The organism is Streptomyces sp. SID12488 (genome assembly GCF_010548275.1).
Classification (GTDB): Bacteria; Actinomycetota; Actinomycetes; order Streptomycetales; family Streptomycetaceae; genus Streptomyces.
The window spans coordinates 1-55121 of record NZ_JAAGLT010000031.1 but is presented as its reverse complement, the minus strand read 5'-3'; the positions used below and the strand labels follow the sequence as shown (position 1 = coordinate 55121).

The 55121-nt window shown below is 70.0% G+C and carries 58 protein-coding genes, 1 tRNA gene and 1 riboswitch (1 of these 60 running past the window's edge); of the genes, 18 read left to right on the top strand and 41 right to left on the bottom strand.

From position 1 onward, the window contains the following. The 26 genes from G3I56_RS34375 to G3I56_RS34255 all read right to left on the bottom strand — a co-directional run. On the bottom strand, window positions 1-675 hold the 5' end (the start) of the coding sequence (locus G3I56_RS34375; RefSeq protein WP_164415969.1) for a hypothetical protein. 726 nt of this gene lie to the left of the window's left edge; 675 of the gene's 1401 nt are visible here — the first part of the coding sequence; it begins with the start codon at window positions 673-675; its stop codon lies beyond the left edge, outside the window. A 138-nt stretch (window positions 676-813) separates the two neighbouring features. Beyond that, a complete protein-coding gene (locus G3I56_RS34370) occupies window positions 814-1488 on the bottom strand; it encodes an HK97 family phage prohead protease (RefSeq protein WP_164415967.1) in 675 nt (224 codons plus the stop codon). Continuing rightward, complete coding sequence (locus tag G3I56_RS34365; protein WP_164415965.1) at window positions 1485-2699, bottom strand: phage portal protein; 1215 nt, start codon at window positions 2697-2699, stop codon at window positions 1485-1487. The genes G3I56_RS34370 and G3I56_RS34365 overlap by 4 nt, the downstream gene beginning before the upstream one ends. Window positions 2700-2712: 13 nt before the next feature. Further along, window positions 2713-4254: a terminase family protein gene (locus G3I56_RS34360; protein ID WP_239135277.1), complete on the bottom strand. Its 1542-nt coding sequence runs from the start codon at window positions 4252-4254 to the stop codon at window positions 2713-2715. Beyond that, complete coding sequence (locus tag G3I56_RS34355; RefSeq protein ID WP_164320331.1) at window positions 4217-4492, bottom strand: hypothetical protein; 276 nt, start codon at window positions 4490-4492, stop codon at window positions 4217-4219. The genes G3I56_RS34360 and G3I56_RS34355 overlap by 38 nt, the downstream gene beginning before the upstream one ends. Before the next feature lie 122 nt (window positions 4493-4614). Next, window positions 4615-4878, bottom strand: coding sequence for a hypothetical protein (locus tag G3I56_RS34350; RefSeq protein ID WP_164415963.1), 264 nt, complete (start codon window positions 4876-4878; stop codon window positions 4615-4617). 9 nt (window positions 4879-4887) lie between these two features. After that, complete coding sequence (locus G3I56_RS34345) at window positions 4888-5187, bottom strand: HNH endonuclease signature motif containing protein (RefSeq protein ID WP_343240135.1); 300 nt, start codon at window positions 5185-5187, stop codon at window positions 4888-4890. Between the two features lie 127 nt (window positions 5188-5314). Continuing rightward, complete coding sequence (locus G3I56_RS34340) at window positions 5315-5515, bottom strand: hypothetical protein (RefSeq protein WP_164415961.1); 201 nt, start codon at window positions 5513-5515, stop codon at window positions 5315-5317. 95 nt (window positions 5516-5610) lie between these two features. After that, on the bottom strand, window positions 5611-5982 hold the full coding sequence (locus G3I56_RS34335; protein WP_164415959.1) for a hypothetical protein: 372 nt from the start codon (window positions 5980-5982) through the stop codon (window positions 5611-5613). Beyond that, the gene (locus tag G3I56_RS34330; RefSeq protein WP_164415957.1) at window positions 5982-6488 is read right to left on the bottom strand and encodes a hypothetical protein; all 507 of its coding nucleotides are present in this window, start codon (window positions 6486-6488) and stop codon (window positions 5982-5984) included. Before G3I56_RS34330 ends, G3I56_RS34335 begins: the two co-directional genes overlap by 1 nt. A 10-nt stretch (window positions 6489-6498) precedes the next feature. Continuing rightward, a complete protein-coding gene (locus G3I56_RS43400) occupies window positions 6499-6645 on the bottom strand; it encodes a hypothetical protein (protein WP_203691373.1) in 147 nt (48 codons plus the stop codon). Beyond that, a complete protein-coding gene (locus tag G3I56_RS34325; protein ID WP_164415955.1) occupies window positions 6642-7538 on the bottom strand; it encodes a DUF2637 domain-containing protein in 897 nt (298 codons plus the stop codon). The genes G3I56_RS43400 and G3I56_RS34325 overlap by 4 nt, the downstream gene beginning before the upstream one ends. Further along, the gene (locus tag G3I56_RS34320; RefSeq protein WP_164415952.1) at window positions 7535-7909 is read right to left on the bottom strand and encodes a hypothetical protein; all 375 of its coding nucleotides are present in this window, start codon (window positions 7907-7909) and stop codon (window positions 7535-7537) included. The genes G3I56_RS34325 and G3I56_RS34320 overlap by 4 nt, the downstream gene beginning before the upstream one ends. Further along, on the bottom strand, window positions 7906-8124 hold the full coding sequence (locus G3I56_RS34315) for a hypothetical protein (protein WP_164415950.1): 219 nt from the start codon (window positions 8122-8124) through the stop codon (window positions 7906-7908). The genes G3I56_RS34320 and G3I56_RS34315 overlap by 4 nt, the downstream gene beginning before the upstream one ends. Then, a complete protein-coding gene (locus tag G3I56_RS34310; RefSeq protein WP_164415878.1) occupies window positions 8121-8378 on the bottom strand; it encodes a hypothetical protein in 258 nt (85 codons plus the stop codon). The genes G3I56_RS34315 and G3I56_RS34310 overlap by 4 nt, the downstream gene beginning before the upstream one ends. Window positions 8379-8459: 81 nt before the next feature. After that, window positions 8460-8789, bottom strand: coding sequence for an AlpA family phage regulatory protein (locus G3I56_RS44865; RefSeq protein ID WP_164415948.1), 330 nt, complete (start codon window positions 8787-8789; stop codon window positions 8460-8462). Between the two features lie 303 nt (window positions 8790-9092). Then, window positions 9093-9713 (bottom strand): hypothetical protein, encoded by a 621-nt coding sequence (locus G3I56_RS34300; RefSeq protein ID WP_164415946.1) that lies wholly within the window; start codon window positions 9711-9713, stop codon window positions 9093-9095. Continuing rightward, window positions 9710-9958, bottom strand: a complete 249-nt coding sequence (locus tag G3I56_RS34295) for a hypothetical protein (protein ID WP_164415944.1) — start codon at window positions 9956-9958, stop codon at window positions 9710-9712. Before G3I56_RS34295 ends, G3I56_RS34300 begins: the two co-directional genes overlap by 4 nt. Next, window positions 9955-11292 (bottom strand): replicative DNA helicase, encoded by a 1338-nt coding sequence (gene dnaB, locus G3I56_RS34290; RefSeq protein ID WP_343240134.1) that lies wholly within the window; start codon window positions 11290-11292, stop codon window positions 9955-9957. Before dnaB ends, G3I56_RS34295 begins: the two co-directional genes overlap by 4 nt. Further along, on the bottom strand, window positions 11289-12059 hold the full coding sequence (locus G3I56_RS34285) for an ATP-binding protein (RefSeq protein ID WP_239135276.1): 771 nt from the start codon (window positions 12057-12059) through the stop codon (window positions 11289-11291). Before G3I56_RS34285 ends, dnaB begins: the two co-directional genes overlap by 4 nt. After that, complete coding sequence (locus tag G3I56_RS34280) at window positions 12059-13018, bottom strand: hypothetical protein (protein ID WP_164415942.1); 960 nt, start codon at window positions 13016-13018, stop codon at window positions 12059-12061. The genes G3I56_RS34285 and G3I56_RS34280 overlap by 1 nt, the downstream gene beginning before the upstream one ends. Window positions 13019-13179: 161 nt before the next feature. Beyond that, window positions 13180-13536: a hypothetical protein gene (locus G3I56_RS34275; protein WP_164415940.1), complete on the bottom strand. Its 357-nt coding sequence runs from the start codon at window positions 13534-13536 to the stop codon at window positions 13180-13182. Then, window positions 13536-13781 (bottom strand): hypothetical protein, encoded by a 246-nt coding sequence (locus tag G3I56_RS34270; protein ID WP_164415938.1) that lies wholly within the window; start codon window positions 13779-13781, stop codon window positions 13536-13538. Before G3I56_RS34270 ends, G3I56_RS34275 begins: the two co-directional genes overlap by 1 nt. Continuing rightward, window positions 13778-14605, bottom strand: coding sequence for a phage antirepressor N-terminal domain-containing protein (locus G3I56_RS34265; protein WP_164415936.1), 828 nt, complete (start codon window positions 14603-14605; stop codon window positions 13778-13780). The genes G3I56_RS34270 and G3I56_RS34265 overlap by 4 nt, the downstream gene beginning before the upstream one ends. Beyond that, window positions 14602-15153 carry a hypothetical protein gene (locus G3I56_RS34260; protein WP_164415934.1) on the bottom strand — a complete coding sequence of 184 codons (552 nt, stop codon included), beginning with the start codon at window positions 15151-15153 and terminating at the stop codon, window positions 14602-14604. The genes G3I56_RS34265 and G3I56_RS34260 overlap by 4 nt, the downstream gene beginning before the upstream one ends. A 22-nt stretch (window positions 15154-15175) precedes the next feature. Further along, a complete protein-coding gene (locus tag G3I56_RS34255; RefSeq protein ID WP_239135275.1) occupies window positions 15176-15463 on the bottom strand; it encodes an integrase in 288 nt (95 codons plus the stop codon). A 219-nt stretch (window positions 15464-15682) separates the two neighbouring features. Here G3I56_RS34255 and G3I56_RS34250 point away from each other — a divergent pair, with 219 nt between their 5' ends. Both G3I56_RS34250 and G3I56_RS34245 read left to right on the top strand, forming a co-directional pair. Beyond that, a complete protein-coding gene (locus tag G3I56_RS34250; protein WP_164415932.1) occupies window positions 15683-16543 on the top strand; it encodes a helix-turn-helix transcriptional regulator in 861 nt (286 codons plus the stop codon). Between the two features lie 164 nt (window positions 16544-16707). Continuing rightward, a complete protein-coding gene (locus G3I56_RS34245) occupies window positions 16708-18387 on the top strand; it encodes a tyrosine-type recombinase/integrase (RefSeq protein WP_164415930.1) in 1680 nt (559 codons plus the stop codon). A gap of 385 nt (window positions 18388-18772) precedes the next feature. Here the strand turns inward: G3I56_RS34245 and G3I56_RS34240 are convergent, their stop codons facing one another. Then, a complete protein-coding gene (locus tag G3I56_RS34240; RefSeq protein WP_164415929.1) occupies window positions 18773-19192 on the bottom strand; it encodes a PASTA domain-containing protein in 420 nt (139 codons plus the stop codon). A 585-nt stretch (window positions 19193-19777) separates the two neighbouring features. Here G3I56_RS34240 and G3I56_RS34235 point away from each other — a divergent pair. From G3I56_RS34235 to G3I56_RS34220, 4 genes are all read left to right on the top strand, one after another. After that, window positions 19778-19981 carry a cold-shock protein gene (locus tag G3I56_RS34235; RefSeq protein ID WP_164320284.1) on the top strand — a complete coding sequence of 68 codons (204 nt, stop codon included), beginning with the start codon at window positions 19778-19780 and terminating at the stop codon, window positions 19979-19981. Window positions 19982-20296: 315 nt separating this feature from the next. Further along, window positions 20297-21829, top strand: coding sequence for a DEAD/DEAH box helicase (locus G3I56_RS34230; protein WP_164415927.1), 1533 nt, complete (start codon window positions 20297-20299; stop codon window positions 21827-21829). Window positions 21830-21875: 46 nt separating this feature from the next. Then, window positions 21876-22205, top strand: coding sequence for a CBS domain-containing protein (locus G3I56_RS34225; protein ID WP_164415925.1), 330 nt, complete (start codon window positions 21876-21878; stop codon window positions 22203-22205). A gap of 95 nt (window positions 22206-22300) precedes the next feature. Next, window positions 22301-22612, top strand: coding sequence for an SCO5918 family protein (locus tag G3I56_RS34220; RefSeq protein WP_164415923.1), 312 nt, complete (start codon window positions 22301-22303; stop codon window positions 22610-22612). A 113-nt stretch (window positions 22613-22725) separates the two neighbouring features. Here the strand turns inward: G3I56_RS34220 and G3I56_RS34215 are convergent, their stop codons facing one another. Further along, window positions 22726-23085, bottom strand: coding sequence for a hypothetical protein (locus G3I56_RS34215; protein WP_164415921.1), 360 nt, complete (start codon window positions 23083-23085; stop codon window positions 22726-22728). A 728-nt stretch (window positions 23086-23813) separates the two neighbouring features. Here G3I56_RS34215 and G3I56_RS34210 point away from each other — a divergent pair. Both G3I56_RS34210 and G3I56_RS34205 read left to right on the top strand, forming a co-directional pair. Further along, entirely contained in the window at window positions 23814-24170 is a 357-nt protein-coding gene (locus tag G3I56_RS34210) for a MerR family transcriptional regulator (protein WP_164415919.1), read from the top strand. Window positions 24171-24409: 239 nt separating this feature from the next. Further along, window positions 24410-24613 (top strand): cold-shock protein, encoded by a 204-nt coding sequence (locus G3I56_RS34205; RefSeq protein WP_164320436.1) that lies wholly within the window; start codon window positions 24410-24412, stop codon window positions 24611-24613. Window positions 24614-24737: 124 nt separating this feature from the next. Here G3I56_RS34205 and G3I56_RS34200 read toward each other — a convergent pair whose 3' ends face one another. The 6 genes from G3I56_RS34200 to G3I56_RS34175 form a co-directional block, all read right to left on the bottom strand. Beyond that, entirely contained in the window at window positions 24738-25004 is a 267-nt protein-coding gene (locus G3I56_RS34200) for a DUF4235 domain-containing protein (protein ID WP_164415917.1), read from the bottom strand. After that, window positions 25001-25468, bottom strand: coding sequence for a DUF3618 domain-containing protein (locus G3I56_RS34195; protein ID WP_164415915.1), 468 nt, complete (start codon window positions 25466-25468; stop codon window positions 25001-25003). Before G3I56_RS34195 ends, G3I56_RS34200 begins: the two co-directional genes overlap by 4 nt. Then, window positions 25465-25887, bottom strand: a complete 423-nt coding sequence (locus G3I56_RS34190; protein ID WP_164415913.1) for a phage holin family protein — start codon at window positions 25885-25887, stop codon at window positions 25465-25467. Before G3I56_RS34190 ends, G3I56_RS34195 begins: the two co-directional genes overlap by 4 nt. Window positions 25888-26075: 188 nt before the next feature. Next, window positions 26076-27170: a YihY/virulence factor BrkB family protein gene (locus tag G3I56_RS34185; protein WP_343240133.1), complete on the bottom strand. Its 1095-nt coding sequence runs from the start codon at window positions 27168-27170 to the stop codon at window positions 26076-26078. 136 nt (window positions 27171-27306) lie between these two features. Next, a complete protein-coding gene (gene ribA / locus G3I56_RS34180) occupies window positions 27307-27975 on the bottom strand; it encodes a GTP cyclohydrolase II (RefSeq protein ID WP_164416062.1) in 669 nt (222 codons plus the stop codon). A gap of 108 nt (window positions 27976-28083) precedes the next feature. Continuing rightward, the gene (locus G3I56_RS34175; RefSeq protein WP_164415909.1) at window positions 28084-28599 is read right to left on the bottom strand and encodes a MarR family transcriptional regulator; all 516 of its coding nucleotides are present in this window, start codon (window positions 28597-28599) and stop codon (window positions 28084-28086) included. Between the two features lie 136 nt (window positions 28600-28735). Between G3I56_RS34175 and G3I56_RS34170 the strand changes: the two genes are divergently transcribed. The 5 genes from G3I56_RS34170 to G3I56_RS34150 all read left to right on the top strand — a co-directional run bounded on the left by G3I56_RS34170 (window position 28736) and on the right by G3I56_RS34150 (window position 33920). Then, entirely contained in the window at window positions 28736-29875 is a 1140-nt protein-coding gene (locus G3I56_RS34170) for a dihydrofolate reductase family protein (RefSeq protein ID WP_164415907.1), read from the top strand. A gap of 54 nt (window positions 29876-29929) precedes the next feature. Then, window positions 29930-30003 (top strand) — tRNA-Met (locus G3I56_RS34165). 261 nt (window positions 30004-30264) lie between these two features. Then, complete coding sequence (locus tag G3I56_RS34160; protein ID WP_343240138.1) at window positions 30265-31329, top strand: PP2C family protein-serine/threonine phosphatase; 1065 nt, start codon at window positions 30265-30267, stop codon at window positions 31327-31329. 269 nt (window positions 31330-31598) lie between these two features. After that, window positions 31599-31755, top strand: a riboswitch (cyclic di-AMP (ydaO/yuaA leader). A gap of 11 nt (window positions 31756-31766) precedes the next feature. After that, window positions 31767-32831 carry a M23 family metallopeptidase gene (locus G3I56_RS34155; protein ID WP_164415903.1) on the top strand — a complete coding sequence of 355 codons (1065 nt, stop codon included), beginning with the start codon at window positions 31767-31769 and terminating at the stop codon, window positions 32829-32831. Between the two features lie 144 nt (window positions 32832-32975). After that, a complete protein-coding gene (locus G3I56_RS34150; protein WP_164416060.1) occupies window positions 32976-33920 on the top strand; it encodes an aldo/keto reductase in 945 nt (314 codons plus the stop codon). Between the two features lie 21 nt (window positions 33921-33941). On the opposite strand, the gene G3I56_RS34145 is transcribed toward G3I56_RS34150, so the two are convergent. The 4 genes from G3I56_RS34145 to G3I56_RS34130 all read right to left on the bottom strand — a co-directional run bounded on the left by G3I56_RS34145 (window position 33942) and on the right by G3I56_RS34130 (window position 39077). Next, window positions 33942-35363, bottom strand: a complete 1422-nt coding sequence (locus G3I56_RS34145; RefSeq protein WP_164415901.1) for a PrsW family intramembrane metalloprotease — start codon at window positions 35361-35363, stop codon at window positions 33942-33944. A 60-nt stretch (window positions 35364-35423) separates the two neighbouring features. Then, window positions 35424-36230 carry a tRNA (guanosine(46)-N7)-methyltransferase TrmB gene (gene trmB, locus G3I56_RS34140; protein WP_164415899.1) on the bottom strand — a complete coding sequence of 269 codons (807 nt, stop codon included), beginning with the start codon at window positions 36228-36230 and terminating at the stop codon, window positions 35424-35426. Between the two features lie 76 nt (window positions 36231-36306). Continuing rightward, window positions 36307-37530, bottom strand: a complete 1224-nt coding sequence (lhgO, locus tag G3I56_RS34135) for an L-2-hydroxyglutarate oxidase (RefSeq protein WP_164415897.1) — start codon at window positions 37528-37530, stop codon at window positions 36307-36309. Window positions 37531-37652: 122 nt separating this feature from the next. Then, window positions 37653-39077 carry an MFS transporter gene (locus G3I56_RS34130; RefSeq protein WP_164415895.1) on the bottom strand — a complete coding sequence of 475 codons (1425 nt, stop codon included), beginning with the start codon at window positions 39075-39077 and terminating at the stop codon, window positions 37653-37655. A gap of 823 nt (window positions 39078-39900) precedes the next feature. Between G3I56_RS34130 and G3I56_RS34125 the strand changes: the two genes are divergently transcribed. Both G3I56_RS34125 and G3I56_RS34120 read left to right on the top strand, forming a co-directional pair. After that, entirely contained in the window at window positions 39901-42081 is a 2181-nt protein-coding gene (locus tag G3I56_RS34125) for an asparagine synthase-related protein (RefSeq protein ID WP_164415893.1), read from the top strand. A gap of 303 nt (window positions 42082-42384) precedes the next feature. Further along, entirely contained in the window at window positions 42385-45774 is a 3390-nt protein-coding gene (locus tag G3I56_RS34120; RefSeq protein WP_164415891.1) for a BTAD domain-containing putative transcriptional regulator, read from the top strand. On the opposite strand, the gene G3I56_RS34115 is transcribed toward G3I56_RS34120, so the two are convergent. Then, window positions 45761-47827, bottom strand: coding sequence for a sigma-70 family RNA polymerase sigma factor (locus G3I56_RS34115; protein ID WP_164415889.1), 2067 nt, complete (start codon window positions 47825-47827; stop codon window positions 45761-45763). The genes G3I56_RS34120 and G3I56_RS34115 overlap by 14 nt on opposite strands. 239 nt (window positions 47828-48066) lie before the next feature. Further along, window positions 48067-48870 (bottom strand): helix-turn-helix domain-containing protein, encoded by an 804-nt coding sequence (locus G3I56_RS34110; protein ID WP_164415886.1) that lies wholly within the window; start codon window positions 48868-48870, stop codon window positions 48067-48069. 379 nt (window positions 48871-49249) lie between these two features. Here G3I56_RS34110 and G3I56_RS34105 point away from each other — a divergent pair, with 379 nt between their 5' ends. Further along, a complete protein-coding gene (locus G3I56_RS34105; RefSeq protein WP_164415884.1) occupies window positions 49250-50623 on the top strand; it encodes an NAD(P)/FAD-dependent oxidoreductase in 1374 nt (457 codons plus the stop codon). A 242-nt stretch (window positions 50624-50865) separates the two neighbouring features. Beyond that, window positions 50866-52578, top strand: a complete 1713-nt coding sequence (locus tag G3I56_RS34100) for a SpoIIE family protein phosphatase (protein WP_164415882.1) — start codon at window positions 50866-50868, stop codon at window positions 52576-52578. Here the strand turns inward: G3I56_RS34100 and G3I56_RS34095 are convergent. Beyond that, window positions 52571-53851, bottom strand: coding sequence for an MFS transporter (locus G3I56_RS34095; RefSeq protein ID WP_164416058.1), 1281 nt, complete (start codon window positions 53849-53851; stop codon window positions 52571-52573). The two genes, G3I56_RS34100 and G3I56_RS34095, sit on opposite strands and share 8 nt — an antisense overlap. A gap of 147 nt (window positions 53852-53998) precedes the next feature. Here G3I56_RS34095 and G3I56_RS34090 point away from each other — a divergent pair, with 147 nt between their 5' ends. After that, entirely contained in the window at window positions 53999-54547 is a 549-nt protein-coding gene (locus tag G3I56_RS34090; protein WP_164415880.1) for a MarR family transcriptional regulator, read from the top strand. The last annotated feature ends 574 nt before the right edge of the window (window positions 54548-55121 follow it).

Here is a 55121-nt window from a genome sequence, read left to right as displayed (position 1 = left end):
CTCGGAGACGGCCGCGTTCTCCGTCTGCAGCGCGGTGCTGGTCGACGTCGTGATGCGGGAGATGTTGACCGTCATGCCCTGCGCGGGCAGGTCGTGCGGGCGGCACGAGTCCGCGAACGGACGGCGCGCAGCCGCGGCCGGGGCGTACAGGTCGGTCAGGTACTGCGGCACGACCAGGCCCGCGAACGCGCCCGTGCCCGCCGCACGCTGCCCGGTGCGCGGGTCGAGCTGGTCGCCACGCTCCACACGCTCCTCAGCCATGTGCTGGCCAAGGCGGCCCTGGGCCTCGTAGTCGCCCATGAACGCGGCGGCGACGTCACCCTCGAACGCCGCGCCGCGCCGGTCCTGGTCGGGCCGGTAGGTGCGCTCCTCGGCACCCACCCGGTGCACCCGGTCGTAGGCCGGTGCCCGGTGGGCGGCCGGGACGGTGCGCGCCTGCAGAGCGGTCACCTCGTCCTCGCGGACCTGCTCGGCCTCCAGCCCATCGAGCGCGGCCTGGCGGCGGGTGACCTCGGCGTCGGCCGCGTCACGGGTGGCGACCCGCGCGGTGACCGCGTCCTCGGTCAGGTTGTCGTCGGAGCGCAGCGCCATCAGCGCGTCCTGCTCCTGCTGTCGTGCGGTGATCGCCGTGTCCAGGGCGGTGCGCGCCTGGGCGATCAGCTCGGCGAGGGTCATCCTCGTCGTCCTTTCGTCGTCGTGATTCAGGCGCCCCGTGTCCAGACAGACGGCCACCCGAGGCATCGCGCCGGGTGGTCTCGTGCGCGCAGAGCGCAGGGCAGTAACTCCCGCCGGACGGCGGGAAGATCAGGGGTGTCAGCGGGCGAGAGCGATCTCCAGCAGCGCCCGGGCCCGGCCGTTGGTCGGCGCGGTCTGCTGGCGCATGCTCGCCCCGGTGTGGGGGTTGGCGCCGTAGCCGACGATCGCGACGTCGCCGCGGTGGATGTCGTACCGGTTGATCCGGTACTCGGTGTAGTCCGGACTCCACTGGCCCGACTCGATGCGGAACGCGAACGACATCTCGTCGACCAGGCCCGCGCGGAGCTTCGGCGCGATGTACGCCACGTCGTAGTCGCCCGGGTCGAGGGCGGGCGCGTGGACGGACAGGCCGGTGCCGTCCTCGGCGAGCAGCAGTGTGCCGGTGGTGGTGCGGGCCATACGGCGCAGCTGGTCGTGCCCGAGTACGAGGGGTACGTCGAGGTCCGCGCGGGCCAGCGACTCGGAGCCTGCGCCCTCGCTGACGATCTCGGTGTACGGGCCGAAGTAGTCCCACATCTCGTAGGCCTGCTCGTACACCGTGGCGTGCCCGAGGAACTCCAGCGTGCCGCCACCTCCGTCGGCCTCGCGCAGCTGCACGCCGGACAGCCTGGCGCGCATCACGGCGCGGGACCCGCTCTGCTCGGCGCTGCGCCGCTGTGAGGGGCGGTCGCGGCGGGCGGTGGTGTGCTGTGCCCGTTCGGCCGCAGCGGCGGCGAGCGCGGGTGTAGTCATGACGGTGCTCCCGGTACGGCGGTCGTGGGCTGGGCGGGGACGGACCGTGAGCCGAACAGCCGGTCGAACTCGGCGAGCTGGTCCTCGGTGAAGGGCGGCAGGTTCTCCAGCGCCCGGGCCTCGGACGGGGCGAGCGTCCGGTTGGTGATGCGCGCACCGATCGTGCGGGCCCTGGCTTCGGGGTCCATGCGCAGCAGCGCGTCGGTGTTCAGCTTCACGAACCGCGGCCCGGACACGAGCTTGCGGCTGAACGCGTCCTCGCGGCGCCCCACCGCAGGACCCAGATTCATGATCAGGAACTGGAGGTTGCGCTGCGTCATGTTGGCGTAGGTGATGCTGCTGCCCGACACGGCCACGTCGATCAGGTCACCGGGGACACCGAAGAACCGGGCGATGTCCTGCGCCCCGTACTGGCGGGCCTCCAGGAACGAGGACTGCGAGGCGACGGCCTGGATCGGCTTGTACTCCCAGTCCATGCCGTGGACGAACAGACCTGAGCTGTCGACGGAGGCCCGGAACTGCTCGCGCGCGATCCGGGCACTGTCCTTGTCCACGACCTTCGCCGTGTTCTTCAGCTCGGCCAGCGGCACCGCCCCGCCGGCGAACCAGTCACGGGCGAACTGCTGCGCAGACAGGGTCTCCTCGATCGTCCACGCGGCGTAGGCCACCGGCGACAGGCCGAGCGGGCAGCCGGCCACGGTGTACTGCTTCTCGTGCCAGACCTCCCACGGCTCGTACTCCTTGCCGTTGATGACGAACTTGGTGATCGTCGAACCGTTGCCCCGGACGGTGACCGCGCCGAGCTCCACCAGGTCGATGCGCCCGGGCAGGCCGCGCCCGTCCGGGCCGATGACCCCGGTCCGCTCGGTGATGATTCCGAAGCAGTTTCCGCCCCGGTCCAGGTCGAACTCCGTGGAGTACACCCACTCCTTGATGCCGACCTCCAGGCCGCCCGGGGCGACCAGGACGGGAGGCTTCGGCACCTCTACCTGGATCCCGTTGACGTACCGGTACACGTCGATCGGGAACGACGACATGAGGTCCGCACGCAGGCGCAGGCACGCCCACACCGCCGAGTTCCGCAGCGCCGTCTCGTTGGTGACGTGCACCCGGTTGGTGCGCCCCTCGCGGGAACGCGCGAGGAGATCCTCGGCGGACGTGATCTGCGCGTCGCGGGTGAACGCGCCCTTCAGCCTGGACCAGGCACCCATGCCGCGCCTCCCCTCACGCGAACGAGTCCGCGATGTCGTAGTCGTCGATCACGTGCGGGCCCCGGATCAGCAGCGCCCACCGGGCGAACGTGACGGCGCACAGCGGGCTGATCTCGGTCAGGGAACTCGTGCGGTCCAGCGTCCACGCGTCGCCGTTGCGGCGGGTGCGGGCACCGTTGACGGCGGCGGTCAGCGGGACCTGGTCGAGGTGGACGACCGTGCCCTGGTTCATGGCGTCGGCCAGCTGACCGCACGCCTCGATGATGTCCCCGGACCGCATCACAGCCAGGTCGCCGCGATCCGGATGCTCCTTGTCCTTGGGCACGTCGATGCCCGCCGCGATCAGGTCGTCGATCAGAGAACTGGCCGGCGCCCCAGATGCGGCGACCGCCACGGCCACTGGCTTCCACAGCTTGTGCAGCCGGGCCACCGCGGGCACCACCCAGTCCGTACCGGTCCGGTACGCCACGACCTCCAGGTGCACCTTGCCGTCCGGCCGGAGCGAGGCCGCACTGATCGCCGCGCGCTTGCGGTCCTGTGACACGTCGATGGCCAGAGCGACGCTGGACGCCACCGGCTTGCTGGCCTCGTCGACCAGGCCCGGCCACTTCCCCTTGGGGACGTTCGGGTCGACGGGCGGCGTCGGCTTCCGGGTCCGGTTCAGGTACGCCCGGTCGAACTCTGCCGGATCCAGCTTCACCAGCTCCGCAGCGATGACCGCCTCGGTGACCGTGAAGCCGAGCGCGGGCAGCGTCGCGTACCAGGTCGCCGGGTCATCGCGCGGCATGTCCTCCGGGGCGAACCACTCGAAGTAGCAGACGCCCGGCCACACACCGGTCTTCCACGCCTCCTCGATCAGCGCCCGCCCGATGGCCCGCTTCTTGTTCAGCCACACGCTCTTCGTCGTGCCACCGGCGGACGCCCACCACAGCTGAGCCATGGGCCGCGTCGTCATCGCTGGAGAGAACGCCTGCTCCAGACGGTCGTCCTCGTGCTTGAACGCCTCGTCGATGATGCCCAGGTCGAGGGCGGGCCCGTGCCCGGCCGACTCGGTGTTCGCGGTGATGCCCATGCGCGACCGGGTCGCCGGCCACAGGATCTTCTCGTTGCCGTTCGACTTGCGGATCCGGGCCCGCCGCACCAGGTCGGAGTCTGAGATCTTCTCCCAGAACTCGTCCTCCCAGCGCTGCCGCGCCATGTTCCGGTCCTGCGCCGCGTAGATGATGTTCTGCCGGTGCCACGCCATCGCCCGGTGAACCTGTAGCCCTAGGATCAACTCAGTCTTGCCCTGCTGCCGCGACACCGACAAGCCGGCCTCACGGTGGACGAACACCCCGTCCTCGTCCAGCTCAAGGGCGACGTCCGTGACGTACTTCTGCCACGGCATCGGCGGGGCGCCGAGCTTCTCCATGACCTTCCACAGCTTCGGCCCCAGCGACTTCCGCTCAGGGTTCCGAGGCGTGCCCCAGCGCGGCGGGCACTCCAGCCCGTACCGCTCCCGGAGATCCTCGGCGAACTCAGTCGGGGGAGCCCAGGTCTCCGAGGTCGTCGTCATCGTCAGCGGCCCGCCCCTCCAGCAGCTGGGCGAGCGTCTGCCGGAGCTCGCGGATCAACTGGGGGAGCAACCGGTCCTCTTGGGTCACCGGCTCTCCACACGTCTCGCACTGGGCAGTCGCCGCAGCGTCGATCCGGACGGCCAGCGTGTACGCCAACTCGGACAGGGACGGCTCGACCCCGACCAGGTCGCCGAGCTGCTCGACGTCGCTACGCACGGCGTCCTCGACCGAGCCCATGGCGCCCCCTTCCAAGATCATCCCTGTGCCATCGGGCCGGGGGGAGAAAAATAAAAGCTGGGCGCGGGGTTGCGATATGTCCGATTTCTAAAAATCCCAGGGAGATCCCGAGCCGGATCAGATCAGATAGCGGATCTGACCTGCACTTTCTCGGGCGGCTCGACCTTGAGTGATGCGGTTCGCTCTTCGCGTGCCGCATCGCCGGTGGCCTGGTCGACGTAGCGGTGGCCGTCCTCGTTGCGCAGCAGGGCCGCATACCGGATGCACTGCCCGTCGATGGTGATCGGCCCCTCGTGCGGCACGTCGTTCGGGTCGATGCCGTTGGCGCGCAGCCAGTCGGCAACGTCAGCGATCGGACCGTAGGCGGTCTCGGAGGGTACGGGCATGTCGTCTCCTCACGGTCCGGCGAACCAGTCGACCGACGTCACCAGCTGGACCACCTCGGCGAGGGGCCGGTTGCTCTTCTCGCTGTTGCACTTGCGGAGGCAGATGGGGCAGCCGGTGACGCCGTGGATGGGGGCGAGGTTGTCGGGGTCGAGCTTGGCGCCGCCCTTGCTGCGGGGGTGGATGTGGTCGACGGCGGTGGAGGCGCTGTGGCCGCAGACGATGCAGACGTCGGATGCGGCGAGGATGCGGGCGCGTACCTGCCGGTACTCGTAGCTGGTGAGTTCGCTGCCACCGGTGGCCACGCTCACCCCGCCCCCTGGGACATGACGCAGCCCCAGCCGGGGGGGGGATTGGCTGGGGCTGCGTCATGCGTCTGTGGTGCCTGTTTCGGGGCACAGTTGTACACGCGGATCGTGACACGCGTCTGACCTGCGGTCAAGCGGCCTTACGGGTCTGGCGTTCGGCGGCGAGGGCGGCGACGTCGTGGGCGGCGTACCAGGGCTGTCGTGGTGTGCCGCCTGAGCGGGTGAGTCGGCCGCGGCGGACGAGCTGGCGTACGGCGTCCAGCTCGATGCCGAGGAGGCGGGCGGTCTGGTGTGCCGTGAGGTGGCCGGGCCGGATCATCTGCGACTCCATGCTCACCAGGATGCGCTACTGGGGGTGGCCGCAGTCCTTGACCCACCAGCCGCAGGTGGAGCAGTAGTCGTATGCGCGGGTCAACAGGTGTCGGATCATGGTGCGTTCACCTCTCCGGCGATGTGGATGTGGGTGTGGTTAGGGCGGTCCGGGACGGCTGTGGTGTAGATCAACATCCCCTTCTGGCCTTCGAGAGGGGTGATGCTGACGAGTTCGTGACCTGCGCATTCGTCGCAGGAGGGGCGGTCCTCCTGCGGTGGGGGAGTGGCGGACGAATCGGACATGCGGCGGCGGGCCGTACGCCACAGCAGCCCGGCACCGACGGCCCACAGGGCGAGCACTCCGACCGTGGGCGAGGCGGCGAACACCACGGCGGTCACGGCCCCCGCGAGGATGACGAGCACGCACGCGCCGGCCGTCCGGCTCGGCTCTTCCGAGGAGTCCTCGGGCTTCTCCTGGCGGGCCATCACAGCGCCCCGTACACGCGGTCACCGAGCCAGTTGGCGGCCTGCGCCAACGGCACGGCGGCGAACCCGGCGATGCCCGCCGAGGTGCCGAGACAGATGCCGCACCACGTGCCCAGCTTCAGGTCCCGGCCGTACGCGGACTTCTTCACCGCAGCGACCATGACGATGGTCAGGATGAGGAGGACGCCGCCGCCGGCGCGGGTGAGGGGCAGGTAGTCGGTGCCGGTCGCGGACTGGCCGGTCGTGCCGCCGACGCCCCACACGAGTGCTGCGTCCCCGAGCCAGTTGCTGATCCAGAGGGCGGTGTCGGCTGCCCAGCCGATCAGGCCGCCGACGCCGAGGATGGCCAGGACGCCGTAGATCCAGCCGAGGAGGAACGGGGCGAGGCGGGCGAGGAGTGGCAGAGGTTTCTTCCTGAGTGCCCTGTAGCCGGGGTACCAGTTGGCGAGTTGGTAGCCGAGGATGCAGAGGCCGACGGTGACGCCGCCGAACGTTACGAAGTTCACGGGTGGTCCTTCAGCGGTACACGGCCACGCCGAGCGCGGCCAGCGTGATGATCAGGGCGACGGTCCCGGAGATCTTTGGGACGTCGTGGAGCGCGATGGCGCAGAGGCCGAACAGCGCGAGGAGGGCGGCGGCGGCGAAGCATCCGGCGACGGTCACGTGTCGCCTCGTGCGGTCCGCAGGAGGCGCCGGCCGTATCCGTCGGAGACGCGGAACTTGGTTCCGATCTCGGTTCCGGTGAGGTCCGGTTCGGTGAGCAGCCAGGTGCGGACGAGGGCGACGCGGGCCTCGAAGGTGGTGTTCTGGCTGTCGGTGGCCTCGATGTCGTCGGCGCCGGTTCCGGTGTCGGTTCCGGTGGGCGGAACTGGTTCCGGTGCCGGTTCCGGCACGGTTCCGCCGAGGGGCTCAGCGGCCCGGTAGCCGTTGGGCAGCCGCAGGTCGAAGGCTGTTCCGCCTGTTCCGCCGACCAGTTCCGCCACGGGCGTCCAGGGGCCGAGGACGGGCCCGGAAGGCTGGGCGTCGACCGGCTCGGGGACTCTTTCGACGGTGATCGGTTCCGCTTGTTCCGCCCGGAGTTCCGGTGCCGGTTCCGGCAGTTCCGCCGGGGCGGAACTCCGTTCCGGCTGGAGTTCCGTCACGGCCGCTGCCGGTCCGGCGAGGGCCTGGTGGACCTGCCGCATGAGCGCTCCGAAGGCGAGGAGCGCGGCCGTGGGCGGAACCGCTGCGACGACGTAGTCGAGGGCCTGGGCGTCGGCGCCGACTCCTGCCACGTTCAGGGCGATCGATCCCCCGGATCCGACGACGGTGAGGACGATGGCCCAGGGGTCGACGTGGTGGGCGAGTGCGGCCCGTAGCCACATGACCTCGCCCGCGATGATGAACAGGTCGAGGCAGGCTGGCCATGCCCACGCGCGTACCTCGGCGTCGTGGAGGCCGTGGGCGAGGGCGACCTCGGCGAGGTGCGCGTACGACAGCCAGAATGCTGCGGCGGTGAGGGCGATGATGACGGCGCCGGCGGTGGTGGCGAGGGCTCGCGAGGGGTCGCGGTTCACTGGCCACCCCCGAGGAGCGTGTGCAACTGGTCGGCGAGGTCGCGCAGCCGGTCTGCGTATCCGTCCAGGGCAGCGGCGAGGCTGTACAGCTGGACGGGGGTCAGGGTCCGGCCGGGCGGGTAGACCGAGACACCGGGTGTCCGGCCGCCAAGGCTCGGGTCGCCGGGCGTCGCGTACGGGGACTGGGCGAGGCACGAGGCGATGACCTCGGTGCCGTGGAAGGCGAGGTTGACGTCGGGGCCCTTGTGAAGGATGTCGGCGCGCTGGTAGTCGGGCCTGTGGTTGGGGTGGCCGATGCACCAGGCGGGGCAGGTCACGGTGACCGGGCCGTGGTCGGCGGTGGGCAGGGTGATCGTGCGGGGCTCGCTCACTGGCCCTCACCCCGCTTGGCGTCGAGGGCGGCGAGGAGTCCGCGGACACGGCAGTCGAGGGCGACGGCGGCCTTCAGCATGTCGTCGTTGCTGTGGATGTTCAGGGGCGCCGTCTCGTCCAGGATCCGCCGGGTGACGGCGATCTCGGCCTCGAGGGAACCGAAGTCCGCAGTGGTGTAGCCGGGCTCGCGCAGCGGGTCGTAGGGGGTGCTCATCGTGCGGCCACCGCCTCGGAGGCGCGGGCGAGGAGGAAGGCGTCGTCGCGGTGGTCCTGGGTGCGGCGGTCGGCGCTGCTGGTGTAGTCCTCGCGGCAGAGGCGGTGCAGTTCGGCGACGCGGGCGTTCTTGATGGTGCCGGTGACGCCGGCCTCGGTGACGCGGACGCTGATGGTGCGTCCGGCGATGCGGCGGATGATGCCCGCGGCGATGAGCCTGCGAGTCGGGGTGATCGCGGGCATGGGAAGATCCATGACAGCCGTTCTCCTTGCTTGATCAAGGGTTCGGTCAGGCCCTCGGTCGGTGCTCGTAACACCGCCGGGGGCCGTCTTTGTTCAGTGCTGCTGGCGTAGCTCGCGTAGCTTCTTGCGGGTGGTGGCCAGGGCGATGGCTTGGCGGGCCTCACGGGCCTCCAGCGCAGCGCGCTTGGTCTCGGTGTCTGTCGCGCTCTGCGTCGAACGGCTGGCCAGCCAGGTTTCCGCCTCGGTACGGACGACCCAGACGGTGCGGCCGGCGGTCATGACGGGCTTGGGGAAGTCGTGCCGCTTGCGCCAGTTCGAGACGGCCGCGCGGGTGACTCCGGCGAACACGGCGACTCCGGCGAGGCTGACGAGCTGGTCGTCTTTCCCCTGGAACTCCGGGCGGTGCCACGTGATATCGGACATGGTTCAGCTCCTCCGTCGCTGCTGTTCACAGTGACTTTGTGTACCTACATTAACGCGTGAGGCGTGAGCCGTGTCAAGTGGATCCGTGGTGGTGGGCGTAGATTTCTGTACCTACAGGGGAGGTGCCATGGGCAGGCCAGCCACAGGCAAGACGCCTTTGCGGAACGTGCGGGTCCCGGACGGGCTATGGAGTGCTGCAAAGGCGAAGGCTGAGGCGGAGGGCCGCACGGTCACCGACGTGATCGTGTCGGCCCTGCACCGATACGTGTCCAGTCGCCCGACTCGGCAGGACTCCGACGAGGCTTAGGCCGCAGGCGTGGGTTGGTAGTGCAGCAGCAGAAGCAGGTCCGTCTCGCCCTGGTACGCGCAGCCGCACGACCGGCAGCGCACCGGCCCGCCCGGCAACCGCGACAACTCCGCCCCGCACACCGTGCCTGCGTCGTCCGTCACCGCCACGCACGTACCGAGCCGCTGCCGCCGGGGCACCGGGTCCCCGACCAGCGAGCGGAGTTCGGCCTCCAGCGCGCGCACTTCGCGCGCCAGGTCCCCGACGGGCGGGTAGTGGGTGGTGATCCACTCCAGCTCCATCGCCAGCCACCGGCAGTCAGCTGCCAGCCCGGAGGGCGGCGGCGCACTGTGGTGCGGCCAGCGTTCGCGCTGCACGTCCACCCGCCAGGAGTGCACGATCTCGCCCGCCCGGTTGTCCCGCAGCTCGTCGAGGACGTCCTCGTTGATCGGCGACCGGGGGCCGGCCGTGCGTGCCGTCACCAGCTCGCCGAACCCGGAGCGGCGCGGCACCAGGAAGTCGACCAGCTCGTCGGCGAGGGCGGGCAGCTGGTCGAGGCGCCCGGCGAGGGCGACAGTGTCCCGCTCGCACAGGTACCGGGTACCGGCGTCGTGCTCGCACAGTCCGCAGTCGGTCACGAGTTCCTCCCGGGGTAGCGGTCGGGCCACAGTCGAGCGAGGTGGTCGGCGACCTCGGGCAGCAGGCCTGGCGGTCTCGAGCCGTCCGGCCACGCGCCGGGCCGCGCCCGGGACACCTGGACAGGCGGCGCCTTGACGCGCTGCTTCGGCGCGGCGGTCGACATGCCGGACGCCATCAGCAGAAGCGCGGACAGGTCGCCCTGCGCGCGGGCGGCGGCGATGTCCTCCTCGGTGAGCGCGGTCACGGCCGGGCCATGTCGACGAACCTGGAGTAGTGCAGCTGCGCGGCCAACGTGATCGTCGCCGTGGGCCCGTTGCGATGCTTGCCGACGATCAGGTCCGCCTCCCCGGCGCGCGGGGAGTCCTTGTCGTAGGCGTCCTCGCGGTGCAGCAGGATCACGATGTCCGCGTCCTGTTCCAGCGACCCGGACTCGCGCAGGTCGGACACCTGCGGCTTCTTGTCCGTACGCTGCTCCGGTCCGCGGTTGAGCTGCGCGAGGACGACGACGGGCACCTCCAGTTCCTTCGCCATGAGCTTGATCGACCGGCTCATGTCGGAGACCTCCTGCTGCCGCGTCTCGGTACGGCGACCGGACCCGGAGCCGAGGAGCTGGAGGTAGTCGATGACGACCAGGTCCAGGCCGCCGCGCTGCTTGAGACGCCGGCAGCGGGCCTTGATCTGCGTCACGGTCTGGTTCGGGGTGGCGTCGATCGTCAGCGGGGCCGCCTTCACCCTGGGTAGGTGCTGGGCGAAGCGGACCCAGTCGGTGTCGGTCATGCTGCCGCCACGGATGTGGTGCAGGCCGATGCGGGCCTCGGCGGCGATGATGCGGTGCTGCACCTCCCGGCGGGACATCTCCAGGCTGAAGAACGCGGCGGGGCGGCCGTCGCGGATCGCGGCCTGGCGGACCATGTCGACGCCCACAGTGGACTTCCCGAGCGCTGGACGCCCCGCAACGATGACCATCTGGCCGGGGTGGAGGCCGTGGGTGAGGCCGTCGAAGTCGGTGTAGCCGGTCAGGACACCGGTGGCGTGCCCGTTCTGCTGCAAGTCGGCCAGTTCGCTGGTGAGGTCGTCGAGGTCGTCGCCGATCAGCGCCGCGTCGGGGTCCTCGCGGAGCTGTGCTGCCTCGTTCAGCTCGGCCTGCGCGGCGTCCATGGACTCGGTGGCGTCCGCGCCGTCGTAGCCGAGCTGCACGATCATCGTGCCCGCCTTGACGAGGCGGCGGCGGATCGCGCAGTCCCGCACGATGCCCGCGTAGTGCTCTGCGTTGGCGGCCGTCGGCACCGTCCCGATGAGGGCGTGCACGGCCGGTCCCCCGCCGGCCTTGGCCAGCAGGCCCTGTTCGCGCAGGTGGTTGGTGACGGTGATCGGGTCGGCGGGCTGCCCGCTGGAGTGGAGGCCGAGGATCGCGCCGTACACCAGCTCGTGCCCCGGGGCGTGGAAGTCGCCCGGGCCGTCGAGGACCTCGACCACGTCGGCGATCGCGTCCTCGGACAGCATCATGCCGCCCAGGACCGACCGTTCCGCGTCCGCGTCGAACGGCAGCTGGCGCGTGAACTCGTCGACGGCGCTCACGCCCGGGCCTCCCTGCGGCGGTCAGCGCCCTTGAGAGCGACCTGGTCGCACATCTCGACGAGACGGGAGGTGATCCGGTCGCCGAACGTGGCGGCGAAGTCCTGCGGCAGGACGTTGCTGGTGAAGATGCCGGGCAGGCAGTGGTCGTACCGGTAGTTGACCAGCCGGTAGGTGACCTCCTCGGTCCACTCGGAGAACTTCGCCGCGCCGAGGTCGTCGAGGAACAGCAGCGGACAGCCGGCCATCGTCAGGAACTCGGCCTCAGGGTCGTGGCCGGGACGCGGCCGGAGCCTGGAGTACAGGTCAGCTTCCGTGACTGCCTTCCACGGCACCCACGCCCCGGCGTCCGCGAGGGCCCGCAGCGCCCCGTACGCCCAGTGGGTCTTGCCGGTGCCGGTCGAGCCGAGCAGCAGCTTTGACTTCGTGCCGTGCGGGTCGGCTGCCACGCCTCTTGCCCAGGCGGCGGCCCGCTCGTCGGGCTTCGCGTCCCGGTAGCGCAGCGGCACGTTGCGGCCGAAGTACTCGAGGGCGCGGTCGCGCCGCTCGGTGAACTGGTCGAGGAAGTGCTCCCGCAGGAACGCGGTCTCGGTCGCGGTCAGCGCCGCAAGCGGGAGGCGCCCGGCGAAGTGCTCGGCGAACCGGGCGGCGGTGTCCTCGCCGAGGTGCTCGACCGCGCCACGGGTGGGCAGCGCGTACGAGCCGACGGGGATGCCGAGGCCCTCGAAATCGACGGTGAGGCGGGAGGTGGGTGTCTGGTCGGCGGTCATCAGATTCCCCTGTCGTAAAGATCTTGGTCTTGGGTGTTGGCGTGCGGTATGCCGCGCTCCGGGCGGACCGGCTCGGGCTCGTCGTCGTAGCAGCCCTTGTTCAGCCAGGTGGCGGGGTGCTTGGTGAACTTCGACGGCTCCCCGCGCCGCGCTTCGGCATACAGGCCGGCGGCCCGGACGATGCGTTCGGGCGGGATGCCGATCCGCAGCGCCTTGTTCCAGGCCCGGGCGGCGTCCCGCTTCTCCGTACGGCGCGGGTACGTCTTCCAGAAGGCCTCGAAGGCATCGGGGAGCTGAGGCTCTTCCGGGCTGCTGGCTGCGCCTCGCTGCTTCGGTTCAGCCGCAGCGGCAGCGACGGGGGGCGGCTCGTCGAAGAGCGTCCCGCCGGGAGAGTCAGTCTCTGCGGCGTCAGCCGGAGAAGTAGTTGTAGTTGTTGAGGTTGTTCTTTGAGTGGTTAGGGTCCCCCCAGCGGGGGACCATTCCGGCCTGTTGGTCCCCCCAGCGGGAGACCTTTCCCCTGGGTTGGTCCCCTGCCCGGGGGACCTTTCCGGCTCGATGGTCTCCTCAGCGGGGGACCTTTCGGAGTCGATTTGGTCCCCCGCTGGGGGGACCTTTAGTGCTGGGCACTCACTCTCGTTGGGCACCCTGAACGTCGTACGGTGACCAGCGCAGGCGAAGACGATCCGTCCGGCTTTGTCCTTCAAGGGCTGGCCCTGCGGGTCCTTCAGCGGGACGCGCAGCTCAATGCCGCCGACGGACAGCTTCCCCAGCACCTTGCCGACCTGCTTCACCCCGGACAGCCCTGTACGCCGGGCCACGACCTCCAGCACGTCGCGGCTGTTGGCCGTACGGGTGCCGTCGTGGGCCTGGTCGGCGATCTCCAGCGCCACCAGGCGTTCGCCGGACGACAGACCGGCCGGGAGCCGGTCTGCCAGCCAGCGGCGCAGTTCGTATCCCATCAGCGGCTTGCCGAGGGCAGCGTGACCCGCGCGCCGTCCGCCGGCGCGATCGTCGGGCCCTTGTCGATCAACGGTTGCTCTTTTCGTACGGGGCCGACAGGAGAGTCAGAAGGGGTGTGTGGGGTCCCAGGACTCACCTGGGACCCCACACGCGGGCCACGTCACCCCGGAGGCTTCTCGGAGGTGAGAGAGGCCGTCATGAGGGCGTGGTCGGCCGTGAACAGGCGCACGTACCGGGCGACCTCGTCATGGATCAACGGGCCCATCACGTTGCCCGCCAGGGCGTGCACCTCGATGCGCTGCGCGGACAGGTAGAACACCGCTGCGATCGATCGCCCCAACTCCAGGTTGTGGCGGACCGCGTCGGCGCCTAGTCGGACGATCGCGGTGTGGCAGTCGACGTTCCGCAGCGTCTGCTCCCGCAGCGCTGCGGAGACCTCCCGCAGGCTGCCGTACGAGCCGGTCAGATCCACCGTGAGCACCAGGCGGACATCCACCTCAGCGGCCTGCCCGGCCATCAGCTGGCACCCGCCTTCTCGCGTTGCTCCTCGACGGCGGTGAGGAACCAGTTCGCGAACGCGGCAGGGTCGCCGAACTGGCGGATCACAGGGACCACGTGGTCGATGAACTCGTTGAGGGTCTCGTCCGCGCCCTCACGCATCGCCTCGAACTCGGCGACGCACGACTCCAGCGCCTCAGCCTTGGCATCCTCGGCTGGACCGGTGAAGGACTTCGGACCGGCGGTCGTCGTCTGTGCGGTCATCGGGCACCCCCGCCGATGCTGGTCTGCACGTCGTAGTGGCGGGCCAGCTCGGCCCACGCCGTATCGAACAGGTCAACGTCCCGGTGCGTGTACACCGCGACGTCCCGGTGGACACCGTTGATCGGCCGCTTCACCTTCTGCGGAGCCTGCCCGTACCGCGCCCGGTAGAGGGACGCCACGGTCTGCCCGAGCTTCACCCGCGCCGACCGCAGGGCCGTTCCGGTCACGCCGCGCTCGGTGAGGAACTCGTCGCAGGTGATGGTCACGTCCGCCGGGTCGATGTCCGGCTCGGTGCCGTTCATCCGCGCCAGCTCGGTGCGCGCCATGGCCTCCATGTAGGAGGAGTTGACGAGGCCGAACTCCTTCGCGACGCCCATCGCGGACAGCCGCTCCCGCGCCAGCCGGGCACGGTCCACACCGTCCAGCTCGGTGCGGAGGCCGGCGGCCTGCTCCTGGGTGGCGGCCGGGTTGATCGCCCCGCCCTGCGTCCAGTACGCGTTGACCGCTGCGGTCGTCTCCTGCTGGTACGCGATGAGGGTGGGGCGCGCGGCCTCGGCGACCTTGTTCTCGTTGACGGTGGCGAGCCACATCAGGAAGGTGCGGACGTCGACCGCGACCATGCGGTAGGTCTTGCCGTCGGCCCCAGTCGTGTCGATATCGACACGACTGGCCCATGAGCGATCACGGAGCTTGCGGAGCTGGGCGGAGTAGGCGAGGCCGATCGCCTCGACCGCCGGACGGAATACGACGTGCGGCTGACCGTCGACCATCACTGTCTCCACGGCCCCGCTCGACAGGCTGATGCGTGCGATCTCGGCACTCATGCCTGCACCCCCGCTGCGGGGGTGGTGATGGCGGCCAGGATCTGGTCGACGTCCGCCTCGATGCGGACGCGCTCGATGTACTCGGCGCGGACACGGACGAGGTCGGCGTGCGTACGGCGCAGGGCCGTAAGCCGCTCCGAGAGCACGGTGATGACGACGCCGAGTGCGTCGGGGTCCAGGTCCTCGATGTAGTGGTCCTCGACGATCTCGACCTGCGCGTGGGGCAGGCGACCGGGCATGGAGGCGGCGAAGGGCACGACCTCGATGCGCGCGCAGAGAACCCGCTTGTCGAATCCGGCTTCGTCGATCGGCAGGGAGACGTCGCCGTTGGTCTCGGTCCAGCAGCAGACCTCGGCCGGTGTCGTGGGACTGCCGCAGTCGATGCGCTGGTGGTCGATGATGCAGCCCGGCATGCAGACGAAGGAGAGTTCCTCGCGCGTGTCCTTGGCGGTGACCGTGAAGGTCCGCGAGAGCACGGGGCTGCTGCTGGTGCGCTGGTCAGTCGGGTTCGGCGTCGCCGTTGACGCCTCGGGGATTACGCTGGTCATGAGCGTGCTCTCTTCTGCTTGATCAGGTGGTCGCGGTGGTGCGCTCGGCAAGCGGCGTCGGGGCTGGACCCCCGGCGCCGTCGCCGTTATCCGGAGTGATGTGCAGCACTCGCAGCAGGTCCTCCGTGACTACGCGGTAGGCCTTGCCGGCGCGGAGCACCCTGCAGGGAAACGCCCCGCTCTTGGCGAGGGCGTAGGCCGTCGTACGGCCGATCCCGAAGGCGCGGCCTGCGGTCTCCACGTCGATGGTGGCGGGCAGAGCCAGTAGGGCGGAACGGCTCAGTGTGCCGTTTGGTGTTGCTGTTGTCATTATTTGTGTCACTCCTTGCGGAAGTTACTTCCTGGGGAAGTGACGCCGAGTCTGACCTTCGTCCTTGGCCGTGTCAAGCCGTGCTGTCTTGTGCAAGCACAGATGTCGTGGGATCGTTGCTAAATCCTGACAACGACTGTCGGTCGCTACTGTCTAGTGCTGCACAATCCGAAAGAGTTCGGTTGGTTCGATCACGGAGCAAGTAGGAGTCTCGCCGTCATGACAGATCCGCAACCCGACTGGTCCGCCCGTCTCGCCCTCTCGGTCGCGCATGAGGTTCGGCGTCATAGGCAGGATCAAGGTCTGAGTGCCCAGCAGCTATCCGACCGTTGCGCCGAGATTGGTATGCCGATCCAGCGGTCAGTGTTGGCCAACCTGGAAAGCGGACGCAGGACGACGGTGACGATCGCCGAGGTCCTGATCCTTGCTGCCGCGCTAAATATTCCGCCGGTACTTCTTGTGTTTCCTCTTGGGCATGCGGAGAGTTGTGAAGTATTGCCGGGGGAAACGTTTGACGTGCTCAAAGGGATTGACTGGTTTAGCGGCAACAGGGCTGAGCCTGTTCGAGGACGCCCTTACGCAAACAATGCCATCTTCCTTTATCGGCGGCATCGTGCGATCAGCAACAACCTTCGGAAGCGTCTGATCGATCGGGAGAGTGCGCGAGTGAAAAGTGCACTGGCGCAGGTTGGTGGCACGGGTGAGCAGCTAGATTTGGCTCAGGCGGAGCTTGAGATGCTGCGATCTCAAGCTCTTCAGTACCGGCGTGAGGTGAAGAGCGAGGTGGCCTCTACGTCGCCGGAGGCGGAGGCGAGGAGGACTCGGATTAAAGAAATGTCGACGTATGTGGAGCATTTGCGGCAGAGGGATATGGAGCGCCGCTATGCAGAAGATCACCTCAGAATGGCAGAAAAGCGGGTTACTGATGACGCGATGGAGCTGTGGAAAGTGCGAGCCGATATCAAGCATGCCGGTTGGGTTTTGCCATGGCTGGGTGATGACCTGCAAGATGCGATCACTGAAAGTGAAAAACGACTCGATGGGCTAGTTGACGAGATGGAAGGACCATTGGGAGACTAGAGAATTATTGCGATTTTTCGCGAACCAGAATTGACAAGTGGTGGGAAAACGTGGTCACCAGAATGCCACTTATCCACTTGCCGCCTCGCTTCCAGACGACCGCGACCGCGTCAAAGTGCCTGCCACCTGATACCCGCCGATTCCGCACAGGGAGGACGCCACCGATGCCTGCATCCCGCCGCGCTGGCGGCATCAGTAAACGCTGCGAGTGCCGCGGCCCGGACGGCAAGCTGCTCAGCAACGCGTGCCCACAGCTGACCAAGAAGAACCACGGCGCCCATGCCGTCCGGCAGGAACTCCCGCCGACCGCCGAGGGCACCCGCCGCACCTTCCGCCGCACCGGCTACGCCAAGGTCACCGACGCCCAGGGCGACCTCACGAAGCTCCAGGGGATCCTCGACCTGCCCGGCGACGACGAGGACGCCGCCCGCCGCGTGGGCGACCTGCTCCAGGACGTGATGCGCCGGCGCATCGACATCCCCGAGCCGGTCGAGGTGTCCCGCAAGCTCGGCGTCGGCGTTCCCCTCGACGGCCGGACGACCGTCGGTGACTGGCTCGACCAGGTCATGGCCAAGAAGGCGACCCGCACCACCACGAACCACGGCTACGAGAGCCACATCCGCGTCCACCTCAAGCCCGCCATCGGGCACCTGCGCCTGGACCGGCTCGGCGTCGGCCACGTGCAGGACATGTTCGACGCGATCGACGACCGCAACGACGTGACAGCCGCCGAGAACGCCGCGCGCCGCGAGCAGGTCGCGCGCTCCAAGAGAGGGAAGCCCGGGGCGCCGAAGGCTGCTGAACGGGCGAAGCTCGCCGCCGAGCGGGCGAAGCTCGCAGAGATGCCGCCGTTCCGCCGTATCACCGGCCCGGCCACGAAGCAGGCCATCCGCCGCACGCTCCGCATGGCGCTGAACAAGGCGATCGCCGGGCAGCTCATCACCTTCAACGCCGCGCAGCATGTCGAGCTGGCGCCGGCCGCCCGGCCGAAGGGCCTGCTGTGGACCGACGAGCGGGTCGCGCGCTGGAGGGAGACCGGTGCGAAGCCGTCCCCGGTGATGGTGTGGAACCCCGCGCAGCTCGGCGCGTTCCTCGACGAGGCCGAGGGCGACCGCCTGTACGCCTTCTTCCACCTGATCGCCCATCACGGCCTGCGCCGTGGCGAGGGCGTGGGCCAGGACTGGGCGAACTTCAGCGCGGCCAGGAAGACGATCCTCGTGGCCACCGAGATCGTGGTCGACGGGTGGACGCCGATCGAGACGACTCCCAAGACGCAGGACTCCGCGTCCACGGTGAAGATCGACGCGGGCACGGTCGCCGTCCTCGAAGAGCACCGCGCCCGGCAGCGGGCAGAGCGCGACGCCTGGAACACGCGGGCCGCCGCCGAACGGGAGCAGGGCAAGGACACGCCCGACTGGGTCGACACCGGCAAGATGTTCACGACCGAGTCGGGTGAGTGGCTGCATCCCGACGTCGTCAGCAAGGCGTTCCGGCGGATCGTGGAAGCTGCGGACCTACCGCCCATCAACCTTCGCGACCTCCGGCATGGCGCGGCAGCGCTCGTGAAGGCCGGCGGCGGCGACATGAACGACGCGAAGGTGAAGCTGCGGCACTCGACCTACGTGCTCACGGTCGACACGTACATGGAGCTGTTCGAGGAGTACGAGGAAGAGCTGACGGAGAAGGCGGCGGCGGCCGTGCCGCGGGCTCGGCGGGCACAGAGCGAGGCCCCGCCTCCGGTCGCTGCACCGGAGACGGGGCCTGACGCGTCGCAGCCAGCGAGCGCGGATGTTGATGACCCCACCGTAGGGCCGGGCACTGACAACGGGCAGGGTCCGGCGTAGACTTCAGAGGAACGAACAGGCCTCGTCACCGCAGGTGGCGGGGCCTTTCTGCTGGCCCACTGCTGGCCCGAACGCTCCGGAAGTAGTCGACAGGTACCGGCATGGAGCGACACGAGGACGAGTGAGGGATGGCGCCGAAAGTCACGTTGACCAGCACGTATCGACTGACCCCGGCATAGAGTGACAGTCGCCGGAATTAGACGGTCTGTCAGGTCCCCAGACTTTTAATCCATTGGTTGTGGGTTCGAGTCCCACAGGGTCTACGGACAAGCCCCAGTTCAGAGGACATCTGGACTGGGGCTCGCGTCGTTTTCGGGGGCTGGTGCCGTTGTCGTACGGGGTGCCCGCGGCGTCGGCAGGGCGGGCCGGGCGGCTGGGAGGAGTGTCAGCAGGTCTCGTCGTCCTTGACGGCGTACAGGGTCACGGGCGTGTCCGTGGGGTGCGTGCCGGGGTCGGGGTCCTGGCTGCAGACCGTCCAGTTGCGGTCCAGGACCTGCAACCGTCCCTGGCCGCTGGCGTCCTGGTCGTCCAGGACGTAGAAGCCGGCGGCCTGCGCCTCGTCCTGGGCGGCCTGGAGGTCCTGGCCGACGAGGTCGGGCAGCGCTGCCGTTTCGGGATCTGCGTCGGTGGGGCTGTCGGGCGTTTCCGTGTCGGGCTCGGTGGTGGTGTCCTGTTTCGGCTTGTCGTCGGTGTTTTGGGTCGAGGCGTCCGGCTTGCTGGGGCTGGTGTTGTCGGTGCTCGCGCAGCCGGCGAGTGCGAGCAGTGCTGCGGCGGTGAGTGCGGCCGCGAAGGTCCGGGTGCGCATGCTGGTTTCCCCCAGGGACGGTGCGTGCGGTGGGGGAGCATCATGCGTTGCGTGCGGGGGCCGTGTGGGCGGAGTGCGCTGCTGTGACACGAACGGGTACCGGGTGCGACCATTGCCCGCTCGGTGGCGGGGCTTCGGCCGTGCTCGTACGTGCGCATGACGAGGCCCGTGGCCTGCTAAATGGCCTGCGGGAGCATCCGCAACAGGTGGGTGAGGTCGCCGGGCGCGTTGTCACGAGTGTCGGTGTCGGGCACTGCGGCGTTTCGGGGGCCGACGGCGCGCCGGGCGGCGCGGCTGTCGGGCGGCGATGGGCTTCGCGAGGCAGGCCCTCCGTTGGGCACCCACCAATATCTGTGGCCGCAAGCTGAGATATTGACGGAACGCACGGGCAGGTTATTTACCCTAATAAATAGCTGAGAGTTATTCAACGCTCGTCGGCCGTCGCAGTGTGCTACTGTCGATCTAAGTTGCAGTTGTGGTTCCCGAAAGTTTAACGCCGGTCTTTTCCGGACGGGGTAATCATCGCGGCGACACGGAGTCTGCGATCTGCGGGCCCGTAATCACTGCCCCTGAAGGAGATATGACATGGCTGCTGGCACCGTGAAGTGGTTCAACGCGGAAAAGGGTTTCGGATTCATCGAGCAGGATGGTGGCGGCCCTGACGTGTTCGCCCACTACTCGAACATCTCCGCCCAGGGCTTCCGCGAGCTGCTCGAAGGCCAGAAGGTCAACTTCGACATCGCGCAGGGCCAGAAGGGCCCGACGGCCGAGAACATCGTTCTTGTCTGACGCTGACGCGTACTGTGCAGTTGGGGCCCGCATCCCTAGGGGTACGGGCCCCAGCTGCATGCATTTTTTCGCAGTGGTTTCACCTGCTTCATCTGCTTCACCTGTGAGACGACTCCGAAGACGTCGAGGAGTCTGTGGGCGTGAACGCCCCGGACATCACTCCCTATCGAGTCACCCAATTCAGCACCTGAGCCCGCGTGAATTCACCACCGGCCAGATTCGCTTTCGCATTCTTTCGGCCCATTCTTGCAATTCTCCGCGCCGCTCTTTGCTGCGGAAATTCCTAGATGTGAGCCGCATCGAGGAAGGTTCCGCATGAACCGCACACGTACGAACGACCGCTTCTCCCGCACCCGTAACGGCGGTGCCGCTGCCGGACGCAGTGGTGGCCGATCCGGTTCGTCGACCGCAGGCCGGTCCGGCGGGCAGAGCCGCTCCGGTGGGCAGGGGCGTTCCGGTGGTGGCGGCGGTTACGGCCGTCGGCCCGCCGCGGTCCAGGGTGAGTTTGCTCTCCCCGAGACGATCACCCCCGCGCTTCCCGCCGTGGAGGCCTTCGCCGATCTCGAGATGCCCAAGGAGTTGCTGACCGCGCTCGGCACCCAGGGCGTGACCGTGCCCTTCCCGATCCAGGGCGCGACCCTGCCGAACTCCCTCGCCGGCCGGGACGTACTGGGCCGCGGGCGCACCGGCTCCGGCAAGACCCTCGCCTTCGGGCTCGCGCTGCTGGCCCGTACGGTCGGGCAGCGCGCCGAGGCCAGGCAGCCGCTGGGCCTGATCCTCGTACCGACGCGTGAGCTTGCGCAGCAGGTCACCGACGCGCTCACCCCGTATGCCCGTGCCGTACGGCTGCGGCTCACCACTGTGGTGGGCGGGATGCCGATCGGCAGGCAGGCCAGCGCGCTGCGCGGCGGGGCCGAGATCGTCGTCGCCACCCCGGGACGCCTCAAGGACCTCATCGACCGCGGCGACTGCCGGCTGGACCAGGTCTCCATCACCGTCCTCGACGAGGCCGACCAGATGGCCGACATGGGCTTCATGCCGCAGGTCACCGCGCTGCTCGACCAGGTTCGCCCCGAGGGTCAGCGCATGCTGTTCTCCGCGACCCTCGACCGCAACGTCGACCTGCTCGTGCGCCGCTACCTCAGCGACCCGGTCGTGCACTCCGTAGACCCCTCGGCCGGCGCGGTCACGACGATGGAGCACCACGTGCTGCAGGTCCACGGCGCCGACAAGCATTCGGCCACCGTCGAGATCGCGGCCCGCGACGGCCGCGTGATCATGTTCCTCGACACCAAGCACGCCGTCGACCGCCTCACCGAGCAGCTCCTGAACAGTGGGGTACGGGCCGCCGCGCTGCACGGCGGGAAGTCGCAGCCGCAGCGCACCCGCACGCTGACACAGTTCAAGAGCGGGCACGTCAACGTGCTGGTGGCGACCAACGTCGCAGCGCGCGGCATTCACGTCGACAACCTCGACCTCGTCGTCAACGTCGACCCGCCGACCGACCACAAGGACTACCTGCACCGCGGCGGCAGGACCGCCCGCGCCGGTGAGTCCGGCAGCGTGGTCACCCTGGTCACCCCGAACCAGCGCCGCGAAATGACCCGCCTCATGGCGGCGGCCGGCATCGTCCCGCAGACCACCCAGGTCCGCGCCGGCGAAGAGGCCCTGCACCGCATCACCGGTGCCCAGGCCCCCTCGGGCATCCCGGTCGTCATCAAGGCTCCGGTTGTCGAGCGCCCCAAGCGCGGCAGCGGCAGCGGCAGCACCTCACGTGGCCGCCGCCGTCCCGCCTCGGCGGCCGGTCGCGCGCCCGCACGTCGGCCCAACGTCGCTGCGGCGGCGTAGCACCTTCTTGATCAGGAAGCCGTCCCATCTCCGCAGGAGGCACTCTTTGCAGCTGGTCCAGATGCAGCCCCGCCCGGCAACGGCCGATCCCGTGCACAGCACGGCGGCCGACGCCATGGACGTGACCGGACCGCAGGTCTGGCACGACATGACGGTCGAGGTGGCGCTGTCCGTCTCGGCTGCGGCCGGGACGGGGCATCTGGTCCTGTGCGACGAGGACGGCCAGTACGTCGGCCTGGTGACCCGGGCCCGGCTCGTCGCGGTCCGGAACAGCCGCGGCTACACGGACCGCATCCGCCTGAGTGACATCACGGACGGCAGCGGGTCCTTCGCCGAACACGGCGGTGCCCCGGGCGTCCTGGCCCTCGCGGGCTGAACCGCTTCACCGTGGTCGGCTTCGTTTCGCCGTCCGCTCGTCTTCACCGCTCCAGTCTCTCCGTCTTCAGTCTCTTCTTCTCCCTGTGAGGCATCATGCGCTGTGTCATCGCACGCTTCCCGTTCGACCTGACCAAGAGCGGTGTGCTGGAGTCGATGAAGGGCATCAAGCCCGAGCCGATCACCGGTGAGACCGTGATCGTCGGACGACGCCGCTACCCCGTCAAGCAGGTCGGCCAGGTCGTCACCCGTCAGGACCCCCGCGACTTCAGCGCGGGCGAAGTCGTACGGGCCATGACCCGGCTCGGCTTCACCTGCGGCACCCTTCCCGTGGCCGAACCGGAGGTGAGTACCGAGAGCCCGTTCGACCGGGCCTCGGCGCTGCTCGGCACCCCCGTGTCCGTCTGACAGACCGGGCCGGCGCGAGCCGACAAACAGTGAGGGCCCTACCGGCGCGCGCCGGTAGGGCCCTCACTGCGTGCTGTGCCGTGCCGTCACCGGCACGGCGGTGGGGCGCTGGATCAGTGGTCCGAGTAGCGGAAGTCGCCCACGGTCCAGGCGGTGACGTCCTCGATGGCGATGCGGTACATCCCGCCCGTCTCCGGGATCCCCACCGTGCCCTGCAGGATGCGGGCGACATGGAAGTGCAGATGCGTGGGCGGCCCGTCCCTCTTGGCGGGGGTTTTGAAGACGGCGGAGAAGTCGCCCAGTTGGGCGGAGTCCGTCAGGACCTCCGACACCCTCTCCCGCCACACGGCTTCGGGAGCCAGTCGACCGGTGATGACTGCACCACCGGTGACCACGGTCAGGGACATCTGATTGCTCCGCCCGGATTCCACAAGGGAGGCGATGTCAACGATCAGGTCGTCAGGCTTCGGCATGACACCGGATTCTATGCAACGCCACGTCCGGGCGGCTGGGGCGGTGGTGTCACGCTTCGCGACAGGTGCGTCCGCAGGTCGACCCAGGAGGATTACCTCATCGTCGAGCCCACCAAAATCTATGCTTGCCGGAGTAGACATTGGTGGCTCGAATCATTATTGTTTCTCTCGTAGACGAGATCGAGCGAGGCCCTGGCAGACACGAACTGCCGGGCGGAAGCACATGCAGGACGGCAGTACACGTAGGACGGTGCGGTGGTGGAGTTCCGAAGCCAGCGTTGCGCAGGACGGCGACGGGACTGACGACCGGACCGGGTGGCCCGCAGTGAGCAGGGGCCGCCGTGAGCGGTGAGCAGGGCCGCGGTTGACGCGGTGGCAGTACCAGCAGTTGGCGTTACCCGCAGTTCGTAGTACCCGCGCAGTTCGCAGGACCCGCAGTTCGTGTTCGACAGGTTGTTGGTTTCAGAGGGAAAGAACGGAGGAGTCGAGCGCCATCAGGATCGCCCGGGGCGGAAGTCTGAGCCCGGGTACCGCAGGACATCGATAGGTAGGTGGTCTCCGGTCGTAAATCAGCGATCCCCGCGCCCCCGTCGGCGTCATCGGACGGCAGTGCGGAAAAAGTAGGCCGGTGCAGCAGTAGGGCCGGCAGATGGTGTTTGCAGTTCCTTCGGGGCCTTGGTGCCGTTACGGCACCAAGGCCCCTCGACGCGTTCCAAAAGAGAGGTGAGATGACAGCAGACGAGTCGCTGGGCCGTCTCGACGACGACGACTACCCCGCCTACACGATGGGCCGGGCCGCCGAGATGCTCGGTACCACTCCCGGTTTCCTCCGGGCCCTCGGTGAAGCACGACTGATCACACCGCTGCGCTCCGAGGGCGGACACCGCCGCTACTCCCGCTACCAACTGCGCATCGCGGCCCGCGCGCGTGAACTCGTCGACCGCGGCACCCCGGTCGACGCCGCCTGCCGGATCATCATCCTCGAGGACCAGCTCGAAGAAGCCCAGCGCATCAACGCCGAGTACCGTCGCTCCGACAAATCACCCAATCCCTTGCCCAATCCGGCGGCCCGCGACCTGAAGTGAGCGTGCCCGCCAGGTCGGCGGGCCATCACCCACGAGCATGGCTGGAATACTGAGCGGCGTTTTCTGTGGTGATGGCGGGTGCGGACGGGTAGCGTCTGTGTGAGCTGTCGTGGTTCGGATTTCCCCTTGCCCACGCCTTAGGTGTGGGCGTTTTGCTGTGCTGTGCCGCAGGGACCAGGGCGATCACCTCCGTCTGCTTCACGAAGGGGCAGACGTTTCATCGACTGGAAGGCATGACTGTGGCAACTGGAACTGTGAAGTGGTTCAACGCGGAGAAGGGCTTCGGCTTCATCGCCCAGGACGGCGGCGGTCCGGACGTCTTCGCGCACTACTCCGCGATCAACTCCTCGGGCTTCCGTGAGCTCCAGGAGGGCCAGGCCGTGACGTTCGACGTCGTCCAGGGCCAGAAGGGCCCCCAGGCGGAGAACATCACCACCGCCTGATCATTGCCGTGAACGTACTGGGCCGCGCGGCGAACGCCGCGCGGCCCAGTCGTCTGTCTGTGTCCATCCGCGTGCATCCCGGTCCATCCGCGTCCGTTCGCGTCTGTCCGTGTCCAAGCGCGGTTCAGCCCGGCCAGTTGCCCGTCAGGCGCCGGACGGCGGTGGCGCCGCCGCGGTCGACAGCGGCCTTGACCCCGGCGAAGATCGCGCCCTGTACGACCGCTGCCGTGAGCACCTCGCGCCAGCTCCGGAACTCGTCCGTGGCGTCAGGCGCTTCGTCCTCGTGTGCGAGCCGTTTCCAGACCTGCTTGAACACCGCCCCGGCCAGGAGACCACCGGCGATGCCCATCGCCATGCCGACCGGCTTGTAGGCGGCCTTCGAGGCCTTCATCGGTTCCTCCGCGAGCGGCGGACCATCAGCAGCGCGACTATCACCCCGACGGCGAGCAGCGGGACGCGATTGGCGCGCGCCGCCCGCATACCCTGGCCGGCCTTCTCCAGTACCGGCTCCGGGGCCTTGTCCCGGGCCAGCTCGGCGACGTGCACGGCCTTGTCGCGGACCTGCCCGCCGGCCGCGGCGGCCTTGGCACGCACCGGCTCGGGGGTCCTTTCCTGCACCGCGTGGGCCGCGGACGTCGCCTTGTCCCGAAGCTGGGCGCCGACCTGGGCGGTCTTCTCGGTGACCTGCTGCTTCACGGCGGTCGTCTTCTCCTGGGCCCGGGCCTTGACGTCGGCCTTCGCCGCGAGCGCCTCGACCGTCTCGCCGAGCTCCTCGCGGGTCGCCGCCACCCGCATCCGCAGTTCCTCGGGGGACGGCGTTGAGTCGATACCCGGCTGCGACTTGTCCTCGTTCATCGCTGTGCACTCTCCTTGATAGCGGCCACATCGGCCTTGACGCTGTCCACCGTCCGCTCGGGCGTCGGCGGGGATGCCTTGCTGAACTGCTTCCTGCCGAGCACCGCCATCACCGCGGTGACCACGGCCAGGACACCGGTGACGATCAGCGCCGCCACCCACACGTCCACGGCCAGCGACAGCGCGGCGATCACGGTGACCACCAGTGCCTGCAGCGTGAGCACACCCAGCACGCCGGCTCCGCCGAACAGGCCGCCGCCCTTGCCGTACCGGCGGCCCTTCTCCGTCATCTCCGCCTGCGCCAGCCGCATCTCGTCGCGGACCAGCTGTGACAACTGCTGCGAGGCACGCTGGACCAGGTCGCCCACCGGTTCCCGCGTTCCGCTGTCCGTTCGGTGGGAGCCTTCTGTCGTCGTCATGGGTGCTCACCCGTCCTTCGTCGCGTCGGTCGAGTTCGTTGGCGTGCGCGGCAGGCTCGGTCGGCGTTCGTTCACGCTTGTACGACCCTGCTCTGCGCGTTTGTCGGATCGGTCGGCTGTGCGAGTACCCCCGCATCGCCGCGTCACCCCGACGGATCACGCGCCGGATCACATGCTGCTCGGCAGGCTCAGGACTCGAAGCGGCGGCGGTCCTCCGCGTCCCACTTCCGGGTGTCCCGCGGCTGTACGTAGGGCTCCTCGTCGGCCGGGTGACCGCCCGCGACGGCCCGCTGGCGGGCCAGTTCCGCGTCGCACTCCAGGCCGAGCAGGATCGCCAGATTCGTGATCCACAGCCACACCAGGAAGATGATCACGCCGGCGAAGGTGCCGTACGTCTTGTTGTACGAGGCGAAGTTCGCCAGGTACACCGCGAACCCGGCGGAGGCGGCCATCCAGATCAGCAGCGCCAGGAAACTGCCCGGCGTGATCCAGCGGAAGCCGCGGATCTTCGCGTTCGGCGTCGCCCAGTACAGGATCGCGATCATGATCGTGACCAGGATCACCAGCACCGGCCACTTCGCGATCGACCACACCGTGAGCGCCGTGTCGCCCACCCCCAACACGCCGCCGACCTTCTCGGCGAGGCCGCCAGTGAACACGACGATCACCGCACTGACCACGGCCAGGACCATCAGGACCACCGTCAGGCCGACGCGGACGGGCAGCACCTTCCACACCGGGCGGCCCTCAGGGATGTCGTACACCGCGTTGGCGCTCCTGATGAACGCGGCGACATAGCCGGAGGCCGACCACACCGCGAGCACCAGGCCCACGATGGCCAGGACCGAGCCGATTCCGGCGGTGCCCTGCATCTGCTGAACCATGTTGCGCAGGACGTCCTGCACCGCGCCCGGGGCCAGGTCCTGGATGTTGTCCAGCACCCGCTGGGTCGTCGACCGCCCCATGATCCCGAGCAGGGAGATCAGTACGAGGAGGGCCGGGAAGAGGGCCAGAATCCCGTAGTAGGTCAGGGCGGCGGCCCGGTCGGCCAGCTCGTCCTTCTTGAACTCCTTCGCGGTGCCTTTCAGCACCGCCCACCAGGAGCTTCTGGGCAGGTCGGTCGGAGTGTCCGGGGCCCGTTGCTCGACCTGCTCGTCGGGGCCGGCCTCGGGCGCCCGCGCCCGCTCGGCCGGCCGGTCGGCTGTGGCGGGCTCGTCGTGTCCGTCGTAGCCGCCGTGTCCGTCGTCGTGTCCGTGTCCGTGTCGTCTCAGTATTCGTGGCATGCCGCCCGAGTATCCGGTCGGGCAGTACTCCAACCGTTCCCGCGGACTGCGGCCGGGGGAGCCGGTTCAGCCGCCCGCGACCGCCTGCCATCGCTCGCCTCCGGCTCGTGACGGCCGCGGCGGACGTCGTACGTCGTCAGCCGACGCTCAACTCCGTGAGGCCGGTGTGGCCGCCGACGCCGCCCAGCTCGCCCAGCGGCAGCGTGTGGTGGGTCTGCAGGACCTTCGCGCGGAGGTAGCGGACGTTGGCCGGGGTGGTGAACACGCCCGTGGGGACACGGTCGTGGACGTCCGTGCCCAGGGCCCGGAGCTGGTTGGCCTTGTCCGGGTTGTTGGAGAGCAGGTCCACCGACGTGATGCCGAGGGCCTGGAGCATCTGGGCCGCCGCCGTGTAGTCGCGGGCGTCCTCCGGGAGGCCCAGCGCGGCGTTCGCCGCGTAGGTGTCGAGGCCCTCGTCCTGGAGGGCGTACGCGTCGAGCTTGTTGTAGAGGCCGATGCCCCGGCCCTCCTGGCGGAGGTACAGCAGGACGCCACCGTGCTCGGCGATGCGCTCGACGGCCTCGCGCAGCTGGGGGCCGCAGTCGCAGCGGGCCGAGCCGAAGACGTCGCCCGTGAGGCACTCGGAGTGCAGCCGGACCAACGGGGTGGTGCCGGGCGCCGGTTCACCGAGGACCATCGCCACGTGCTCCTGACCGTCGACCAGGCCGTGGAAGGTCACCAGTTCGGTGTCGACGCTGTAGCCGTCGTGGAAGCGCAGCGGCACCCGGACACGGGAGCGCTGGGTGGCGGTGGGGAAGTCGGTCAAGTCGGGCATGCGGGTCTCCCGGGTGGTTCCTGATCCTCTGGACCTCGATCTGCTTCAGTTTTGAAGCAGATCTTCACTCGAATGGTGACCCTACCTCATGCTTCAAAGTTAAAGCAACGGATTTGTGGACCTGCGCAGCCACGGCAGACCCTCCGGCGCCGACTCCGCCCCGTCCCCCTGGAGCGCCCGCTCGATCCGCGTGCCGATCTCCTCCAGCTGGCCCACCTGCTCCGGGGTGAGATGGTCGAAGAGGGCCGCGCGGACCGTGGCGACATGGCCCGGGGCGCTGCGCTCCAGCACGGCCATGCCCTCCTCGGTCAGCGCGGCGAAGGTGCTCCGCTTGTCCCACCGGCAGGCCTCGCGCCGTACGTGACCGTCCTTCTCCAGCCGGGCCACGGCGTACGTCAGCCGGCTGCGCGTGATCTTCAGCTTCTCGGCGAGATCGGTCATCCGCAGCCGCCGCTCGGGCGTCTCGGAGAGGTAGGCCAGGATCGTGTAATAGAGGTGCGGCATCCCGGCGTCCTGCTGGAGCTGCCGGTCGAGCGCGTCCTCGAGAAGCAGCGAGGCCGCGACGTACGCGCGCCACGCGCGCTGCTCCTCGGGGGTGAGCCAGCGGGTCGTCATGCGACCAGTGTAGGTTTGTTTAAAACTTGAACCAAGTCCGCCCGGTCGAGCCCGCCTACAAAGACGTAAAACATATGGACACCGGACGCCCTGGAACGCTCTGGGAGTCCCGGAAGCGCTGGAAGAGAGTGCCCCCATGCCCCTCCCCCACGTCCTGTTGTCCGCCGCCGTCTCCCTCGACGGCTACCTGGACGACACCGGCCCCGAGCGGCTGCTTCTCTCCAGCCCCGCCGACTTCGACCGGGTCGACGAGGTGCGGGCGGCCAGTGACGCGATTCTCATCGGCGCCGGCACCATCCGCGCCGACAATCCGCGGCTGCTGGTCAACTCGCCCGAGCGGCGGGCCGCGCGGCTGGCGGCGGGCAAGCCCGAGTACCCGCTGAAGGTGACGGTGAGCGGATCGGGCGAGCTGGACCCGGCCGCCAACTTCTGGCACACGGGCGGCGAGAAGCTCGTGTACACGACGGACAAGGGTGCCGAGCGGGCCCGGCGGGCCGGCCTCGGTGCCGGTGTGGACATCGTCTCCCTGGGCCCGGGCTCCCTCGACTGGCGGTCGCTTCTCGAACACCTTCGCGACGTACGGGGCGTCCAGCGCCTGATGGTCGAGGGCGGCGGCACCGTCCACACCCAGCTCCTCCAGCAGGGCCTCGCCGACGAACTCCAGCTCGTCCTCGCGCCCCTCTTCGTCGGCGACTCCGGCGCCCCCCGCCTCTTCGGCCCCGGCACCTACCAGGGCGGCCGGCTCCGGCTCGCGCACGCACGACGTATCGAGGACGTCGTCCTCATGACCTACGAGCCCACCGCCCCCGGCGCCGGGGCCCTCGCCTCCGCCGCCGACCGGCGCTGGCTGGCGCTGGCGTGCGAACTGGCGGAGCGGTGTCCGGCGTCGAGTACGGCGTTCAGTGTCGGCGCGGTGGTGGTGGGCGCCGACGGTACGGAACTTGCGCGCGGGTACTCGCGGGAGGGCGGCGACCCGGTCGTGCACGCGGAGGAGGCGGCGCTCGCCAAGCTCGACCCGGCCGACCCCCGGCTCCGGACGGCCACCGTCTACAGCAGCCTCGAACCCTGCGCCCGGCGCGCGTCCCGACCCGCGCCCTGTGCTCGGCTGATCCTCGACGCGGGCGTACGCAGGGTGGTGACCGCCTGGCGCGAGCCGGACACCTTCGTGGTGGCCGCGGACGGGAACGGGCTGCTCACGCAGGAGGGCGTCGAGGTCGTCGTACTCCCCGAGTGCGAGGAGCGCGCGAAGGCTCCCAACGCCCACCTCCCGGGCTGACGATCAAACGTGGTGATCGGGGTCCCGTGGATGGCGTATAGTTGCATTCAACGGCGCGGGGTGGAGCAGCTCGGTAGCTCGCTGGGCTCATAACCCAGAGGTCGCAGGTTCAAATCCTGTCCCCGCTACTAAAGGCCCAGGGCCGGAAACCAGGAAACTGGTTTCCGGCCCTGAGTCGTTTCCTGGGGCCGTTTCCCCGAGCCGTTTCTTAGCCCGGTCGGTCCACCTGACTCGCCCGCCGCACCCGCCCCCGGAAACCTGGACGGGACGGACGGGACGGACGGGCCGTGGTGATCCGGCGGGAGACGAGGCGAGTGGGACGGTCGGAACACTTCCTGGACCCGGCAGCGGACGAACCGAACGAGCCGAACGAGCCGGAAGAAAAGGTCATCTCGCTGGTGCGGACCCTCGTCCGTGTCCTGCCCGCGCTCCTGATCCTCACCGGGATCGTCTTCGACTACGCCACCCCGCGCCACTTCACAGCCATCCCCTTCTTCACGGCCGCCCCGCTCATCGCCGCCCCGCTCTCCTCGCTGCGCACAACGGTGGTCACCGGCACCGTGGCCCTCTTCGCCGAGTACGTCGTCCACCTCCGCTTCGGGTTGAGCGCGGACGCCGACTCGATCACCGAGACGGTCACCGTGGCGATGGTCGCCGTCCTGGCCGCCGTCATCAACCGGGTGGTGCACCGGAGCGACCGGCGCCTCGCCTCGGCCCGTGAGATCGCCGAGGCCGTGCAGCGCGCCGTACTGCCCGAACCGGAGGCGCGCATCGGCGGGTTCGAGATCGCCGCCCGGTACGAGGCCGCCCACGAGGGTGCCTTCATCGGCGGCGACCTGTACGCCGTGCAGGACACCGCGTACGGCGTGCGGGTCGTCCTCGGGGACGTGCGGGGCAAGGGGATGGGGGCGGTGGCGGCCGTCGCCGTCGTCATCGGGGCGTTCCGGGAGGCCGCCGAACAGGAAGCGACCCTGGAAGCGGTCGCCCAGCGGCTGGAACGGGCCCTCGCCCGTGAGGGCGCCCGGCGCGACGGGCTCGAGGCCGCCGAGGGTTTCACCACCGCTGTCCTCGCCGAACTCCCGCACGGTGACGGGATCGTACGCATCCTCAACCGCGGCCATCCCCCGCCCCTGCTCCTCGCCGCCGACGGCACCCTGCGCACCCTCGACCCGTCCACGCCCGCGCTGCCGCTCGGTATGGGCGACCTCGGCACCTGGCCCGACCGCACGGAGGAGACCCCCTTCCCCGGCGGCGCGACGCTGCTCCTGCACACCGACGGGCTCTCCGAGGCCCGCGACGGGCACGGCACCTTCTTCGACCCGGCCGACCGCCTCGCGGGCCGCGCCTTCCGCGCCCCGGCCACTCTGCTCGCCACCCTCGCGGACGAGGTGCGCCGGCACTCGGGTGGCGGCACCACGGACGACATGGCGCTGCTCGCCGTACGACGGCCGTGACGTCGGTTCTTGCATCGGTTCTCATCAGTTCTCATCGGTTGTCACCGAGGGTGAGTAAATACTCTCTCTCCGCACAACATCTGACACACAGTCAATACTCAGGAGTCACTTACGTCATGGTCAACTCGCCCGATTTTCACCGGTGGTGACCCAGAAAGTCCTCGGGAAAAGGATTAATGATCAACGGGAACAGCTTGGAATCAGGTGGCCAGGTCTATTAACGTTCGATAACGCAGCGCGGTAGTCCCAGCCGACACAAGAGTCGGCTCCGTGCGCACGTGCCTAATCCCGCAAGGGAGCCGGGGAACCATCCCTTGGGGTGAATCGCTCGTCCGCCTCCGTGGCAACACGGTCGGTATACGCGCGTAGGAGACCTTCCTGCTCCGAACCCGTCAGCTAACCCGGTAGGCGAGAAGGAAGGAAAGGAGCACGCCCACGTGGCGTCAAACCCGGCTGCCCCAGAGGCCCCGTTCGTGCCGAGTCAGCGCAGCAGCCAGACCGAGGACGGCAAGATCCCGACCTTCGGCTTCGGCGGCAAGCGCACCGACGAGGGCCCCTGGGAGGAGTGGAATCCCACCGCGGACTCCACCCGACCCGTTCGCGGCCGGCACCGCGTAGGCAAGCAGCGCGGCGGAGGACTCGCCCGCAGCTCCACCGTTCTCGGCGTCGGCGTCATAGCCGCTGTCGGCGGGGCCGGTATGGCCACCGCGCAGACCGGCAAGCCGCCGGTCTCCATCTCCATCCCCGACCTGCCCTCCGTCGGCTCGCCCTTCACGCACGACGACTCGGACGACGAGCCCAAGGGCTCCGCCACCGCGCTCAGCAGCGTCGGCGTGACCTCCGAGGAGACCCAGCAGGGCACCAGCGACGCCGGCGAGGCACTGCGCGCCCGCATCATCCTCCAGGCCGAGCAGCAGAAGGGCCAGGCCGAGGCCAAGGTCCAGCAGGCCGCCCAGGACGCCGCCGCGAAGAAGGCCGCCGCCGAGGCCGCCAAGGTGAAGCGCGAGGCCGCCGCGAAGGTCGCCGCCGAGAAGAAGAAGGTGGCCGACGCGGCCAAGGCGAAGCTGGAGACCGCTCGTCTCGCCGAGCTCGCCAAGCAGTACACGCTGCCGACCTCCTCGTACACGATCACCTCGACGTTCGGTCAGGCCGGCTCGCTGTGGTCCTCCGGCTACCACACCGGCCTCGACTTCGCCTCGCCCACCGGCACGCCGATCAAGGCCATCCACAGCGGCACCATCACCGAGGCGGGGTGGAGCGGCTCCTACGGCTACCGCACCATCCTCACCCTCGACGACGGCACCGAGCTGTGGTTCGCCCACCAGTCGTCGATCAACGTCAGCGTCGGCCAGAAGGTCGCCACGGGTGACGTCATCGGCCGCGTCGGCGCCACCGGCAACGTCACCGGGGCGCACCTCCACCTGGAGGTGCACACCAGCAGCTCGGACAGTGCGGGGATCGACCCGATGGCGTGGCTGCGGAGCATGGGCCTGAACCCGTAGGAGAACCTCAGGAGACACGTACCCCGGTCTCTCCCCGGCAGTCCCGGCGCTCGCACTTCGGCGTCGGGACTGCCGGTCCGGCTTTTACACGAACTTCGTGAACCGCCGGAATCAGGGCCTCCGTGGCACGCGTTGACGATGAGCATGACTGCACTCCGCAAGCTCGGATCATCGGACCTAGAGGTCTTCCCGCTCGCACTCGGCGGCAACGTCTTCGGCTGGACCGCCGACGAGACGCAATCCTTCGAGGTGCTCGACGCGTACGCCGCGGCCGGCGGCAACTTCCTCGACACCGCCGACGCCTATTCGGCCTGGGTCGACGGCAACAAGGGCGGCGAGTCCGAGACCATCATCGGTAACTGGCTGAAGGCGCGCGGCAACCGCGAGGACATCGTCGTCGCCACGAAGGTCAGCCAGCACCCCGACTTCCCCGGCCTGTCGGGCGCCAACATCAAGGCCGCCGCCGACGCCTCCCTGAGCCGCCTCGGCACCGACCACATCGACCTCTACTTCACGCACTTCGACCAGCCCGAGGTGCCCGTCGAGGAGATCATCGGCGCCCTCGACGAACTGGTGACCGCGGGCAAGGTGCGGTACATCGCAGCCTCCAACATCTCGCCCGAGCGGCTCCAGGACTCCCTGGACTTCTCCGACCGCGAGGGCCTGGCCAAGTACGTGGCCATCCAGCCCCACTACAACCTGGTCTCCCGCGACACCTACGAGGGCCCGCGGCGCGACATCGCCTCCCGCACGGGCCTCGCCGCTGTCCCGTACTACGCGCTGGCCTCCGGCTTCCTCACGGGCAAGTACCGCCCCGGTACGACGGTCGACAGCCCGCGTGCGCAGGGCGCGCTGGGGCACCTGGAGTCGGAGCGGGGCCGGAAGGTCCTGGCCGCGCTGGACGCCGTGGCGGCGGCACGGGGAGCGGAGGTCGCCACGGTCGCCCTGGCCTGGCTCGCCGCCCGGCCCACGGTGGCCGCCCCGATCGCGTCCGCCCGCACGGTGGACCAGCTCCCGCCGCTGCTCGCGGTCGCGGAACTGGAACTTACGGAGGCGGAGATCGTGAGCCTCACGGCCGCTTCGGCCTGAGCGGCGCCTGACGGCCGACGGCTACGAGCGGTACGGGTTGTAGGCCGGGTACGGGTCGTGGACGGGCCGGTTGTGGCTGGGGCCCGGAATGTGGCCGAGGCCGGGGCTGAGGTTCTGGCTGTACGAGGGGTACGGCGTCGTCGGTCCGTACCCGTACCCGTACCCCTGTCGGCCGTACGGCGGCCAGGTGACCGGGGGGACGGGAGCCGGAGCCGGTGCGACGGCGCGTGCCGCGTGGTCCAGGGCCGGGCGGGCCACCGCCCTGCGTTGCCACAGCTCGCCCAGCAGCTCCTGCTCCCGGACGACGAAGTCGGCGCCCGCCCGGCCGAGGCGCCCCCGGTGGCGCAGGAACGCGAGTGAGGTGGCGTACGCCTCGTACTGCGCCACCTCTCGCGCCGCGGGCCTGCCCAGGTGGCGGCGGGCGTACTCGCGGGCCAGGCGGCGGGCGCGCATCGAGCCGAGGGCGTACGGCTCGGCCGGGGCCAGCCAGCCGGCCATCGCGTACGCCGGCAACTCGGCGCGCACGGTACGCAGCTCGCGCTGGCGGGTCCAGATGACCAGCCAGGTCAGCAGCCCGAACGCGGGGACCATGAACGCGGCGTACACCGCGAAGAACCCGTAGTCCCCGAAGGTCGACGAGCCGTTCCAGAAGGCGTGCATGCTCATCGCGAGCAACAGCCCGAACAGCGGCAGCAGCACCCGGCGGACGTGCTGGCGCTCGCCCGACAGCGCGGAGATCCCGAAACCGATGCCGGTGAGGACCGTGAACAGGGGGTGCGCGAACGGCGACATGACGATGCGCACGAAGAAGGTCGCCGCGGTGACCGAGGCGATACCGCTGTCGCCGGTGAGCTGGTCGGTGCCGAAGGCGGTGCCGAGATAGAGGATGTTCTCGGTGAAGGCGAAACCGGTGGCGGTGACCCCGGCGATCACGACCCCGTCGACGATCCCGGTGAAGTCGCGCCGCCTGAAGAGATAGATGAGCAGTACGGCGGCTGCCTTGGCGGACTCCTCGACGATCGGCGCTATGACCGTGGCCCCGAGGGTGTCCGCGCCGGACGGGTCGGCGGTGGCCGTCGCTATCCATCTGGTCGCGAAGCTGTTGGCGACGATCGCTATCAGGGCCGCCGCGCAGGCGCCCCAGGCGAAGGCGAAGAGCAGGTTCCGCCAGGGCCCCGGCTCGACCCGGTCCAGCCAGCGGAACGCGGCGACGAGCAACGGCACGGGAAACACGGCGAGTCCGAGCCCCACCAGGAACCCCTCGGTGCCGGTCTGTTCGCGGACCAGGGCGAGGATGACGAGCCCGGAGAGCGCGAGCAGGCTGGTGAGGGCGCCGTAACGCACCCAGGGCCGCTGCCACCAGTGAGCGTGCCGCAACGCCCCGCCGACGGGACCGTCGGTGGGGCCGCTGGGCTGCGTCGGGTACGGGGGAAAGGTGGCCACGGCATTGACCCTAACGGCGGGTGTTCCACGAGCGCTTGCAGCTCGTGCTCCAGGCGTGCTCTACGAGTGCTGTACGCGGCGGAACAACAGGTCGTTCACGACATGACCCTTCTCAAGTCCCTGGCCCTCGAAACGGGTCAGCGGCCGGAACTCCGGACGGGGCGCGTAACCGCCCTCGGGCCGGGTGTTCTCGAACTCCGGGTGCGCGCTCAGCACATCGAGCATCTGTTCGGCGTACGGCTCCCAGTCGGTCGCGCAGTGCACGACCCCGCCGGGGCGCAGCCGGCCGGCGACCAGATCGAGGAACTCGGGCTGGATCAGCCGTCTCTTGTGGTGCCGCTTCTTGGGCCAGGGGTCGGGGAAGTAGACGCGCAGGCCGTCGAGGGAGTCCGGGGTGAGCATCTCGCGGAGCAGGATGACGGCGTCCCCGTTGGCGACGCGGATGTTGGTCAGTCCTTGCTGGTCGGCGAGGTTGAGCAGGTTGCCCTGGCCCGGGGTGTGCACGTCGACGGCGAGGATGTTGGTACGGGGATCGTCGGCAGCCATCCTCGCGGTGGCCTCGCCCATCCCGAAGCCGATCTCGAGTACGACGGGCAGGTCGTCCCCGAACAACTCGCCGAGGCGGAGAGCACGGCCGTCGATGTCGAGGCCCCACTTGGGCCACAGCCGCCGCAACGCGTCATCCTGCCCGGCGGTGACCCGGCTGCGCCGGGGCTGGAAGCTCCTGATCCGCCGCTCGAAGTGGGATCCGGCGGGATCGGCCTGCGGCCCACCGGGAAACCGGGGCGCACCCTTGGCCCGGACGGCAGCGGGCGTCGGCTCGGGGGAGGGGGCGGAGTCGGGGGAGGAGTCAATGGAGTCAGACACAGTGCGGCCGATTTTATCCCGCGGGGCGTTTCCCACTCACCTGCCCACCCACCTGTTCACCGCATCCCGGGTCGGCCTACCCACCCAGCACGCTCAATGCCCGCCGGGCCACTTCCCTCCCGATCGGCAGTGAGGCGGTCGCCGCCGGCGACGGCGCGTTCAGGACATGCACGGCCCTCGCGCCCTCCCGGATGAGGAAGTCGTCCACCAGCGTCCCGTCCCGCAGCACCGCCTGCGCCCGTACCCCTGCCGCCGCGGGCACCAGATCCCCCTCCGTCACCACCGGCAGCAACCTCCGTACCGCCCGGGTGAACGCCTTCTTGGAGACCGACCGCCGCAGCTCCCCACCCCCGTACCGCCAGTGCCGCGCCGCTATCCGCCACGACCCCGGCCACGCCATCGTCGCCGCCAGTTCCCGGACCCGCACGGTCCCCCAGCCGTATCCCTCCCGGGCCAGCGCGGGCACGGCATTCGGCCCGATGTGGACGCTCCCGTCGATCCCCCGGGTGAGATGCACCCCGAGGAACGGGAACGCCGGATCCGGCACCGGATACACCAGCCCCCGCACCAGCTCGGGCCGCGCCAGGGTGAAGTACTCGCCCCGGAACGGCACGATGCGCATCCCGGGATCGTCGCCGGTCAGCCGAGCCATCTCGTCGCAGTACAGCCCGGCGCAGTTGACCAGCACCCGCCCCCGCACGACCTCGCCGCCGCCCGGTCCCGCCGTGCGCACGGCCACCCCGAGCTCCGGCCGCCGGTCGACCTGGACGACCTCCGCGCCGTACCGGATCTCCGCCCCGGAGGACTCGGCGAGCTGCCGGGCGACCGCCACGTAGTCGCACACGCCGGTGGTCCCCACGTGTATGCCGGCGAGTCCCTGCACCTCCGGCTCGTACTCCCCGATCTGGGAGGGGCCCAGCTCCCGCACCGGAATGCCGTTCTCCCGGCCGCGCTGGACGAGGGCGTGCAGCCGGGGCAGCTCCTCCCGCTCCGTGGCGACGATCAGCTTGCCGGTGACGGCGTGCGCGATGCCGTACTCCGCGCAGAACTTGACCATCTCGGCGGCGCCCCGCACCGCGTACTCGGCCTTGAGCGAGCCCGGCCGGTAGTAGATCCCGCTGTGGATGACACCGCTGTTGCGGCCCGTCTGGTGCCGGGCGGGGCCCAGCTCCTTCTCCAGCACCGTCACCCGGGTGCCCGGAGCGGCGCGCGTGATCGCATACGCCGTCGACAGACCGACGATCCCCCCACCGATCACCAGCACGTCACAGTCGTAAGCGAATCCACGCGACAGCTCCACCGCACTCCACCTCCTGCTTTCGATAGTGCACTGCGCCACTGACACTCGCTTCAAACGCAGTCACTTCAAACGCAGGAGTAGAGCACGCAGGAGTAGAGCACGCCTCGGACGCCGTGAGTTCTCTACGCCGGAGCCATCAGCAGCGGCCGGGCCCGTTCCCGCAGCTCCACCACCCGCGGTTCGTCCCCGTACGGCTCCAGCCGGTGCAGAAGATCCCTCACGTACTCGGTGGTGCGCACCGAGGAGATGCGCCCCGCGACCTCCACCGCTCGTACGCCCTGCTCGCATGCCGCGTCGAGGTTGCCCGACTCGAGCTCGGCGACCGCCGAGACGACCAGCCGCAGTCCGTGCGAGCGCACGAACTCCTCCGTCGGCTTCGACAGCGCCTGCTCCGTGAAACGGCGGACCTGGCGCGGTGCCTTCAGATCGCGGTAGCACTCGGCGGCGTCGGCGGCGAAGCGGTCGTAGCCGTAGAAACCCAGCCAGGACGGGTCGTTGTCGCCGTCGCGGGCCCGCTCCAGCCAGCCCTCTGCGGAGCGCAGGGCCGCGCCGGCCGCGTGGGCGTCACTCGCGCGCGCGTGGGCCCGTGCCTCGACCAGCCGGAAGAAACTCATCGTGCGGGCCGTCGCGAGGCCCCGGTTGCGCTCCAGGGCGGCCTGGGCGAGGTCGACGCCCTCGTCGCCGAAGCCCCGGTAGGTGGCCTGCAACGACATCGACGCCAGTACGTACCCCCCCAGGGGCACGTCGGCCGCTGCCCGCGCGAGCCGCAGTGCCTGGATGTAGTACCGCTGCGCGGCCTCCTGCTGGCCCGTGTCGAAGGCCATCCACCCGGCGAGGCGGGTGAGTTCGGCGGACGCCCCGAAGAGCGCGCGTCCCACCTCGTCCGAGTACGCCCCCAGCAGCAGAGGAGCGGCCTCGACCCTTAAGCACTCGGGCACCATCGAGGAACGCCAGTCGCCGCCGCCGTACTTGGAGTCCCAGCGCCTGGCGTCCTCCGCGGCCTCCCGCAGTTTCAGCACATCGCTGTGGCCGACTTTCAACGGTGCCCCGGAGCCCTCGGAGGGGTTCGCGTCGCGTGCCACCGAGCTGTCGGCCGGGGTTATCAGCCACCGTGAGGCAGGCGTTGCGTATGCGCTCACTGCGAACGATCCGGCGAGCGACTGCCAGATGCCGCCGGAGCCGGCGCGACGGCCCGCGAGGTCGAGACGGTAGAGGTCGGTGGCCGAGCGGACGGCCTGTCCGACGTCCCTGGGGAAGGCGAGGCCCACTTCGGGCGCCGGATCCGCGTCCGCCAGGCCGATCTCGTGAAGCGGCACCGGGCGGCCGAGCTTCTGGCCGATGGCGGCCGCGATGAGGTGCGGCGCGGCGCCCTGCGGCACCATGCCCTTCGACACCCAGCGCGCCACCGACGTCTTGTCGTAGCGAAGAGTCAACCCGCGTTGAGCGCCAAGGTCGTTGACGCGACGTGCGAGTCCTGCGTTGCTGATTCCCGCGAGGGCGAGAACGGCGCCGAGTTTTTCGTTCGGCCCGCGTTGCTCCCTGGACATGCGCCACCCCTCGACACAGACGGCTGCCGCGCTGGCATAACCATGCGGCATTCGTAAACCCAGCGTAGTTCGCCGCATCCCAAGCGTTAAGGGGCATTGTTCCGGATGGCGGGATTGTGGTCCGTACGGAAGTTCTGGGGATGTACGCACCGTTGCGACGTGCCCCCGACGTGTGGCCGTGCGCCTGTCCGTGCGCTCTTCTCCGGCCATGGCGGGAGCGCTTCCATGGATCCTGCGTGGGTCGGCCCGCTGTACTGGATCCAGTGGGCTGGGGGACACCGCCGCCTACATCCCCGCGGGCGGCGGACCGGTCCGGGAGGCGAACTCCGCCTCCCGGACTGTGCGTAGGCGCTGTACTCCGCAGAGCCTGTACGGAGCGTGCGCGAGCCTGCCTCTGCTTCGCCAACTTGGCCGAAAACCAACCCCGCAAAACCGGGCCGATTACCCCTCTCACCATGGAAATTGAGGGCGCGTGGGGCGTCTTGGGGGAGCGTAACGGGGGCGCATTCAGGTCGCAGTCGTGGTGCGGTCGTGGCGCGGTCGGGCCGTGAACTCCCTGCTCGACGGGTTGTGAACTTTCCGCCGGGGTCCGGCGATCCCCCGATCCGAACGCCGAAGTCCCTTGCCCCGAACCTCGAAGTCCCTTGATCCGCGCGTGCGTTAGGGCCCGGGCGGGCATGTTCCAGGGGGTGCACAGGAGTTCGCAGGGGCGCACTTCGGGGAGCACGAGCGGCTCTGCCGTCCCTCCAAGGCGCGCCCTTCATGGCAGCATGGTGCCGAGTTCGTACGGTGCACTGGTTGTCCACAGCCTGTGGAGGCGTCGATGCGGTGGTTGGTGGGATGGAGCAGCACCGCAGCTGTGGCCGCCAAGTACGGGACAGGGAACGGCGGTTACGCGGCCGAAAGCGCCGGAGTCGGAACCCGAACCGGGTCCGGGTCCGGGGCCGGATACGCGGCGGGGGCGACCGGCTACGACGGCGAGACGGTGCACCCGGTCGGCTCCCAACTCCTCTGGGGGGACCCCGATCCGCTCTGGGCGGTCGGCGACTGGCGCCCCGACGAGGTGCGCGTCGTGCGGGCCGACGAACAGACCCGCATCGCGGTCCTGGGCACCTGCGGAGCGACCGACGAGCAACTGCGGGTCGCGCTGTTCGCCGCCCGCGGAGGGGCACTTCGCCATCTGACGGCCTGGCCGGGCAGCTACACGGCGATCGTCCAGGTGGGACGCCGGCTCATGATCAGCGGTGACCTGGCGGGCGCGCGCCCGGTGTTCTACACCCCCTGGGCCGGCGGCACCGCCTACGCGACTGCGGCCCTCCCGCTCGCCGACCTCATCGAGGCCAACCTCGACTTCGGCCACCTCGCCGCCCTCCTCGCGGCCCCGGACGTACCGGCCGCGCTGCACGACTCGACTCCCTACGACGGCGTACGGCGCATTCCGCCCGGGCATGCGCTGATCCTGCGCGCCGGGGCACGGGAGATCGCCGGGTACGAGCCGGTCGCCTCCCTCGCGGTCGCGGCGGCCTCCGTGGACCCCGACAGAGCGGTGGACGGCGTACGGGACGCCCTGGTGGAGGCGGTACGCGTCCGGCTTTCCGCCCCTCGCCATGTGCCCGAGACGACCATGGATCCCGGGCCCGTGCCCGGCATGGGCCCCGCGGAACGGCGTGCCGCGCGCGGAACGCCCGTACCGGGGATAGGAGCCGACCTGTCCGGCGGCCCGGCCTCGGGGACGCTCGCGCTCCTGGCGGCGGGCCTGCCGGGCATGCCGGGGACGCTGCTGGGGCACGGCACGGGTGCGGGGGAGCGGCTCGTGGCGGTGACGTTCAACGACCTGGTGGTGGGCGGGCGCGAGGCGGAACTGGAGCGGGCGGGGAACCTGGCGGCGAACCCGCGCCTGCACCACGTGGTGGTGGCGGGCGGCGAGGACGTCCTCCCGTACGCCGACCTGGACGGCCCGCTGACCGACGAACCGGGCCCGTCCCTGGTCACGGCGGCCAGACACCGGGCCCGGCTGGCTTCGGGCAGCGCCGACCACTTCGCCGGCTACGGCGCCCGGCAGGTGCTGGACGCCCACCCCGCCCGCCTCGCCGACCTCCTGATGGACCGCAAACGGCGCCACCTGGTCCGCCCGGTGGCTGCCCTCGCGAAGGCCGACGGTTCGGTGATGGTCCCCGCACGCGTGTACGGCGCCGCCCGCAAGCTCTCCCGTACGCCCTACCGGGCCGGCATCGAGAACCTCGCCGACCGCCTGATGCAGCGGCGGTTCGACGAGCCCGGCGGCGCGGTGGGTGCCTCGCTGGCCGCCCTCACCTGGGCCAGACCCGGCCCGGCCGCGCGCTGGCTGACCGGTGAGGCCCTCGCTGAAGTATCGGTTCGCCTGAACTGGGCGACGGACCGCGCGGGCGCCGGCGTGGGCCCCGGCCAACGCCCCGGCGACTTCCGCGCGCGGGCTGCGCTGACCCGCCAGGCGGCGGACGTACGCGTCCTGGAGCAGGCCGTCGAGATCCGCTTCCAGCGCCTGCACACGCCCTTCCTGGACAACCAGGTCGTACGGGCCTGCCGAGCCCTCCCAGAAGCGCTACGCGTCCAGCCAGGCGCCCGGGCGTCCATCCTCCGTACGGTCCTGGAAGGCGCCGGCGTCCCGGACCTGCCCCCCGGCTGGGGCGCACCGTCCCACGCGTCGGCGACCGCGGCGTCGCGGACGGGCCTGCGCGTGTCCGTGGACTCCCTGATGACCCTGTTCGACACGCCGCTGCTCGCGGAGGCGGGGCTGGTGGAGGCGAGAGTGGTCCGCAAGGCCCTGCGAGGCGCCGCGGAGGGTGAACCTCTCCCCCTGGACGGCCTGGCGGACCTGGTCTCCCTGGAGGTATGGCTACGCCGCCTGCTCTCCCGCCGAGGCACCTGCTGGACCGGAACCCCAGCCCGCCAACGAGCCGTACCGTCGGGAATCACCCCCCAGAGGGGCGCGCTGGGAGCGGGGGCGGGGGCACGCCGGGGGTGAGGTCGCCTCACGGTGCCTTGTGTTTCCCACCCACCCGCCCGTTTACGGCCTGTGTCCAGTTGCGGGCCCAGGTACCTCAGCTCGTCCGGCACCGGAGGGTGAGGCCTGTTCAGCCCAGCGGTGTTTCCCGCCCACCCGCCCCCGCTGTCACTCCAGCCCAGGCCCAGGCAATTCAGCCCGTCTGGGGGTCCCCCCTCTGGGGGAGTTTGAGGACAAGGCCCGTTCAGGGCCGACAGCGGGGGTCCGGGGGCGGTAGCCCCCGGGGATGGGACGGGTAAGGGCGGCGGAGGCGAGAATAGGCCGGTGCGGTACAGAATCCTGGGCGTCACCCAGGCCGAGGACGACCACGGCACCGCCATACCCATCGGCGGCCCCCGCCTCCGCCCCCTCCTCACCGCCCTGGCTCTCCGCCCCAACCGCACCACCACCCCCGAAACCCTGATCGCCGAGGTCTGGGCGGACACCCCGCCCAAGGACGCCCCCGCAGCCCTGCAGGCCCTCGTCGGCCGCCTGCGCCGCACCCTCGGCAAGGACACCATCACCTCGGACCCAGGCGGCTACCGCCTGACGGCACCCCAGGACCACATCGACCTCCACGTCTTCGAACACCTCGTACGACAGGGCAGGGCGGCCCTGGACCGTGCCGACCCCGCGACCGCCGCCCGCACCCTCTCCGAGGCCCTCGCCCTGTGGCGCGGCCCCGCCCTGGCCGACCTCCCCGACCGCACCGCCGCGACCCGCCCGGAGGCCCTGCGCCGCGAGGCGACACGCGCGCGCGTGGAGGCGGACCTGAGACTCGGCCGCGCCCACGACGCCGTACCGGAGCTGCGGGAACTGACGGAGGCCCACCCGTACGACGAGCCGCTGCACGCCCTCCTCATCCGCGCCCTGCGCGACACGGGCCGCAGCGCGGACGCCCTGGCCGCGTACGAGACGGCCCGCCGAACCCTGGCGGAGGGCCTGGGCACGGACCCGGGCCCGGAACTCCGCACCCTGCACAAGGTGTTGCTGACACACACCAGCAACACCAGTCACATCAACACCACCAGCCACAGGAACACCGGCCCCACGACAAGCCCCACGACCAGCCACACCAACAACGGCAATATCCGCCCCCGTTTGACCTCTTTCGTCGGCCGGGAACCCGAGATCGAAGCCATCCGTTCGGATGTGCACAGGACCCGTCTCGTCACCCTCATCGGACCCGGCGGTTCCGGAAAGACCCGTCTCGCCGAGGAGGCCGCCGCAGGCCTCCCCCAGGCGTGGCTCGTCGAGCTCGCCCCGCTCGACCGGCCGGAGGCGGTGCCCGGCGCGGTGGTCAGCGCGCTCGGTCTGCGCGAGACCGTGCTCAGGACCACCGAGCTCACGACCCCGCAGGACGACCCGCTCGCCCTGCTCATCGAGTACTGCGCCCCGCGCAGCCAACTCCTGCTCCTCGACAACTGCGAACACGTCATCGACGCGGCGGCCGAACTCGCCGAAACCCTGCTCACGCACTGTCCCGGGCTCACGATCCTCGCCACCAGCCGTGAACCCCTGGGCGTCCCCGGCGAGTCGGTGCGCCCGGTCGAGCCCCTCCTCCCCGACTCGGCCCGTCGCCTCTTCGAGGAGCGCGCGGCGGCCGTACGCCCCGACGCGGACACCGCCCTCCGCGACACCGAGGCGGTGGAGGAGATCTGCCGTCGGCTCGACGGACTGCCCCTTGCCATCGAACTGGCCGCCGCCCGTCTGCGGCTGCTCACCCCGCGTCAGATCGCCGACCGCCTCGACGACCGTTTCCGCCTCCTCACCTCCGGAAACCGCACGGCGCTGCCCCGCCAGCAGACTCTGCGCGCAGTCGTCGACTGGTCCTGGGACCTGCTCGACGAGCGGGAGCGGACGGTGCTGCGCGAGGTCTCCGTGTTCGCGGGCGGCTGGGACCTCACAGCCGCGGAGGCGGTCTGCACCGGCCCGGTGGCCGACCTCGTGGGGGCGCTCGTCGACAAGTCCCTGATAGTCGCGACCCCGCACGAACGCGCCGCGGACGACATGATCGGCACCGGTGGGGCCGGTGCACCCGGCATGCGCTACCGCATGCTGGAGACCATCCACGAGTACGCCACCGAGCGTGCCGCGGAGGACCCCGGTCCGCGTGCCGCCGTCGAGTTACGGCACCGCGCGTGGGTCCGGGCGCTGGTGGAGAAGGCCGAACCGCTGCTCCGCTCCGCCGAGCAACTCCCGTGGATCGCCCGCCTGGAGACAGAGCTGGACAACATCCGAGCGGCCCTCGACCGCACGATCAGGGAGGGCGACGAGGAGGAGGCCATCGCCCTGGTCCTCGCGATGGGCTGGTTCTGGTGGCTGCGCAACTACCGCCGGGAGAGCATGGAATGGCTGACCCGCGTCCTGAACCTGAGCACAGAGCCGGCTGGATCGACCCGATCAAACCGATCAAACCGATCGACCGAGACGGACGAACGGGCGAAGGTGAACGCCCGGCGCATGAACCTCCGCATGCTCTACATCTTCCTGACCATCGACGCCGACCCGGCCACCGTCCCCCACGACGAGCACTGGCACCGCCAACTCATCGAGGCCCGCGCCTATTTCGCGCGCGGCGGCCCGGAAGCGGCTCGGCTGCCGGGCATCGCCTGGCCGTTCACCTTTCTGTCCAACCGTCTGGGCGTCGACGGCCCCGACCGACTCGACGGACTTGACCGACTCGACGGCCCGGGCGACACGGCGAACAACCCCGTGGCCACCGCCGCAGCCGCCCTGGACTCCGTGATCGCCAACTGCCGTCTCCACGGCGGCGACTGGGAGGTCGCCGTGACCCTGATGTTCCGTACGCACCTGGTCGTCGACTCGGCGGGCGGCCTGCGCGGCCCGCGCGTCGACGACGACCTCGCGGAACTGCGCGTGCTCAGCCGACGCGTCGGCGACCGCTGGGTGCGGGCCCAGGTGTGCAGCGCGGCCGGGGAGGCCGCCATGTCGCGCGGCGGCTTCGAGGAGGCCAAGCGGGAGTACGCGGAGGCACTGCGGCTCGCCCACGAGGTGGGCGCCCATGCCGAAGCACCGTTCCTCATCGCGCGCCTCGCCGAGATCGCCTACCGCGAGGGCGACCGCGCCGGCGCGCTGACCGCCCTGGACGAGGCCGGCGCGGCGGCCGAGCGGTACGGGGTCGCGGACTCCCGGGCGTTCGTCCTGCTGCTGCGGGCGCAGATCGCGCTGGACGAGGGGGACGTCGCCCGCGCGCGTGCCCTGTGCGACCAGTCCCGCGTGGAGATCGCGCACGGCACACCGCCGCCGCAGTTCATGGCGGGGCTGAACGCGATGGACGCCCTGGTCACAGCTGAGGAACGCGGGCCCGAGGAGGGCTTGGTGAAACTGACCGTCACCCTGCGCGAGGCCGTGGCCCAGCGCTGCGCCGAGGTGATCACGGCGGCGCTGGCGGACAGCGCGGCGAGACTGCTGGCCGAGCTCGGTGACCTGCCCCACGCGACCCGTCTGCTCGCCGCCTCCGACAACTGGCGGGGCGACCAACCCCGCCCGATGCCGGACCACGCGCGGGCACAAGAGACGGAGGCCGCGGCCCGCGGAGCCCTGGGACCGGAACTGTACGAGTCCGAACGTACGACCGGATCGGAACTCACCCCGGACGATGTACTCGAGCTGCTCGACGAACTCGCCCGCACCCCGGTCACCGGCACATGAACTTCGACTCCGCCCAGTCCGCGAGTGCCACCGAGTCGAACGCCGAGTGAGGTTCCACGACCAGGCGGATCGTCCTGCGCCCGGTGAGGTCGACGTGGACGGGTACCGCCTCCTGGCCGCCCTGGACCAGCTCGGACCGCCACATGCGCTGCCCGTCGGCGAACACCGAGAAACGGACCTGGCCGAGGCCCATCGTCATGTCGTCGACGCCGACCAGGGCGTCGTACGAGGCGCAGTCGCGGTTGAGATCGATGGTGACCGAGGACTCGCCGTGGACGGTCACCCCGTGCTCGTACTGCCGGTCCCCGATCGACACCCCCCACCGCTGCCACACCCAACTGCTCTCGCCGAGCCGCATCTCGGGCTTGGTGCCGTCGCCGGTGATGGCGTACTCCAGCTCGTTCCACTGGTAGTCGGCCGAGGGGGGCGGCGGCGGGGGAGGAGGCGGCGTCGGGGTGGGAGTGGGGGCAGGAGTGGGGGCAGGTGTGTGGGTCGGGCTGGGTGTCGGAGTGGGGGTGGGGGTGGGGCTCGGGGTGGGTGTCGGGGACGGAGTCGGGGTGGGGCTGGGGCTCGGTGTGAGGGCGGGCGCCAGGGCCGGGACCACGGCCGGGGGTGCCGGTTCGGGTTCCTGCTCGGGCGGCGTCGGGGTCGGGGTCGGTGTCGGCGCCGCAGGCCGGCCCATCGGCACGGAGGGGGCCGGCTGTGCCACCGGCTTCTTCGGGACCTGGTCGCCTGCCAGGGCGAACACCACCGCCGCGATCCCGACGGCGACCACCCCCGCCGCGATCCCCGCCTTCAGCGGCGCACCCAGCCCCTCCGAGGCCGCCGCGCCGCCCCCGGCCCCGCGGGACGACGAGCCGCTCGCCGCTGCCGCCGCGCCGCCGACGCCCACCGCACCCGCTCCGGCGCCCCCGGCGACCAGCGCGGCCACCTTGGCGTATCCGGCGGCGCCGAACCAGCCGATGACCGCGATCGGTACGACGGCGGGGATGCCGCTCGCGACCTCCTTGATCTGGCCCGCGGCCAGCCGGCACTTGGCGCACTCCTCCAGGTGCTTGCGCAGCCCGCGTTCGGCCCGGCTGCGCAGCCCGCCGCGGGCGTAGGCGCCGAGCCGGTCGGCGTAGCGGGAGCACTCCTCGTCGGTGGTGAGGGTGGAGCTGACGTGGGCCTGGAGGTAGGCCTGCTTGAGGCCCTCCCGAGCCCGGCTGGCGAGCACGCGCGTGCCGTTGGCGTCGAGTCCGAAGAGGGTGGCGACCTCGCTCGGCGACTCGTCCTCGACCTCGGTGTGCCACAGCACGGCCTGCCAGCGCTCGGGCAGCGACCGGAACGCCTGCATGGCCATGGACTGCTCGGCCTCGTGCATCGCGCGCACGTCGGCGCCCAGGTCCAGAGTGTCGGTGTCGGCAGACACTATGGACCTGGCAGACATCTCCGAGCCTCGCGCGGCCTGCGTCGCGAACACCGCGAAGTCGTCGACCAGTTGCTCACGCCTCGCCGACGTCGTCCAGTTCGCGGCGACCCGGCGGACGGTGGTGAGCAGATAGGCGCGTACCGCGTACTCGGGGCCGGATCCGCCGCGTACCGCCTGGAGCATGCGGGCGAAGACCTCGGCGGTGAGATCGTCGGCGGTGTGGCCGTCACGGCAGCAGGTACGCGCGTACCGGCGTACGGCGCCGGCGTGGCGCCGGTACAACTCCTCGTACGCCGTGTCGTCGCCCGAGCGCATCCGTCCGATCAGGTCGGTGTCGGAGGGCGGCAGTTCGATGGGCGGCGGCAGCACACTGTCCGCGCGGGGCGGCAGCAGGCTGCCCCCACGCTGCGGCGGGACGCTGCCTTCCATCGGGTCGTCGAGGTACTCGGGGTGCCCGGTGTTCTCGGGGTACCCGGGGTATTCCGAACCGTCCAACGAGCCGCCCAGGTACTGAACGCTGCCCTGACCGCCGCCTTGAACTCCGCCCGGCCCGCCCTGGTTCGGCACCTGTGGCGAGGTCAGCCCGCCGCCGGCCTCCGGGTCACCGTCACCCGGTGACTCGTCCCGCCCGTCAACGCTCATCGCGGAAAGCCCCCGCCGCCTGCACAGCTGCCTGCACATCGAGTCCCGAACACCGGGTCAGAGTGCCATATTGGCTTTTGTTCAGGACACCTGGAACGAACCAACCACTCGTCCGTGGGGACTTCCCGCACCGGGGTACTAGCGTTCACCCGAACGGGGAAGGCTCAACCATCCCTTCCTGCAAGGGAGTTGGCCGCCCCGCTCGAAATGCTGGGGTTCGTTGTATTCGGGTTGTTCGATCACAGAGGCCGCGACCGCAACCCCTCCAACAGGATGTCCAGCAGTCGAGAAGAGGCCGCCGCCTGCTGCGCGGGATCCGGCAGCGAGGGCGCCGCCGTCGCGATCACCAGCAGTACGTCCGACACCGACACGTCCGGCCGCAGTGCGCCCGCCTCGCGCGCCCGCTCCACGAGCCGGCCCACCACGTCGAGCAGCGCCACCGCGCCGGCGTCGTCCGCCAGCGCAGCGGCTACGGCGTCGTCGGACACCAGCCGCAGTTCCCCGTGCCCGAGACCGGTACCCACCGGCTGGGTCCGCTGCTGCGGCACCCGCGCGTCGTCGAGGCCGGAACCACCGGAGTTGCCGGAGTCACCGGAACCGTCGTCGTCCGCGACGCCGACCCGCAGTATCTGCGGCGGCAGCAGCCGCCCGGCGCCCGAGGCCACCGACGTCCGCAGGAAGCGCGACAGCGCCGACCACGGCTCGTCCTCCTGGCCGAGCGCCGCGCGAGCCTGGTCGGTCAGCCGGGAGGTCTCCTCCTCGGCTATCCGCCGGACCAGGACGTCCTTGCTCGGGAAACGCCGGTACACCGTGCCGACACCGACCCGCGCGCGCCGTGCCACGTCCTCCATCGGCGCGCCGTATCCCAGCTCGCCGAAGACCTCACGTGCCGCCCGCAGTACGTGTTCCAGATTGCGCTGTGCGTCCACACGCAGTGGCGCCGTACGCGATCCCTCGCCGCGTCCGTTGCCCGCCGCCGCGCTGACCGGTCCGCCTGGTGCGATGGCGGACGCGGATGACCAACGAGAATCCTGAATGTGCATAATGTTCCCCCGGTAATGACGTCTCCCCCCGGAGACTCCCCGCCATTGGCAGCCGGAGCGTGCGGAACAAGCACTGAACACGGGTCCACGCGTCGCAGAGCGGACCCGAAAGAGCGCATCCCCCTACACCCCGTCGACCTACGAACATAGTTGAGCGAGGGTCAATTCAGAAGGGGCGCGTTCCGCACGGGGTGCCGCCCGATCGGAGTACGCGTCGCTTACGTCCCGGTTGCGCCCCCTCCTGCCGCCCGGCTCACACCCACTGACCTGCGGTTGTGCCCTGCAGGCCGACGATTCGGGCAACGTTGCGGCCCACCGCCCGAAGGTCACACAAATTGCCGGGCCTGTGGACAAACGCGAGCGCTGGGTGCGTCATGGGATGGTGAAGGAACGTGCGCGCATTCTCGTTGTCGGCGGCGGCTACGTCGGTATGTACACGGCCCTGCGCCTCCAGCGGAAGCTCCAGCAGGAGCTGAAACGGGGCCAGGTCGACATCACCGTCGTCACTCCCGACCCGTACATGACCTATCAACCGTTCCTCCCGGAGGCGGCCGCGGGCTCCATCTCGCCCCGCCATGTCGTCGTACCACTGCGCCGGGTCCTCGACCAGTGCCGGATCGTCGTCGGCGAGGTCACGGCGATCGACCACGCCAAGCGCACCGCGACCGTCACCACCCTCGCCACCGCGGAAGAGGGAACAGGCGCCGAGCAGCTGACGTACGACGAACTGGTCCTCGCCCCGGGCTCCGTCTCGCGCACCCTGCCGATCCCCGGCCTCGCCGAACACGCGATCGGCTTCAAGACGGTCGAGGAGGCCATCGGCCTGCGCAACCACGTCATCGAACAGATGGACATCGCCTCCTCCACCCGTGATCCCGCGATCCGCGACGCGGCCCTGACCTTCGTCTTCGTGGGCGGCGGCTACGCCGGTGTCGAGGCGCTCGGCGAGCTGGAGGACATGGCCCGCTACGCCGCGCGGTACTACCACAACGTCAAGGCCGAGGACATGAAGTGGATCCTCGTCGAGGCCTCGGGCCGCATCCTGCCCGAGGTCGGCGAGGAGATGGGCAAGTACACGGTCACGCAGCTGCGCCGACGCAACATCGACGTACGCCTGGAGACCCGCCTCGACTCCTGCGCGGACCGGATCGCCGTCCTCAGTGACGGCGCCCGCTTCCCCACCCGTACGGTCGTGTGGACCGCCGGCGTCAAACCCCACCCCCTGCTCGCGGCCACCGACCTCCCGCTGAACGAGCGCGGGCGCCTCAAGTGCACCGCCGAGCTGCGGATCGAGGGCACCACGCACGCGTGGGCCGCGGGAGACGCAGCGGCCGTCCCCGACGTCACGGCAGCGGAACCCGGCAAGGAGACCGCCCCGAACGCCCAGCACGCGGTCCGCCAGGCCAAGGTCCTCGGCGACAACATCGCCCACTCCCTGCGGGGCGAACCGCTCGAAACGTACTCCCACAAATACGTCGGTTCAGTAGCCTCCCTGGGACTCCACAAGGGCGTCGCACACGTCTACGGACGCAAGCTGAAGGGCTACCCCGCCTGGTTCATGCACCGCGTCTACCACCTGAGCCGGGTGCCCACCTTCAACCGCAAGGCCCGGGTGCTCGCCGAGTGGGTTCTGTCGGGACTCTTCAAGCGGGAGATCGTCTCCCTCGGTTCACTCGAACATCCCCGCGCGGAGTTCGAACTCGCGGCCGGTGGGAAGCCTCCTCAGAACCTGAATCAGGACCCGAAGGGGTAGTCCTGACCGAATCCAGGAACTCCACCGAGGCGGCCGGCGTCTGAAGGATGTCGGCCGCGTCGGCCACCCTGCCAGACTGGTTCTCCACGCCCTTGCCGCACATCCCTCCACCCGTCTCCACCTGTCTCCACCCATCTCTACCCGCGAGGCTTTCCGCAAGTGCTGTATCTCCCGGGGAACGCCCCCTGCACCTCCGGCCGACCCGCTGCCGGCCTGTGCCGACAAACACGAGGCAAGGTTTCGTGAACTTCACGCGCTGGAGCGCCCGACTTCCCGGAACACAGCGCCGCGCCGCAGCGCGGACCGATCACACGATCACTCCGGACCGGCTGCCGGACCGACCGGGCGAGGGCACGGTCTCCGGCTCCGGCTCCGGCTCTGGACCCGGCTCCGTACCCGCCGCCCGCGCCGAGCAGCTCGCCGGTGGGGCGCCCTGCCTCCCCGCCGTCGACGACCTGCCCACCCGCCAGGTCCTCGACCGCATCCCGGCTCTGGTCGCCATCGTCCACGGCCCGGACCACCGCATCGCGTACACCAACGACGCCTACACGGCGGCCTTCGGCGTACGCGCGGAGGGCGTCCCCGCGCGGGACGTGGCCCCCGAGCTCGACGAACTGGGCGTGCTGCCCCTCCTGGACCAGGTCCGGCGCAGCTCCAAGTCCCGCACGCTCAAGTCCCGCAAGGCGCACAGCGGACGCTCGTACACGATCACGTGCACCCCGGTCGAGGCGACGGCCACTCCCGAAGGGAGTGGCGGTGTCCTCATCTTCGCCGCCGACGTCACCGACCACGCCGAGGCCGCCGAACGCCTGCGCGCCAGCGAACGCAGCCAGCGCGAAACCGCGGTGACCCTCCAGCGCTCCCTCCTCCCCCAGGAACTGGAGGAACCCGACGACCTCCGAGTCGCCGCCACCTACCATCCAGGCGGCACGGAAGCGGCCGTGGGTGGCGACTGGTACGACGTCATCACCCTCGGCGGAGGCCGCACAGCGCTCGTCATCGGCGACGTCATGGGCCGAGGAGTGCGCGCGGCGGCGGTCATGGGCCAGCTCCGTACGGCGGTCCGCGCGTACGCCCGCCTGGACCTTCCCCCGCACGAGGTCCTCCAGCTCCTCGACGGCCTCGCCATGGAGATCGACGCCAACCAGATCGCCACCTGCGTGTACGCCGTCCACGACCCGAACGAGGGCAAGCTGGTGTACGCCTCTGCGGGCCACCTCCCGATCCTCGTCCGCGACGAGAGCGGGGTCGTTCAGCGCGCCGACGAACCCACGGGCCCACCCCTCGGCACGGGCGGCTGGATGCACGCCTCGGGCTCGATCCCGCTCACCCCGGGTTCCACGGCGGTCCTCTACACCGACGGCCTGGTGGAACGCCGCAACGAGGACCTCGACGAGGGCATCGCCGCCCTGGAGCGCGCCCTGTCCGGCGCGACGGGCAGCCCCCAGGTCGTCTGCGACCGCCTGGTCCGCTCGGCGGGCGTCACCGCGGACCACGACGACGACGTGGCGGTCCTGGTCCTCCAGCACCCGGCCCGCACCGGTCCCGACAGCGACCTGTTCCGCAACGCTGCCCTGGAACTCCTCGGCGGCATCGAAGCGGCCCCACGCGCGCGTGCGTTCGCCTCGGGCGTCCTGACGAGCTGGCGCTTCCCCACCGAACTGCACGACGTGGGCGTCCTGGCGGCCAGCGAACTGGTCGCGAACTCCCTCCAGCACGGCACACCCCCGATGCGCCTGCGCCTGCGCCGCACCGACCGCCGCCTCATCGTCGAGGTGACGGACGGCGACGACCATCTCCCCCTGCGCCGCACCGCGGAACCCGGCGACGAATCGGGCCGGGGCATCGCCATCGTCGCGACGATCGCCACGAGCTGGGGCTCACGCCGGACACCGGGCGGCGGCAAGGCGGTGTGGTGCGAGTTCGTGCTGCCGAACTCAGCCCGTACTACGTAGCCGGCACCACGGACTCGGACTCCACCGGAGCTCCACCCTGAGCGACGACCCGACTCCGCCGCGCCAGAGACGGCTGATTCTGTACGGGGGTCAGCTGCCGCCCCAGCCGCACGGCGAGGACGCTGATCCCCAGCGAGAACAGCAGGAACATCACGATGTACGGCCCGTGCAGCGAAGCCCCGAGCGGCCCGCCCACCGCCGGACCGACAGCCAGCGCGAGCTGCTTCACCAGCGCGAACGCCGAGTTGTACTGTCCCGCCATCCCGTCCGGCGCCAGATCGGCCACCAGCGGCGCGACGGTCGGCGACAACATCGCCTCCCCGAGCCCGAACAGCGCGTACGTCGACACGAACGCGGCGGTCGCCATGGCCTGGCTGCCGTGCCCGAGCCCCGCATACCCGGCCACGCCCCACGCGACGGCCCACAGGATCCCCACGGCCGCGATCACCCGGGACCGCTTCTGCCGCTCGACGAACCGGAGCACCGCGAACTGCGCGACCACGATCACCGCGGTGTTCGCCGCCAGCGCCGAACCGAGCGCGGACGTCGAGATCCCGGCCGCCTCGACCCCGTACGCACTGAGACCCGACTCGAACTGCCCGTAACAGGCGAAGAACAGCACGAAGCCCAGCACACACAGCTGGACCATCGCCCGGTTACCGAGGAGTTGCTTCCAGCTGCCCTTGGCCTGACCGGGGGCACCGTCGATCCTCGGCGAACGAGGCATCCGTACCGTCGTCATGATCACGGCGAGCAGCAGGAACATCGCCGCCTCGATGGCGAACAGCAGGGTGAACGAACCGACCCGGGTCGTGTCCACGAGGTGCCCACCGATGAGCCCACCGACACCGAGCCCGAGGTTTTGCAGAAAGAACTGGGTGGCGAAGGCCCGCGACCGCGTCTCCGCCGACGAGAAGTTCACGATCATCGTCGCGAGCGCCGGCTGCATCACGGCCTGCCCGGCCCCCAGCGCCACGGCGGCAAGGAGTACGGCGGTCGCGTTGGCGGCGAGCCCGAGGCCCATCGCGCCGACAGCGGCGGTGACCAGGGCGACGAGCAGCACCGGCAGCGGGCCGTGCCGGACGATGGCCCGCCCGGCGAACGGCAGCACGACCAGCGCGGCCACGGCAAAGACGGCGAGTACGAGACCCGCCGTCATGGCTCCCAGTCCCCGCACCTGCGCCACATAGACGTACAGATAGGGGACGGTGAAGCCGAGCCCGAACGCGCTGAGTGCGTTGCCCACATGGATCCGGCGCATCGCTGCGCCCATCGCCCTGGTCACTTTCACCTGCTTTGATCGTGAAGTCGTACGCCTACTGAAAGAGTTAGGAGTGAAGACTTCGAAGCTAAAGTTAAGACTTGAACAGTACACCTCGAAGAACTTCGACGCCAAGCGCCCACATGGGATACTCCGCACATGGGTGACACCCCCGCCGTCGGTGAGCCGACGCTCGATGAGCAGATCGCCGCCTACCAGCGCGAGTTCAGGGATCTCGACCCCCAGGTCGAAAAGATCGTCGCGGCCCTGGGCCGCCTGAACCGCCGTATGAACGTCGCGTACGGCCGCCAGACCGCCACACTCGGCATCAGCAACGCCGAGTGGGAGGTCCTCAAGGCGTTGGTGCTCTCCGGGGCTCCGTACCGCATGGGCCCGAGCGACCTGGCGAAGCGGCTGGGCCTGACGCCGGCCGCGATGACCCACCGGATCGACCGGATGGTGACGGAGGGACTGGTCACCAGGGAGCGCGACGAGTCCAACCGGGTCCGCGTGATCGTGGAGCTGACGGACGAGGGCCGGGAGAAGTGGCTGGAGGCGATGCGCCTGGCCACAGTCTTCGAGGAAGACCTCCTCCAGGACCTCTCACAGGACGAACGCGGCAGGCTCGGCGACGTCCTCACCCGCCTCCTGCGCCGCGTCGAGCACGCCCAGCCGGACGCCGGCGGGCGACTCAGCGACCTCGACTAAAGATCTTGACAGGGCGAACAGAGGGTGCTTGACATCCCCCTGCCCGATCCGTAAAGTTCTTCGGGTTGCCACGGGGCCGTAACGGTTCTGCGGCAGCACCTCCGCCGCAGCAGCGGCAACCCAAACCATCAGCACGATCTCCCAACCGGGTCGATTTCGGTGTGCCCGAATTCAATTCGAATGGGGCTCGATGGAGCTCAGCGGCCCGATTGGGAATCGCCGAGAGGATCCGCTAAGGTTTGAAACGTCGGAACGGCCCAACAGCCGGGAAGACAAGCCCCGCTGACTGGGAATCAGGCCCGAAACGGTCTGGTAGAGTCGGACTCGCCGGAAAGGGAAACGCGAAAGCGGAAACCTGGAAAGCGCCGAGGAAATCGGATACGGAAACGGTCTGGTAGAGTCGGTAACGCAAGACCGAAGGGAAACTGCCCGGAGGAAAGCCCGAGAGGGTGAGTACGAAGGAAGCGTCCGTTCCTTGAGAACTCAACAGCGTGCCAAAAATCAACGCCAAGTTTGTTGATACCCCGGCTCACAGGCTTTGTCTGTGGGTTGAGGTTCCTTTGAAGTAGTAAAC

What these genes read in the sequence shown, in the direction of transcription:
- G3I56_RS34370 (WP_164415967.1), bottom strand. Translation starts at nt 1,488, where the DNA reads ATGACTACACCCGCGCTCGCCGCCGCTGCGGCCGAACGGGCACAGCAC.
- G3I56_RS34365 (WP_164415965.1), bottom strand. Translation starts at nt 2,699, where the DNA reads ATGGGTGCCTGGTCCAGGCTGAAGGGCGCGTTCACCCGCGACGCGCAG.
- G3I56_RS34360 (WP_239135277.1), bottom strand. Translation starts at nt 4,254, where the DNA reads ATGACGACGACCTCGGAGACCTGGGCTCCCCCGACTGAGTTCGCCGAG.
- G3I56_RS34355 (WP_164320331.1), bottom strand. Translation starts at nt 4,492, where the DNA reads ATGGGCTCGGTCGAGGACGCCGTGCGTAGCGACGTCGAGCAGCTCGGC.
- G3I56_RS34350 (WP_164415963.1), bottom strand. Translation starts at nt 4,878, where the DNA reads ATGCCCGTACCCTCCGAGACCGCCTACGGTCCGATCGCTGACGTTGCC.
- G3I56_RS34340 (WP_164415961.1), bottom strand. Translation starts at nt 5,515, where the DNA reads ATGGAGTCGCAGATGATCCGGCCCGGCCACCTCACGGCACACCAGACC.
- G3I56_RS34335 (WP_164415959.1), bottom strand. Translation starts at nt 5,982, where the DNA reads ATGGCCCGCCAGGAGAAGCCCGAGGACTCCTCGGAAGAGCCGAGCCGG.
- G3I56_RS34315 (WP_164415950.1), bottom strand. Translation starts at nt 8,124, where the DNA reads ATGAGCACCCCCTACGACCCGCTGCGCGAGCCCGGCTACACCACTGCG.
- G3I56_RS34310 (WP_164415878.1), bottom strand. Translation starts at nt 8,378, where the DNA reads ATGGATCTTCCCATGCCCGCGATCACCCCGACTCGCAGGCTCATCGCC.
- G3I56_RS44865 (WP_164415948.1), bottom strand. Translation starts at nt 8,789, where the DNA reads ATGTCCGATATCACGTGGCACCGCCCGGAGTTCCAGGGGAAAGACGAC.
- G3I56_RS34285 (WP_239135276.1), bottom strand. Translation starts at nt 12,059, where the DNA reads ATGACCGCCGACCAGACACCCACCTCCCGCCTCACCGTCGATTTCGAG.
- G3I56_RS34280 (WP_164415942.1), bottom strand. Translation starts at nt 13,018, where the DNA reads ATGGGATACGAACTGCGCCGCTGGCTGGCAGACCGGCTCCCGGCCGGT.
- G3I56_RS34275 (WP_164415940.1), bottom strand. Translation starts at nt 13,536, where the DNA reads ATGGCCGGGCAGGCCGCTGAGGTGGATGTCCGCCTGGTGCTCACGGTG.
- G3I56_RS34270 (WP_164415938.1), bottom strand. Translation starts at nt 13,781, where the DNA reads ATGACCGCACAGACGACGACCGCCGGTCCGAAGTCCTTCACCGGTCCA.
- G3I56_RS34265 (WP_164415936.1), bottom strand. Translation starts at nt 14,605, where the DNA reads ATGAGTGCCGAGATCGCACGCATCAGCCTGTCGAGCGGGGCCGTGGAG.
- G3I56_RS34260 (WP_164415934.1), bottom strand. Translation starts at nt 15,153, where the DNA reads ATGACCAGCGTAATCCCCGAGGCGTCAACGGCGACGCCGAACCCGACT.
- G3I56_RS34255 (WP_239135275.1), bottom strand. Translation starts at nt 15,463, where the DNA reads ATGACAACAGCAACACCAAACGGCACACTGAGCCGTTCCGCCCTACTG.
- G3I56_RS34250 (WP_164415932.1), top strand. Translation starts at nt 15,683, where the DNA reads ATGACAGATCCGCAACCCGACTGGTCCGCCCGTCTCGCCCTCTCGGTC.
- G3I56_RS34245 (WP_164415930.1), top strand. Translation starts at nt 16,708, where the DNA reads ATGCCTGCATCCCGCCGCGCTGGCGGCATCAGTAAACGCTGCGAGTGC.
- G3I56_RS34240 (WP_164415929.1), bottom strand. Translation starts at nt 19,192, where the DNA reads ATGCGCACCCGGACCTTCGCGGCCGCACTCACCGCCGCAGCACTGCTC.
- G3I56_RS34235 (WP_164320284.1), top strand. Translation starts at nt 19,778, where the DNA reads ATGGCTGCTGGCACCGTGAAGTGGTTCAACGCGGAAAAGGGTTTCGGA.
- G3I56_RS34230 (WP_164415927.1), top strand. Translation starts at nt 20,297, where the DNA reads ATGAACCGCACACGTACGAACGACCGCTTCTCCCGCACCCGTAACGGC.
- G3I56_RS34220 (WP_164415923.1), top strand. Translation starts at nt 22,301, where the DNA reads ATGCGCTGTGTCATCGCACGCTTCCCGTTCGACCTGACCAAGAGCGGT.
- G3I56_RS34215 (WP_164415921.1), bottom strand. Translation starts at nt 23,085, where the DNA reads ATGCCGAAGCCTGACGACCTGATCGTTGACATCGCCTCCCTTGTGGAA.
- G3I56_RS34210 (WP_164415919.1), top strand. Translation starts at nt 23,814, where the DNA reads ATGACAGCAGACGAGTCGCTGGGCCGTCTCGACGACGACGACTACCCC.
- G3I56_RS34200 (WP_164415917.1), bottom strand. Translation starts at nt 25,004, where the DNA reads ATGAAGGCCTCGAAGGCCGCCTACAAGCCGGTCGGCATGGCGATGGGC.
- G3I56_RS34195 (WP_164415915.1), bottom strand. Translation starts at nt 25,468, where the DNA reads ATGAACGAGGACAAGTCGCAGCCGGGTATCGACTCAACGCCGTCCCCC.
- G3I56_RS34190 (WP_164415913.1), bottom strand. Translation starts at nt 25,887, where the DNA reads ATGACGACGACAGAAGGCTCCCACCGAACGGACAGCGGAACGCGGGAA.
- G3I56_RS34185 (WP_343240133.1), bottom strand. Translation starts at nt 27,170, where the DNA reads ATGCCACGAATACTGAGACGACACGGACACGGACACGACGACGGACAC.
- G3I56_RS34175 (WP_164415909.1), bottom strand. Translation starts at nt 28,599, where the DNA reads ATGACGACCCGCTGGCTCACCCCCGAGGAGCAGCGCGCGTGGCGCGCG.
- G3I56_RS34170 (WP_164415907.1), top strand. Translation starts at nt 28,736, where the DNA reads ATGCCCCTCCCCCACGTCCTGTTGTCCGCCGCCGTCTCCCTCGACGGC.
- G3I56_RS34150 (WP_164416060.1), top strand. Translation starts at nt 32,976, where the DNA reads ATGACTGCACTCCGCAAGCTCGGATCATCGGACCTAGAGGTCTTCCCG.
- G3I56_RS34130 (WP_164415895.1), bottom strand. Translation starts at nt 39,077, where the DNA reads ATGTCCAGGGAGCAACGCGGGCCGAACGAAAAACTCGGCGCCGTTCTC.
- G3I56_RS34125 (WP_164415893.1), top strand. Translation starts at nt 39,901, where the DNA reads ATGCGGTGGTTGGTGGGATGGAGCAGCACCGCAGCTGTGGCCGCCAAG.
- G3I56_RS34115 (WP_164415889.1), bottom strand. Translation starts at nt 47,827, where the DNA reads ATGAGCGTTGACGGGCGGGACGAGTCACCGGGTGACGGTGACCCGGAG.
- G3I56_RS34110 (WP_164415886.1), bottom strand. Translation starts at nt 48,870, where the DNA reads ATGCACATTCAGGATTCTCGTTGGTCATCCGCGTCCGCCATCGCACCA.
- G3I56_RS34105 (WP_164415884.1), top strand. Translation starts at nt 49,250, where the DNA reads ATGGTGAAGGAACGTGCGCGCATTCTCGTTGTCGGCGGCGGCTACGTC.
- G3I56_RS34095 (WP_164416058.1), bottom strand. Translation starts at nt 53,851, where the DNA reads ATGGGCGCAGCGATGCGCCGGATCCATGTGGGCAACGCACTCAGCGCG.
- G3I56_RS34090 (WP_164415880.1), top strand. Translation starts at nt 53,999, where the DNA reads ATGGGTGACACCCCCGCCGTCGGTGAGCCGACGCTCGATGAGCAGATC.